Raw genomic sequence first — 57,671 nt, forward strand, 5'->3', positions numbered from 1 at the left:
AATAAAAAAAGCATGAGATAAACTCATGCTCATTGATCGAGTAAGCCATAGGTTAAAATATAATCTTCTAATACCCAATCATTTTCATAAATTTCAGAAGCCACCTCTACGCCAACATAACGCAGATGCCAAGGTTGATAAGTATATCCCACTTCTGCTTCACGATTCTCTGGATATCTAATAATAAATCCAAATTCATGAGCATGTTCTAACACCCATTTTCCTTCTTCAGTTTTAGCAAAATCAACCGATAAACTTTGATTGACACTATCACTCGTAACATCAATTGCTAATCCTAATTGATGTTCACTATGTCCAGGTCTCATACTAATTTTTTCTGCATATTCCATTCCCATTTCATACAGATCTTGTTCATAATTTTTTTTCTGTGTTTCATAGGAAATGTAACCTGACCGTAATAAAAGCTCAATCCCTTCCTCTTTTGCCGCTTCAAAGAGTTTTTCAGTGGCATCTGCTGCATCACGGCGTAAATAGTTCGTACCAGTCAATGCAAAGGTCGAAAGTGTAACATCTAATGGAACAAAATCAGTCGGCACATACGTTGCCTCTAATTGATAGTTTTTATTAACAAGTGCTAGCAGTTGATTTGGATTTGGAGTTGAAACAATCGCTTCATAAAAATTTGATTTAACATTTGGATATTTAGCATATTGAAGGGCATACGTAATCGAATGTCCACTATTTAAGACTTCATCATAAATTTCAAAATTAGCCGAACTAAAACTACTAGCAGTCATGAGTTCTAGTGTTTGAGATGGATTTAAATCGGTATCAATTAACGCTTTTAAATCAGTTAATTCACAGCTCGTATATAAGACCTCAATCTCCTCTGCTTGATATCCTTTTTGTTTTAGGGCTGGGAATATGGTATTTTGATATTCATCCACCTGAGCTATTGTTTCATTTATTCCAATTTGAGGATACCTTTTTTCATAGCTTACATACTCTAATAACGTATATAAATCATTTCCTGTTTCTTTGGCAAAGCTTAAAATACTATTTAAGGTTGTGATATCACCTGTTTTAATATATTGACTAAAGTTTGGTGACTGAAACCACATGTCAATCGTTGTTTCATCATAACCATTCTGAAGTAAAGTTGGAACAAAAACATGTTCAAAAAAAGAAGCCACGTACACAACTTCAGTTGCTTCTAACTCGGGATATTTTTCTTTTAAATCAACATATTCATCGTAGCAGTCATAATTAAAGTTTTTCACAAAAAGATAATCGAGTAGTTCTTCACTGCTTCTTTTATCTCTTATAATCTTATCAATCATCTCTGAATTTTCATTACGCAATTGAGTAATCACTTCTTTTGAGTACCCCAATCGTTCTAATTGCATCTCATCACTCATCATATGAGAATAAAATGTAAAGCCTATACCTAATAATGAAATTAATGCAATCACGACACATAATTTTTGCATATTTTAACGCACCCCTTTTTATATTCCATCCTATTATGTCCAGAGATAACCAAAATAAACCTAATATTTAACAATTTCCAAATTTAATTCAAATTAGTTCTTTGTCTTATGGTTATAATTGGGGATTTGTCTAGAAACAAAGCCTAGTTTAAGCATAAATTAATAATGTACCTAGGAGGTAAAAGAATAGTTTCATCCATTCAACTGCCTCCCATGTTCAGAAACGAGCATGGAGTGAGATTTTAAGAAATCTCCAACATCCTTTGAATTGCTGGGACCTCCTAAAGCTCATTTAACCACAACATAAGTTTGAAATAGACTAAGTGTGAAGGTTGCGAAAGCAGAAAAAATAAATGAGATGGCATAAGGTTAAATCCTACGTGCTCATACAATGGAAAATCAGCAGCGAAGCTCCGAATAGGAGAACGTTCAACGACTATCCCTATAAGGGAGTACACTACAAGCGATGGGTAGTGGAAGCGGAGGACATCCTCAAACTAGGATGATGATATAGTCTACACTCATATGAAAGTATGAGAGACCTATCCTTAGGTCACATAGAAGTAGCGCCTCTATGTTAATATATTCTTAAATTAAGGTGAGCTTATGAGTTCTGAAACTACTCGAACAATTAAATATAGTCCTGTTGCTGATACGCTTAGATTCATCAATCGTCTACAACAGGCTGCTACTCCAACAGATAGTAGCATCTTACGATATAACAATCTTATTTTAGGTGAAGCGTCTAAAGCTAATACAAGACCCTTTATTTTATATCTACCAAATGGAGAACCATTTAAATTAGCCACTCTTCCCGACTCTGGTCTTCAATCCGCTTCACTGTTTAGAGTCGAAGATGTCAATGAAAATAGTGCAACGATTAGAGCGTTAGCTTATAATTCAAATGCTAACTCAAATCATAGTAATGATGCTCGAGATATGAGTGATTCAGATGGTTTTAGACACATTAACACAATAAACGACGACCTCAATGTTTTTGAAAGACAAGGGCTAACTTCGATAAGTTTGATTCCTACCAAAACATTGTGTACCGTTGACTTAAACTCTTTCATAGCAATTCAATGCTTAGAAGATGTCTATGTACCACTAGATGATAACAATCTTTAATGATGGCGTATGGATGGTGTTGTTTAATCACAGCACCTTTTCTTTTATGCTAAAAAGGGAAAACCTCCCTTACAAACAGATTAGATGGGATGTTCTCATCTTACCCGCTTATAAAAGAGGTCCTAACTCGTTACATATGTAAGATTCTAATTCCTTCAATAGATGAAATTGGAATTTCTTCCACTTTATTCATCAAATTATCAATACTAACCGTTGTTTCATTTGCTAAATTCAAAATTCCAGACTTAAGTGTTCCATCTTTTTTGACGATTTGTACAATTGGGGCTTTCATCGAAGTGGGACGATTGGTTAAATCACGGATGAACAATAATAATTCCCGTTGCTTTTCATCCATTGGTTCGACTGTTTCTTCTACCTCATCATCAGAGTTGTCGACATCTACCTCCTGTTTCTCCTCTAACCCTTCTCCATTTATTACTTCTTTACTTAACGTCTCAGTCGCTTTTGCATCAACTTCTACTTCTTCACCTAACGTATTAGTCGCTTTTGCATCAACTTCTATTTCTTCACTTACCATATTAGTTACTGGCACTTTAACCTCTACCGCTTCAGTATGTGTGTTAGTCTCAGAGGAATCCACTTCTATCTCTTCAATCGTAATATTGTTTTCATCATCAAATCCCTCTGTTTCTTCAACTTTAACATTATTCATTAAACCAACTGTTTCCTCTTGCTCTTGAAGATGATCATCTGTTTCATCGACTAAAATATCGACGCGTTCATACTCATCATCTTCTACTTCATCACTCACTTGTAATTTTTCGACCTTTTTAGCACTTTCATCGTGAGAAACTGTAAACTGATCAAAATCAAAAAAATCTGTACTTGCATAATTATGAACATAATCAGGATTTGATACATTATTTGGTTTTTCTGTAGGGGTTTTAAAATAACTTTGCTCACTGACAAAACATCCTAGATAACCAGTATCCACAAATAATAACGGTTCTTTTTCGACTTTTTTAGGCATTTTAATCCTCCTCTTTCGTTCGTCATAATATAACTTATGCACATTTTAGGTTTAGGTGAATCGCTCTCCTATTCGACTTCATGAGAAATGATAAGTTTTAAATAATCCAAACATTTTACTACATTTACTTATCAATCTTGTTATTATCTGATAGAATGAACATATAGCTTTTAAAGTCAGGTGATTAAATGAAAGATATTTTAAATAAATTTAAGATTTTATTTTATAATCCAATTATTGTCTATTTACTTCTTATTATCGGAATTAGTCTGGTTGCCATTACTTCCTCTGCACCGTTGACTGAAATCCAGTACGGAGCATCAGATTATGCCATGAGGCAAGGATTGTTTTATGGCATTGGATTTATCCTAACCTTTATCATCATCATCATTGGAACGGATCGAATTCGAGCTTTGAGATGGTGGTTATATGGATTTGTAATGATTTTACTATTCGGACTTTTTATTCACGAAAAAGGCATTATGAATGTTCCGTTTGCTAAAAATATTAATGGGGCAACCTGCTGGTACATCTTACCTGGTATCGGAACTTTACAGCCATCAGAATTTATGAAAATTGCGCTCGCACTCGTTGTAGCCGATATCATTCAAAAACACAACGAGTTTTATCCCCATTTAAAGCGTACCGTCAAAACAGATTTTTTACTTCTTCTAAAAATTGGAGCAGCTATTGTGCCACCAGCTTTTTTAATTTTTGAACAGCCGGATTCTGGTGTTACGATGATTATTTTATTCTTCGTCGCACTCATGATTTTTTCTTCAGGAATTAAGTGGCGATATATCTTTATCGTTGGTTCAATTGCTATGGTCGGTATTACAATCTTTATTCTAGCAGTCGGAGTTTTCCCAGACTTTTTAACAAATGTTCTTGGAATTCAAGCTTATAAATTAAGTCGTTTCTTTGGATGGTTTGATCCATTTGGAACGATTCAAGGAGCAGGAAACCAATTAGCAAAAGGATTACTTGCCATTGGATCGGGTCATCTAATTGGAAACGGATTCCAAAGCTTAACCACTTACTTCCCTGAAGCCCACACTGATTTCATTTTTGCCGTTATCGGAATGGACTTTGGATTAATTGGAACTTTAATTACGGTGATTTTATGTGGTTTATTTGATTTTGAAATTCTCAATACGGCAACACTGAATCGTGGTCATTACAATAGTTACTTATGCGTTGGAATTTTTGGAATGTTATTCTTCCAACAAATTCAAAATATTGGGATGACGATTGGGATGCTTCCCATTACAGGGGTAACGCTTCCGTTTATCAGTTACGGGGGAAGTTCATTACTCTCTTATATGATTTTATTTGGTCTCATTTTAAGTAGTCATATTGAAGGAATGAAATTAAAGCACTCTGAAGTAGATTACCACGAACGGACACTTTACTTAAAAACAAAAGCTTATATTAAAGATAATGCAAAAGTCGATTAGAAAAGGACATTTCCCAATTGGGAGATGTCCTTTTCTTATCTTTAATAAACGAGACACTGCGATACTTTTAAGAAATAAACATGACAACTTACTTTTTTAGTTGGGAATATTTCTTTAATCGCTTTAGAATAGTATTTCATTTGTGTTTCGTATCTTTGTTTTAGTTCTTGTTGTTGTACCTCAAAGTCACGAATATAGTCGGTTTTATAATCCACGATATAGACTTCATCTTCAAATTCTGCTAATAAGTCAATGACCCCTTGAAGTAAGATTTGAGACTGTTCATGCTCATCCACCTTTACTAACGTCATAAATGGAACCTCTTTTTTAACCGATAACGCTGTTATAATTTTTTCATAAAGAGGACTTTTAGTAAACTCTAGCACTTGCCCTAGATCAATTCGACTACTCATCTCCTCGCTCATCATTTCCTTTTCAATCACTCGTTCTTTGACTTGCTGTAAACTTTCTAACGTATGATTTTTCATCACCGGTAAATGCTGCATAAATTGATGCAATGCGGTTCCCGCTTCAGCTCCACTAATTTTCTTTTCTCTCATAAATGATGGCCGATCATAAGCCACTTGTGGTCTAAGCTCAGGAATCCCTTTAAACATAGGTGTTTCCTCAGCCAGTTTGCGCTGTGAAACAGATTGCTTTGCGTTAATCTCAACTAGTTCCTGATGCTCATAACGCGTTGAAAAAATTTTTTCAAAATCAATAACAGGGGGTTGTTTAGCTAATGACTCTTCTACCTTCATCGATTGTTCAAGCTCCTGTTGTTGGGAGAATATTTCTATTTTCCATGAACTAGCATCTTCTAAACAAGTCGGTGTTACCCCTAAATAGGTCGCCACGATCTCTTGGTTATCTGGATGCTTTAAAATAGCCGGTAAAATCCAATCAGCATAATTAACTGCTTTTAATCGATACGAATCTGGTAACCTCACACCCGATTCAGTGATGACTTCTTTTAAAGAAGCGAGCTTTTTCTCAACCTCAAAAACTCCTGTAAATAAAAGCTTAGATTTAGCACGTGTCATGGCCACATATAAAAGACGCATTTCTTCTGCTAACATTTCTCGATGAATGAGGCTTGCTACCACATTTTGAGCAATTGTTTTTTGAGTAAAGCTTAACTGCGAATCAATGTACTTGACTGCTACTCCATACTTTTTATGTAAAATATAATTTCCTTTTTCGTCCTGAACATTAAATTTCTTTTGAATTTGAGAAATAAACACAACAGGAAATTCAAGCCCTTTTGATTTATGAATAGACATAATTCGAACAACATCTTCATTCGCTGTGACTGTTTTAGCTTTTCCAAAATGTTTTCCAAGAGCTTGCATTCGATCGATATAATTAACAAATCCATATAAACCTTTTTTAGTGCTCGACTCATAATGGCGTGCCTTATCGACAAAAACATCTAAATTTGCCTTTCTTAAATAACCATGTGGAAGTCCCATCACAAACTCATAATAAAGCGTTTGTTCATAAATAAGGGTGATCAAACTTGCTAGCGATTGTGTTTTCGCTTCGAAACGCCAACGTTCTAATATCTCAACAAAACGCTTTGTTTTTTGTTTTAAAAACTCATCCTCTCCGTGATTTTGATAAAATTGGACGAGTTCATAAAAGGATGAAGCTTTACTTGAAACTTTGATGAGTGACAATTCACGCTCATTAAAGAAAAATAACGGTGATCGCATCAGGCCAACCAAAGGAATATCTTGATAAGGGTTATCAATGACTTTTAAACAAGAAACCATATTAATAATTTCAATTGAATCAAACAAATCGGTATTTTGTTCGGTAAACAGCGGAATATGATATTGACGAAAAACATCTTGAAACGTTGTCACACTGCTTAACGATCGCATTAAAATCACAATATCTTGATAAGTTAAAAGACGCATGCGACCTAATTTTCGATCATATACTTCTTGTTTAGAATCCATCCAACGCTTAATTGTTCTCGCAATGTGATGCGCTTCAAGTTCAACGGTACTTAAATCCGTTTCATCATCTGTGACTTGCAATTTATCAATCAAATGTACTTCATTTTGGTTAAATGGATCATTCACTTCACCTAACACGCCAAGTCGAAGCATTGCCGCTTCATCATAATTAATTTCACCCACCGGCTCATCCATTAACTGCTTAAAAATATAATTCGTTGAATCAATCACTTGCTGATGAGAACGATAGTTTTTCATTAAATCAATTTTATGACCTTTTCCATTTCCATCAGAGAACATCGTATATTTTCCTTGAAAAATACTTGGTTCTGCGAGTCGGAATCGATAAATCGACTGCTTGACATCCCCTACCATGAAAATTGGAATTTCAGGTGACTTAATCTTGGCAATCGCCTGAACAATCGATTCTTGCATGAAATTAGTATCTTGATACTCATCAATCATAATCTCCTTAAATTGAGCATGAATATCAAATGCTACCGCAGTTGCTTGTCCATCTTGGATTAACAACCGAAGCGTATACCACTCTAAATCAGAAAAATCAAGTAATTGTCGTTTTAATTTCGCTTTGCTAAAACGCTCATGAAATAGAAGAACCATTTTCGCTAATGCTTCTACCACTTCTTGACTCTTTTTAAAATGAATCAAATGCGTTTCATTCGAGTACGTTAAATATTTTTCCTTTATTTTCTCAATTCGTTTTTTAAAAGAATCACGCGCCTCTTTACAAATCGTGTTCATCTCTTCATCAAAATCTTTCTTAGGTGCTGAAGGAAATCTCGAAAGCGTTGTATTCATAAAAGCCTCGCGTAGCGCTTCATATGATGAGTTCATGGCATCCTTTAAACGATTGACATACTCTAAATCTTGAAAATATACATCTGTTGCGTATTTATGTAATTTCTCCGTCATTTGTGAGTAAGTCGCATATTCTTTTGCTTTTTCTAAATCTAATACTGCTTCATTAAGACTTGGAGTTATGACTTTTAAAATTTTATCATAATGAATCCATGACATTAGATCTTGCTCATCCCACTGATATAGGTGAGGTAAATTCTCTAACCACTGAATCATTTCAGGATTAGAACGTGCCAATTCGTAAATTTTAAGTAACATGACTTTTAAATTCTCATCATTGCGATCATTATTAAACTGACGACTCAACAGCAAATAAGACTCATCCTCATCATCTGATAAGTCATCAAATAACGATTCAACCACCTCATCTTGAATAATCCCGACTTCAATATCATCGGCAATCTTAAACACAGGATCGAGTTCTAATAAATAATAGTAACGTTTAATTAACTTATTACAAAAGGCATGAAACGTTGAAATATGAGACTGAGAAATTTTATTTAATTGGACCTTTAAATGTTCATTATCTGGTTGCTTTTCTAACTCATCTTGAATGCGTGAACGCATACGTTGTTTCATTTCAGCAGCTGCTGCCTCTGTAAAGGTCATGACAAGTAATTCATCAATATTTAGTTTCTCTTGAATAATTTTTTGAATCATTCGTTCCACGAGTACAGCCGTTTTTCCTGAACCTGCCCCAGCTGAAATTAATAAATCTTCGCCTTTTCGATAAATAGCTTCCCATTGTTCATCATTCCAAGTCGCCTCCAGCGGTTTAATGGGTACTTGATTCATCTTGATCTCCTCCTTCCTCTAGTTGACATTTAATCGCCTCTAATGCATTTTCTTTTTTCATTTTAGCTAAGATACGTGGTTGATTTCCGAGAAAATCAATATCAAATTGGCACACCCCTCGATAAGAACAAAAATCACATGCTTTACGATCGCCATGATGACTTGGATTAATCTCAAGAGAACCTTGCGTAATTTTCGTCGCGGCACGTTCAATCGTTTGATTCGTATAATTTCGTAACATCGAAAGTTCAGCCGGAGATAACGTCGATGTCCCACGACTTGAAAAACTTCCATCTTTTTTTAGCGTAATAGGGACGACATCACTTTTTAAGCGATCCGTTATTCGATGATCACTGAGTGTCACCACGTCATAATCATCCGGTAAATAACCTTTCATTTTAAAATCCTCTTGATGTAGCCTTAATATTTGCTCTTCTAACGCCACATCTCTTAATAAATCTTGATCGTCTTTTGAAATAATGGGGCGATGAACATGGAAGTACAAGAGTCCTCCGACTTCTGCTGGCATGTCAATTAATTGCAGGGCATTCGTGACCACGACATCTAAATACGTTAATAGCTGTAAACTCAAACCATAATAGACCTTATCAAGCTCTAAATCTTGTTGACTCGATTTATAATCGACAATTCTTAAATAAGCTTGCGATTCATCTTTTGATTTAGCAACATCAACACGGTCAATAATTCCTTTTAATGATAATTTAAATCCTTTTCCAATCGGGCGTGAATCGATGTGAATTCCATTTGATTTTCCAGTTTGGAATGGCAACTCAAAAAACATCGGCTTAAACTCACTTTGGCTACTTTGATACTTGAGTCCAATTAACGTCTTATAAACAACATGAGTCAATCGCTCCGTTAACTTCATCATACGTTGATTTTGTTTTAAAATCTTATATAACAACTGTTCACTCAACTCATCTGACACCATTTTAGCAAGTGTCTGACACTCATCTTGCGTTAAATCAGCAAATGTTCGATTCTCCTTTTGAATCATTGTGGCAATGCGTTTTAATGCCTCATGATAAAGCTCACCAATATGCGGTAAATCAAGTTGATAACGTTCTCGATCTTTTAATTGTAATCCATAGCGTAAATAATGAGCGAATTCACACTGGTTAAACAACTCCAGTCTTGAAACACTCGCCACAATTTCTTCACTATAAAGTTTTTTCGTCAACACTTCATCTAAATTAGTTACCTCATTTTCATATCCTAAAATTCTCATAACCATTTGATAAATCAATGGATTATGTTCCTTGTAATACGCTAATAATGGTTCATAGTAAGAACGATACGCTGGATTTTGTTTGAGATGCGCTAATAAATGAGCAACTGATTGATTCAATGTCGTTAGTTGTTCATATAAATCGTCATCAAATTCACGACCAATGTGCGCCTCTTGTGAAAGCGGGAACATTTCTTTTAATTGATTATAAACGTATGAAGGTAAAAACTCTTTCCCTTCATCATTACTGCTCACATAAGAAAGTGTTAACGTTTGTTTAGGTGAGGTAAACACGGTATATAGGATAAACTGTTCATCTTGTTGACTTTGCTCAAGACTAGGTGCTAGTTCAATGCCTAACTCTTTTAATTGTTCACGTTCTACTTCACTTAAGAGACTACTCTCTCCCATAACACTCGGAATTTGCCCCTCATTCACGCCAAGAACAAACGCATGCTTAATTCCATACTGTCCTGCTTCACCTAAATCCGTAACTAATTGATAACGGGCACGTCTTAATTCGCCAACTGAAACTTGATCAAGTCGTGGTGGAACAGTCGCATAAGACATTTCTTCAAGTCCTGCTTTAAAGACCGTTGCAAAATTTTCTAGACTAACCGCTTCTTCTTGTCCAATTTCAACGAGTTGCTCAAATAGCTCAAGCACTTTATTCCAAACTTGTTGATGCTGTTTAAGTAACTTTAAATGCTGCGTCTCTTCAGCACTTGACTCAAGTAGTGCTAGCTTTTGTGGAATTTGGGCTTCTTCTAAGAAGGTAAAGGTCGCAACGGCAAACTCCTTATAGGTTTTAGCTTTTTTTAATTTTTTCTCAAATGATGTTAACAAACTAGAAATCTGCTTTTTTAAAGTATTTAATAAGTCTTCAACTGCTAAGTCATCATCCGTTTTCACATACCCTCTGCCAAGTCCTTGATACTTCTCATACACCCAATCATCTTTTTGTTGCCAGTCTTGTTTTTTAATCTGACGAGCTAAACAATAGTTTTCTAGCACATCAACTTGACGTTGATAAGCCTGAAACGCTTCGTAAAAGGATTGTTGTTTTTTTATCTGACTTACATCCATAAAAAGTCCCGTTTTAATGATCATAAACATCGATTCATGACGCCATCCATTCATCATGACATCAAAGACATGATAAAGTAACACCATTAGAGGGTGAATCAACATAGATTCTTTATAATCTAAAAAGACTGGAATCTCAAATTTAGGGAAAATAGAGGCAATCAGTTCTTGATACTCCTCTGATTGTGCCGTATAAATGGCAATATCATTAAATGCATAACCCTCTTTATGAATCAAGTGATGAATTCGTTTTGCTACTTCTTCAACTTCGAGTCGGCTATTCGCTGCTTGGAAAAAATGGACGCCTTTTGCTTCACTTTTAACCGTCGGAAACTGCATAAATTGTTTTTCTAGATGAGCTAAGGCAGTGTCTGATTTAAAACGATGATTCCCCTCTGTTAGTTCTTGAATTTCATAATTTAATCCCATTTCTTCTAGTTGCGAAGCTAATTTAGAATAGGTACGAGATGGCAAAGAAAAAACAGAGCTAGTTGAATTTAAATCATGTGTTAACACAATAGTGACAGATTTCGCGTACTTCATCAATTGCAATAAAATTAATTCTTCTTGCTTATTAAATAAATGATAGCCATCAATATAAAAATCACTATTAGCAATGGTTGAGGAATAAGCGATTTGCTCACTCAACAACGTATAATAATCTTCTGTCATCAAATATCGACCTAATGATAATTTTTCAAACTCATCATATAAAATAGCAATATCATTAATTTTTTTTACGGATTGAACCGACCAATTCGAAATCTCTTGTTGTGTTTGAATGGTTTGAAATAATTGATTCGGTGTCACACAATAATTTTTAAACTCCGCAATCATCTCACTTACTTTTGAAATGAAACCAGGTTTGTTTGCATAAAACGGAAATAATGATAGCTGATCTTTTTTTTCATTCATGACTTTTTGCAACAACAGCGCCAATCCAACTTGGTTCAAATGATAGCGACTCAAACCACCCGTTTCCTGTAAAATACGATATGCAAAACGATTAAAACTTAATCCCTGTACCCTCATTAAACTAGGATACTGACTTTGTTTTAAAAGTTGATATTCTAAATGAAACGTCATCTGATCAGGTGCAATAACAAAAATAGGATCTCCTTGTGGAAGCTCATCACAAGCTGCCTTAATTTCATTTAAAACAAGTCTTGTTTTTCCAACACCTGATCGCCCTAAAATAAAACGAATACTCATCTCTTTCACCTTCTTTAATTAAACTAATCAATCGATATCCTCTTTATTATGGCATCTTATTTAATGAAAGTCATTATTTAAAATAAAAAGACAACTCGTAAAAATGCGAGTTGTCTTGATTTATATCTAAAAGGCTTATTTTAAAGCGTCTTTTAAAGCTTTACCAGCTTTGAAAGCAGGATATTTGCTAGCTTCGATTTCGATTGTTTCTCCAGTATGTAAGTTACGTCCTTGACGTGCAGCACGCTCACGTACTTCAAACGTTCCGAATCCTACTAATGCTACTTTGTCATCTGCTTGTAACGCTTCAGTTACTGCTTCAATATAAGCACTTAAGAATTTATCTGCATCTTTTTTAGTTAACTCAGCTTTTTCAGCGATTTTATCTACTAATTGAGAACGGTTCATAAAAATCAATACCTCCTAAGACATTTCTTTGCAAGTAAAAGTTTACCACACCCGTTTTATGGTTGCAAACATTTATTTGAATATTTTGTTGAGACAACACTATTTTAGGCAATTTACTTCGCTTTTTTTCATCTAAATTAATATTTTATAAAAAATCGCTTCAAAAATGAGAAAAGCCTCTTTTGAAGTAAATCAATAAGAGACTTTTTCGGCTTATTTTAAAGCATAATGGCAATTAATCCACCATTACCTTGGTTTACAATTTTAATTAATGTATCTTGTAATTTAAAGCGTGCATTTTCTGGCATTGAATATAATTTTGCTGAAATACCATCGCGTACAATATCACTTAAACAACGACCAAAGATTTCAGTAGACCAGATTGCTAATGGATTATCAGCAGAATCTTTCATAATAAAGTCAATTAAATCTTTACTTTGTTGTTCTGTTCCGATGATTGGTTCAAATACTGACTCAACATCGACACGAATCATATGAATAGATGGTGCAATAGCTTTTAAACGAACTCCATAGCGTGCTCCTTGTTTTACAACGGTTGGCTCACTAAGTGTCATATCTTCGATTGATGGAGTTGCAATTCCATATCCAACTTGTTTAACCATCTTAAGTGCAGATGCAATAGGTTCATATTCCTTTTTAATATTTGCATAATCTTGTAATAAGAACATTAAATCTGCTTTATCTTTAATTGGTCCAACTAATTCTGTTAAAATTTGATCATATAATTGATCTGGAACCTTAATTTCAAGCTCTGCTAACCCTACACCAGCATCTAAAGCACTGATAAAACAATCCTCAACAATATCTTCTGCTTTTAATTCATCAGCTAAGTAATTAATATCACGAAGCTTGTAGAATTCATTTGTACTTTGATTAATTAATTTTAAGAAGCGTGCTTTTAACCAATTATCATCACTTAATGCATCAACCCAGCTTGGTAATTTAATATCAAGTTCTGAAACTGGGAATTCATATAAAGCCTCTGTTAAGACACTATAAATATCTTTTTTCGTCATATTTTCAACACTTAGAGGTAATACTGGAACACCATACTCATCTTGTAATTGATTTCTCAATTCTTGTACATCATCAGTTTTTGGATGAGTCGTATTTAAAATCACAATAAACGGTTTATTAATTGCCTTTAATTGTTCAATGACTAACTGTTCAGCCTCTAAGTAATCATCGCGATTAAAGTTTCCAATCGAACCATCCGTTGTCATAACGATTCCAATATGCGAGTGATCTTCAATAACTTTTTGTGTTCCGATTGCTGCTGCCTCTACAAATGGAATTGGTTCATCATACCATGGTGTATTCACCATACGTGGTCCTTCATCCGTTTCATATCCAATCGCACTTGGAATGACATATCCAACACAATCAATTAAGCGAATATTCGCACTTACCTCTCCTTCAACTGTTACATTAACAGCCTGTGCTGGAACAAACTTTGGTTCTGTTGTCATAATAGTTTTACCATTCGCACTTTGTGGTAATTCATCTATCATGCGTTTCTTTTCATTTTCATCTTCAACTAGTGGAATAACTAAAGATTCCATAAATTTCTTGATGAATGTTGATTTTCCTGTACGAACCGCCCCTACTACGCCGAGATAGAATTCGCCATTCGTACGAGCAAAGACGTCTCTCATCAGTTCATTTGTTTCCATATAGTAAACCTCCATTTTCACTTGTATTTTGTCAATATCAATGTATGATGCTTATCCCCTACTTTATGAGAGAATTTTGATAAAACTTTAATTTTTTTACTGTAGGTCTTATTAATCCATGGAATTATTGCCATAAAACTACACTAACAACAGTAAATGAAAGCGTAGCCTGTCTGTGTTTTCTTCGAATTATATGCAAGAGCTATCTCAATATATGATAACTTCTTTTAATTTGAAATAAAAAAATATCCTAGCTTTCGCTAGGACATTTACTCAAACCTTAAAATCAACCCTTTAATACATTTAGATTTCTCAATGATGATTACATCATCATTTTTAATAACTCATTCATATCTGTTGGAACTTCCCCGTTAATAATCATTTTAGTTAATTGATCTTCAATAGCAGGATCAACTTTTCGTCCAACCATTGCTGCTACACTTCCAATCAATGCTCGAACTTGTTGTTCATTTTTCAAATCCATTTGTGAAGCCTCAGATGCAATATTAAAAAGATCATCTTGCTTTACATTTACATCTTTCCCAAATTTCCCAAAAATATTATCAAACATATTAAAACCTCCTCAAGTCATTTTCAATATAGCATATGACTCAAGGAGGGAATTTGTCACTATTTAATTTAAAATTGTGATGATTTTTGCCTATTAATAAAATTCTGGCTTCATATCACGCATCATTAATTGTGAAATCGCAAGTGTTGGCTCTAGTTTATTAAAAATAACTTGATAAACCGTCTCAACGATTGGCATTTCAATTTGAAGTTCATGAGCTAATTCATAAGTTGCTTGACAAGTACGAACTCCTTCAACAACCATGGTCATACTATCAATTGCTTCTTGTAAATTTGATCCACTTCCTATTTTATAACCTGCCTGCCAGTTACGACTATGAACTGAAGTACACGTTACAATTAAGTCTCCTAAACCACTTAGACCACCAAATGTTTCTTCATTTGCTCCAACAGCAACACCTAATCGTTTAATTTCAACTAATCCACGTGTAATTAAGGCCGCTTTAGCATTATCACCATAACCAAGTCCAGCAATAATTCCAGCTGCTAATGCAATAACATTCTTAATTGAACCTCCAACCTCAACTCCAATTAAATCATCTACACGATAAACACGGAAATAATGATTATTGAACATTAGTTGGATTTCATTTGCTAATTCAACAACCGTGGAAGCACATGTCACAGTCGTTACAGCACGTTCAATTACTTCTTCAGCATGTGAAGGCCCTGATAAAGCAACAAATGCTACTAAATGATTAGCATTAATTTCCTCTTGAACAATCTCAGAAACACGTTTATGGGTTCCTGGTTCAATTCCTTTACTTGCATTAATAATAACAACTGGATGATCTAATACTTCGTTTATCTCTTTTAAAACTGCACGGATTACTTTAGTAGGGACTGATAATAAAATCATCTCAGCCTCTTTTAAAGCTTCACTTAAATTTGTTGTTCCCTTTAAATTGTCAGGTAACATAAGCTCCTTAAAAAATCGAGAATTGTGATGATTTCGATTGATATCATCAATAATTTCCTGATTTAAATCGTACAATTTAACATCATGTCCATTATCACATAGGACTTGTGCTAAAGCTGTTCCCCAACTTCCAGCTCCTACAACTGTGATTGATTTTGTCATCTTTATACCCTCCTAACGATTATTCATTAATCGCGTGTTCTGGCAATAATATGAATCGGTGTTCCTTCAAATCCAAAAGCTTGACGTAAACGATTTTCTAGATAACGTTTGTATGAGAAGTGTAATAATTCTGGATCATTAACGAAAATAACAAACGTCGGTGGTTGAATTGATACTTGTGTTGCATAGTAGATACGTAAACGTTGACCATTATGAGTTGGTGTTGGATTCATGGCTACTGCATCCATAATCACATCATTTAAAACATGAGTCACAACACGTTTTTTATGATTTTCAGCCGCTAAATTTAACGGTTCAAATAACGTATGTAGACGTTTTTTCGTTAAAGCAGATAAGAACACAATTGGAGCATAATCTAAGAATGACATTTCAGTACGGATTAATTCTTCCCAATCACGCATTGTTTTATCGTCTTTTTCAATAGCATCCCATTTATTTACAACAATCACAACCGCTTTTCCAGCTTCGTGTGCATATCCAGCGACACGTTTATCTTGTTCAATTAATCCTTTAGAAGCATCAATAACAATTAAACAAACATCACTACGTTCAATAGCACTTAAGGCACGTAAAACACTATATTTTTCAGTTGTTTCGTACACCTTACCACGCTTACGCATTCCGGCCGTATCGATTACAACATATTTTTGTCCATCTTTTGTAAATTCAGTATCAATTGCATCACGAGTCGTTCCAGCGATATCACTAACAATCACACGTTCTTCGCCTAACAAAGCATTTGTTAATGAAGATTTTCCCACGTTTGGACGTCCAATTAAACTAAATTTAATGACATCTTCTTCATAATCCATACCTTTTTTCTCTGGCATATTTAAAACGATTTGGTCTAACATATCACCAAATCCAATCCCATGAATTGCTGACGTTGCAATTGGATCTCCAAGACCTAGTGAATAAAATTCATAAATTTGTTCTTTAAAGTTGATATCATCAACTTTATTAACAATCAACACGACTGGTTTTTTTGTTTTATATAACATATTTGCTACTTCTTGATCGGCTTGAGTAATTCCATCACGAGCATTTGTAACAAATACAATAACATCTGCTTCATCCATTGCAATTTCAGCCTGATACTTAATTTGGCGCATGAATGGTTCATCACCAATTTCAATTCCACCTGTATCAATGACATTAAATTTGCGAGTTAACCATTCCCCGCTACTATAAATACGATCTCTTGTGATTCCAGGTTCATCTTCTACAATTGAAACACGTGAACCTACGATACGATTAAAAATAGTCGATTTTCCAACATTAGGACGACCAACGATTGCTACTACAGGTAATACCATGTTGCCACCTTCTTTCATCTTTACACATAACTAAGTCGTTAATATTATATTAGTTTTATAATGACTTAGTCAAATTTTACTTCATATTTGGTTTTGAAATAAAAAAAGGGGGGGATTTTCCCCTTTTTTATTATTTTAATAAGTTCTTTAAGGCATCTCCGAATAAGTCTCCAAGTGTTTCAGTTTCCGCTTGTTCCTGTTCTTTCATGTACTTATTAAACTCTTCACGTTCTGCATCTTCTTTAATACGACGAATGCTTAATTCAAGTTTTGCTTGTTTTGGTTCAAAACGCATCACTTTAACTTCAACAACTTCACCAACTGATAACACATCTTCTACACGATTAATGCGTTTTTCAGTAATTTGATTTGCCGGTAAGAAACCAATAACATCTTCTTCAATCGCAACAAATGCACCACGATCATTCATTGATTCCACTTTTCCTGTAATAACGTCTCCCACTTTTAAAGTTACCGTATTCCATGGATTTTCTTTCACAGCACGTAATGATAATCCCAAACGATGTTTTTTCACATCTAATGAAATAATTTTAACTTCTACTTCTTCATTAACTGATACTAAAGAGGCCAATTTTTTATTTGGATTCCAAGAAGCTTCAGTAAAATGACATAATCCCTCAATATATGGTGCTACCTTAATGAATGCCCCTAAATCAGTCATATTCGTCACTGTTCCACAAATGACATCTCCGACTTTATGACTAAATGTTTGCCATGGATCTTGCTCTACTTTTTTTAATGATAATCCAATACGATTATGTTTTTTATCTAATAAAATGATTCGCACTTGAACTTTTTGCCCTTCAGACACCACTTCTTCAAGTTTTGCTTTATGATCCCAAGAAAGTTCTGAAAGATGAACAAGTCCTTCTACCCCTTTAGCTAACTCAACAAATGCTCCAAATTCCGTTAAACGAACCACTGTTCCTTCTAACACTTCATTTTCATGATGAACTTGTACGAATTGTTCAAATGGTGTCGGTAAAACAGCTTTAATTGAAAGTTGAATTTTTGTTCCTTCTACTTTAATCACTTTCGCACTTACCTCTTGATTAACAGTTAAGGCGTCTTCTACCTTTTCAACTGGTAGATGAGAAATTTCTGAAATATGAACCAATCCTTCTAAGGCACCAAAACGAACAAATGCTCCAAATTTTTCAAGACGCACGACTTTTCCAGTCACGATATCTCCTACAGCTAAAGTAGAGTACTGATCTTCACGTGCCACTTTTAATTGCTCTGCCACGACAATTTTACGAGAGACTTTAATGCGTTTATTACGTGGATTGAATTCAACAATACGAACTAGCATTTTTTGCCCAACGTATTGTTCTAAATCTGTTACAAAATCGACATCTACCATGTTAGTTGGTAAAAAAGCATCCATTCCGATATTAACAATTAAACCACCTTTTACCGTGCGGATAACTCTCCCTTCTAATGTTTCACCTTTTTCATAAGCTACTTTTAAATCTTGGAAGCGTTGGTATTCAAGTAATGCACGACGAGATAATAAAATTTGCTCATCATCTACTTTTTTAGCCATTGCTTTAATAGTATCTCCAACTTTAACAACATCTTTAGCAGATTCTACTTTATCTAACGTTAATTCATTTAAATAAATAGTTCCTTCTGTTGCTCCACCAATATCTACTGTTACTTCTTGATTAGAGACACGAACCACAACACCCTCAACAATATCATTTACTGAAGGTAATGAAAAATTCGTAAATTCTAAAACATCATTCATTGTCATTTCTTCATGATCAACTTGATTAAACTGCTTCATTATTTTCCCCGCCCTTTGCAATGTTAATAATTGTATTAATAACTTCTTCAATTGTCATATATGAAGTATCAACCTCAATCGCATCTTCGGCCTTTAATAAAGGAGAATGTTTGCGAGTTGAGTCTAACTCATCACGTGTTTGAATTTCTTGTTTTAAACTTTCTAAATCACATGGAATATTTCGTTTAATATTTTCTTTATAACGACGTTCAGCACGAACTTCTACAGAAGCTGTCATAAAAATTTTATAATCTGCATCTGGTAAAACATTAGTCCCGATATCACGCCCATCCATTACAACATTTGCTGTTTTAGCATACTCAATTTGACGACGTTTTAATTCATCACGAACGACTTTATGGGCTGAAACCGCTGATACATTTTGAGAAACAATCGGTTGACGAATAGCCTCTGTCACATCAACGTCATCTAAATATACTTTTTTATCATTTGTTAATCGAATCGTTGTATCTTCTAACATTTTTTCAATTTTTTCTTCATCTTGTACGTCAATGTTCTGATTTAAGGCTTTTAATGTTACCGCACGGTACATTGCCCCGGTATCGATATAAACATACCCTAACATTTCTGCGACTTTTTGTGCAATTGTACTTTTACCTGCTGCTGCTGGTCCATCAATTGCAATTACTTTAGAACGAACCATAATATCACCTCGACTACCATTATTTTATCACAATGTTGAAAACTTAAACAACATCAAAATAGGCATCTTTGCCTTTAATTCATTTTATTTACAAAAATAAACTAAACAGTCTCTCAAATTTACAGACACCATTTAGTTTATTGTAAAATCATTATTTAAATAGGATGACCATCAGAATAACAAAGAGTATAAAAAATGTAATTCCAATATAAACTTTTAACCCTTTACTTAATAAATCTGATGTAGATTTCTCCCCTTTAGATTGATTGTGCTCTTCAGATTCTAAGTGCATATTCAAAGATTCTAACGCTAATTTGTTTTCTGAATAAAAAGCATTCAAATCTGCTTGTTTTAATTCGCCCGTTGGAATTTCTTTCTTTGTATCCTGTGATTGACATTGTTCCTTAAGCTGTTGAATCGTTTCTTCTAAATTCCCATTCCCCAAGTTAGCCTGATCTGAAATTTCAGACCAATCATGATTGTCTAAATCAATATCCGAATTAAAAATTAATTCTATATTTTTATTAAACACATCATCTTCATAATTTTTGTTAGAATTTTGCTCATTTTCAAGAATCTCACTAAAAATAGAACTCAGACATTCTTGATCAGTTTGAAATTTACGTAAACGAGAATAATCATGTTGAACTAAAGCATCTAGGTAATCTAAATCATCATCTAAATCCCCCGTTGTCATTTCATTTAGTTCATTGACGATTTCATCATAAGTTAATGACTCAGTAGTTTCTTCTAAATCATTAAGATTTAACTTTAATTCAGATGCAAAAAGTTCCTTTTCAAGTTGCTCCCATTCACTAAAATCCTCATTATTAATCATGGATGTAATTTTATTATAAGTCCGATTTCCATATCGATCACAAAGATTATTAATTAATTCTGACGAACGTTGAGTTAATCCTGACTTTGGTCCCATCTCATCGTTATCACTCATTGTCGTTGGCTCTTCATCAGATGAATGTTCATGGATGGTTAAAAAATTATGTAAATCAGATGAAAAACCATCGATCGTTTGATCTATTCCGGTTTCATAATTTGAAACTTTAGAATGAGATGGCGTTCTATCGTTTTCACGATGTCCAAAATATAATCTTCGTAATTCAGCATAATCCGCCTTATTTTCCACCTCACTCACACTCCTTCTTGACATTATTTTTATATGGATTCGATAAGAAAGTTATCGTTTTTTTTGGCTATTTGTAAAAAAATCAATAAGACTAGCTAATTATATCATAATTTTGTTTTAATTTGAGTATTAAATTTGAATTTTTTTATCTTTTCAGCTTATAATAATCTTGTAATTCTAAAGAATTATAAATAATATAATAAAATCCTTTGAAGGGGGACATAACTATGTCTAAATTTTCTATTGTATCAAAAGATGAATGCATCGCTTGTGGTGCCTGTGGAGCAGTAGCCCCAGATATTTTTGGGTATGATGATGAAGGTTATGCTGAAAACATCTTTGAAGGTGATGCAAATACTGGAACTAAAGAAATTGCTGACAACTTAGAAGCTGATTTAATCGATGCAGCTGAAGGATGTCCTACAGAAGCTATTAAAGTTCAAGACTCACCTTTCAATTAATCTTCCCAAAAATTGTATGTAATATACAAAAATTATGAAAAAAATAAAAAAAGACTAGATAATCTAGTCTTTTTTTATTTTTAAAATTGACGCATCTTATTAAATTTTAATTTTTTCTTAACTTGTGTGCTATTCGCAGCTGTTAATAAGGTTTTAACTTCATGAGGTGTTAGAGGGCGAAATTCACCTGCAGCTAATCCCTGAACATCAATTGTTCCAAATTGTTCACGACGTAATTTTTTCACCGGGAATCCAATCGCATCAAACATTTTTTTAACTTGATGATAACGACCTTCATGAATCGTCAATCTAACAAGAGAGGACTGGTTCTTTTTATCAACTGAAACTAACGTAGCTGAAGCTGGTTTTGTTTTATATCCGTCAATTTCAATTCCTTTACCAAATGGCTTTAAATTTTCTGGTAATACAATTCCCTTGACACGTGCTAGATAAACTTTATCAATCTCACCACTCGGATGCATCATTTTATTGGCGAACTCACCGTCATTAGTCATTAATAAAACACCTGAAGTATCGTAATCTAAACGTCCAACTGGATAAACACGCTCTGAAACTCGATCAGCAAAGAAATCTAAAACCGTACGACGTCCTAACTCATCTGAGACAGTACTTACATATCCACGAGGCTTATGTAAAACATAATAAACTTTTTTCTCACGTTGAAGCGGAACTCCCTCTACTTCAATTTTTTCTTTACCTGTTACTTTTGTTCCTAGTTCACGTACCACTTTATCATTAACAGTTACTTTTCCATCAAGAATTAATTGCTCTGCCTTACGACGAGATGCAATTCCAGCTTGAGCAATAACTTTTTGTAATCGTTCCATCTTCTAATCTCCTCCAATCATGGATTAACGTAAATTCGACGATTTTCACGTAAATTTCATTTTACCTTTATTATTAGTAAAAATCAATCTTTAATCCTAGAGAGATTTGATTTTAAAATTTTAAAGCCCTCCAAATTAAATGAGGGCTTTTTTCTATCAAAATTCAAAAGAAAATAGACACAGCTAAAATGGATGCAGCAAACCCTATTAAATCGGCTGTTAATCCTAACTTCATCGCATGCTTCATCTCAGATAGCCCAACAGCTGCAAAATAAACTGTAATAATATAAATCGTCGTATCTGTACTACCCTGCATAACCGATGCCAATCTTCCTAAATAGGAATCCGGACCATGTATAGAGATTAAATCAGTCGTTACACTCAAAGCTGCCGATCCAGATAAGGGTCTTAAAATCATTAAAGGAAGGACATGCGCATCAACATGAATAAAATCAAGAACGGGTTGTAGGACGTTGGCAATCGCCTCCACAATACCAGAAGCTAAGAAAACTTTAATCCCAACAATCATTCCTACGATGTTTGGAACAAGTTGAATCGTCGTTTGCATCCCTTCTTTAGCACCTTCAACAAAATGGTCAAACGCCTTTGTATTATTAATGAATGCCGTTAAAAAAACAAGTAGCAAAAAAATAGGTAAAACATAACCACTAATCGCTGACATCCATTCACCTTCTTTCTAATCGTTTATCGTATCCTTGATCACCCGATGATTGGACTCGCTTTAAACGACTATAGATATTGTGAATGAGTAATCCTCCAATCGTTGTAATACCAGAAGCAAACAGAATAGGAACAAATACTTCACTTGGATTTTGTGAGTGATATAAATGACGAAGTCCTATAATCGTTGTAGGGATAATCGTAAATCCAGCTGTATTCATGACAAGTAGAGTATACATTTCAAAGCTAGGTTTTTCAGGATTTGGGTTTGTTGCCTGAAGTTCTTTCATTGCTTTTAATCCCGTAGGAGTCGCCGCACTCCCTAGACCTAATAAGTTACTAACCATATTCGTTGTTAAAAACTTTAAAGCTGGATGATCTGCTCTAAGTTTGGGATACAAAAATCTAGTAATAGGTGTTAAGAGATGACAAAGTAGATCAAGCATCTTAGAATGATTCGCTACTTGTAAAATTCCCGTCCAAAAAATCATAATCCCGGCTAAATAAAGAAGTAAATTAATCGCTTCTTGGGCTCCTGCTAAAATAGCATTATTAACATCCCCCGTTGTTCCATTCAAAAAACTAAAAATAATTCCGACAGTAAATAATCCCATCCAAATTTTATGAATCATTAATAATTCACCGTCCCGGTAAACCAATTAAAAATTTTATCAAACCAAGATAATTCTTTTTCTTTTACTTGTATTGGACGATAAACAGGAATTTCTCTTTCTACTTGATCATTTAACAAAATCTTTAATGTTCCAACCTCATCTGTTTTTGGACTTTCATATAGAACTAATTCTGTTGTAACAGACTCACTTCCATCTTTTTTCACTGCTAAATAAACAGTATCTTTAACATATAACTTTTCGGTTGAATTTAAATCTTCTCCATATAATTGACCAGCTTCGATCACCTTTTTTAATTCATAGTTATCGAATCCGTAGTTAAATAAACTCATATGATCATTCCAATCATCTCCCGCTTTTAGCGTGACAACGACTAGTTCTAAATCGTCTTTACGTGCAGAAGTCACTAAAGTCCTACGCGCTCTTTCGGTAAACCCCGTTTTCCCTCCTATCGCATATTCATAATACCCTGTCACTAATTTATGTTTATTATGCCATACATAAGGAGTTCCATTTTTAGACGTCGCCTTATGTGTTTCAGTTCCTGTCACTTCTCTAAAAATCGGATTGTTCATTGCATATTGCATTAAAATAGCCATATCTCGAGCCGTAGATAAGTTATATGTGGTTTCATCTAAACCTGATGGATTTTGAAAAATACTATTTTTCATTCCAATTTCTTTTGCTTTTTCATTCATCATTTTAACGAATCCTGCTTCATCACCTCCAACAGCTTCAGCTATGACCATCGCCCCATCATTTCCTGAACGAAGCATTAATCCATAAATGACATCAATTAGCTTCATCTGATCCCCTAATGCCAAATATAAAGATGATCCAACCTGTCTTGTTGCATTATCAGACACCTCAACCCACTCATCTAATTGTCCATTCTCAATCGCAACAATAGAAGTTAAAATCTTAGTAATACTAGCAATATACATTTGTTCATCGGGACACTTTTCAAACAAGACTCGTCCTGTTGTTTGCTCCATTAAAATTCCACAAGTCGAACTAATTCCCATTGCATTGGCTGTTTGATTTCCTTTTACACTAAAGACAACGGCTACAAGTAAGATAGCGACTACTACTTTTAACTTTTTCATTCGTTATTCACCCCAATTCTAATCTCATAACAATGTATGTTAACTTATTTTAAAATATCAATAAATTCGTACAGTTCTTTGGAGAAATTTAAATAAAATAAAAAAAGCTCTCCAGCGTTCGGAGAGCTTTTTTTATTAATTATAAGTTTTTTTAGGTTTTTTACCTTTTTTCAGTTTCGGTTTAGAATCATCTACCACTTCTGCTGCAATTTCAGCATCCATTGTATTTTTGGCTGCTTTCGCATTCGTAACTTTTTTACTTTTTGGATCACGTGCCATACTAATACCTCCAGTTCTCAAAAGTAAAGCCAAGATTAGTATGCACGTTTCAGTCTCATTTATTTATGATTCTTCTGAAAAGTTAAATAGATCTTCTTCTTCCTCTAAGTTAAAATCCGGTGATACAAATGGCAATTCAGGTAACTCTTCTAACGTTTTAATCCCAAAATAATCTAAAAAATCATCTGTCGTTCTAAATAAAATAGGTCGACCAGGTCCTTCTAAACGCCCAGCTTCTTCGATTAAAGAAAAGGTTAATAATTTTCTTAGGACATTATCACTACTAGCCCCTCGAATATTTTCAATTTCATGTCGTGTAATCGGTTGACGATAAGCAACAATAGCCAATACTTCTAAAGCCGCATTTGAAAGGCCTCGCTGATTTGGATTTTGAATCAAACGTTTTAAATAAATGGCATGATCTTTCTTGGTTGTCATTTTATAAACACCCGCAACTTCAATAATATCAATCCCGCTGCAAACCTGCTTATAACGATCTTTTAAATCTAAAATAAGGGATTTTACCTCAACCTCATTCACATCAATGACATATTCTAACTGTTCAAGACTTACGCCTTCATCACCTACAGCAAATAATAATCCTTCTAAAATTCCTAGACGCTCTTGTTTAAACAACTTCATCACCTTCTAAACTTGAAATATAAATATCCTCATAATAACTCTGCTGTGAAATACTGATTTGGCGCCCCTTCACTAATTCTAGCAATGCTAAAAAGGTGACAACAATATATTCTTTATCGTATTGTTCAAATAATGAAATAAACGCAACACGTTTTTTATATTTTAATTGTTGATTGAGTGATTTCATTCTTTCTTCAACTGATATGTTTTGTGGCACAATTCTCGTTTTTAGTGGTTTAGCTAGTTTATGACGACGTAATAATTTTTCAAAGGCAGAGATTAATTGTTCGACTTGAAGATTTTGCGGTAACTTTACTTCTTGATCCAAGTAATCTGTAAAATCAATCGGTGGCTTTGTAAAAAACTGACCTCGCTCCTCTTCAAGTTCACGAAGTTCTTTTGTTACTTCTTTATATTGCTGATACTCAACTAATCGTTGAATCAACGCCTCACGAGTATCTTCTTCATATTCATCCTCTATCTCAACAACCTGTTTGGGTAATAAACTTTTACTTTTAATTTCAATCAATGTGGCGGCCATGACTAAGTATTCTGAAGCAATCTCAAGCTTTAAATCTTCCATTGCGTGAATATAATCTAAATATTGCTGGGTTATTTCTGCAATCTTGATGTCATAGATATTAACTTTAGCCTCTTTAAGAAGATGTAATAATAAATCTAGTGGCCCCTCGAATGCATCAATATGTACTTTATATTCCATACCCCACCTACTTCTTTCTAGTTTCCATCCCTTTATTGTAACGAATTTTCAACATTAAGACAATAATAGACTTTAAAAAACTCAAATTCATGACTATTTAAGAGATGATAAAAAAATTATCTCCCCATAGGGAGATAATTTTATTTGGCTGAGGATTTTTTTTGATTTTGTTTTTGTTGATGATTATATCGATACGTGATAGGGAAACGAATAACTGTCCTGATAAGAGCTTTAAAATCAAATGGAACAAGTGGATATAAATAAGGTTTTCCAAAGCTTTTCATAGTAGCTAAGAAAATAAGACTTAGTATAATAGTCCCAACATACCCCCATATTCCAAGCAAAGCCGTTCCAATAATAATAAATAACTTCAACATTTTATTGGCTAATCCAAGCTCATAGCTAGGTGTTACAAAGGCTCCTAAAGCTCCAACAGCAACATAGAATAAAATTTCAGGTCCAAATAACCCGACATCAACCGCAACTTGACCAATTAAAATAGCAGACACGATCCCTAAAGCAGACGAAATTGAAGTGGGTGTATGAATAGAGGCCATCCTTAAAAATTCAATTCCAATCTCTCCAGCAAGCACTTGTAAGATAATTGGAATATTTCCTTGTTCTTGAGGCCCGATAAAATTAAGAAAGTCGGGTAAATACTCTGGGTGCAAAACAAATAATAGCCATGTTGGCATTAAAAAGATTGAAACAATGATGCCACCTAATCTAATGATACGAAGAAAAGTTCCGACAGCTGGTGTTTGACGATATTCTTCAACACTTGTTAAATGGTCAAAAAGGGTAACAGGCCCCAGAATAACACTTGGAGAAGTATCGACTACGATTGCAATCATTCCTTGATATAAATGAGCTGCCACCACATCGGGTCTCTCAGTATATCGAACTAAAGGATACGGATTGTACACCTGTCCCGTGATAAACTCCTCTAATTCTTTATCGGTCATCGTTAATCCATCAACCTTAATCTGAGAAATACGTCTTTTAATTTCATCAACAATTACTGGATCAGCGATATCTTCAATATACATAATAGCAATATCTGTCTTAGATTGATCTCCGACTTTAAGAATTTCATTTCGAAGTTTTCCTGTACGGATACGTCGACGTGTTAAGGCTGTATTCACAATAATGTTTTCAGTATATCCATCTCGAGAACCACGAACGGTTTTTTCGGTGTCTGGCTCTGAAGGACCGCGACCTGGGTAGCTCCTTACATCAACAATGAAAGCTTCAGTTTCCTCATCAATAATAATTCCAATTAACCCGCTTAAAACAGCAGTATAAATATCTTCTAATTTTTCCGTTGAATTAACTTGTTGATGGACTAAACGATTATGAATGGTTTGCAAAACATCGTGACCTGGCTCAGGCAAACTATTTAAGAGTAATAACTGAGTCATTAAATCAACAATTAAATCCGAATTAATTAGACCAGTCACATAATAAAGTTGTAACCGTCGTCCCATGACAACAATTTCACGTTTACCAACATCAAAACTTTTTCCAATTCCTAATCTTTCTTCTAAGATGGCTTGGTTTTCATCAATATTTTTTTCAACAGGTGTATATGGATCATAACCCATCGTATCCCACCTTCCCTTCTAATTCAATCATCCTTTTGGTTTAAAAATTAATGCGACGATAAAAGCAAATAAAATAGCAGATGTAATTCCTGCAGCTGTTAAGTCAAACATCCCCATCCCAATTCCTATGGCACCAATTTGCTCAGATTTTTCTAAAGCCCCATGAATGACTGAATGACCAAAGCTCATAATCGGTAATTGAGCTCCTGCTCCTGCGAATTCAATTAACTTATCATATAAATTGAAAACATCAAGTGCTGCCCCTATAACCACAAAACTACACGTAATATGTGCCGGAGTTAATTTAAAATAATCTAAAATCAGCTGTCCTAAGGCACAAATAATTCCTCCAACAATAAAAGCATTAAAAAATATCATGTTGTCTATTCGCCTCTTTCTTTAATTAACATAAAATTCTACTCTGCAACTAGGGCAACAGCATGAGCGATACATGGAATTGTTTCTTTTTGTTGTAAAATAATTGGATTTAATAAAGCTCCAGTCGCAACAACTAAGACTCGTTTAAGTTTCTTTTCAAGTAATAACTTTTTAATATATCCATACGTGACAACAGCACAACATCCACAACCACTTCCTCCTGCAAAAACGGGTTGATCAGGAGAAAAGATTAATTTTCCACAATCATTATGGTTGGCACTAATATCATATCCATCACTTTTTAATATATCGATTAAAATAGGGCTACCACAATGAGCTAAATCACCTGTTAAGATTAAATCATAATAATTGGGTTGTAATCCAAAATCATCTAAATGTTGTTTAATCGTTTGAGCAGCAGCGGGAGCCATTGCCGATCCCATATCATTTGCATTATTTTGAGCAGCATCGACGATCATTCCAACGGTTCCTGATTCAATACGAATAGGAGATTTTTTATGACTGACGATGGCAGCTCCTGAACCGGTTACCGTATATTGGGCCGTTTCCGGTTTTGGACCTCCATATTCTGTTGGATTGCGATATTGACGTTCAGCCGTTGAATTGTGACTGCTAGTTGCCGCTAAAGCAACCTTTGCACTATCTGAATCTACAAAAATAGAACTCAGTAATAAAGATTCCATTGAAGTTGAGCAGGCACCATATATTCCAAAGAAAGGAATATTAAATTCCCTAAACACATAATGAGTGGGAACTATTTGATTCACTAAATCACCTGCAAAAGATACTGTTATATCCTCATCTTTTAAATTACACTTATTTAAAACGGTCTGCACAGCACTTCTCATTAACTGCGATTCTGCCTGCTCCCACGATTTTTGACCACAGTAAGGCTCGTTATATTTTACATCAAAATATTCTTGTAAAGGACCTTGAAACTCTAAAGGTCCAACCGCCGTTCCTGTCTCTTGTAAATAAACTGAATTTTCAAACTTCCATGATTGTTTTCCAACTCTCATTTAAATCATCATCCTTTTAAAAATTTATCGGTTACCTTTAACGTAATGTTAAAATAATCATCTTAATTGCTTCTTCAGATGTCATTTGAACAATTCCAAATTCAATTAAGTAATAACGGATTATTCCAAATACGTATGCTGAAATAACAGCAAAGACAATAACTGCACCTGCAAGTTTAAATAAATTAGTTGCAATCCCTAAGACCACACCTTCACTCTTACTTTCAAGGGCAGCAGATGTTAAAGAATTTGCAAACCCTGTAATGGGAACGAACGCACCGGCTTTTGCAATCTGTCCAAAATCATCATAAACACCTAGTCCAGTGAGAATTGAAGTAATTAAAATAATGGTAACAGTTGCTAAGGTACTCGCCGTTTCACGGACATACCCTAGCCAATGAACATTAATTTCAATGAGTGCCTGACCAAAGACACAAATCAGTCCACCAAAGAAAAAAGAAACGAGAGCATTCTTAAAGTAATTTGGTTTGATAGCATGTTTTTGTATGACTTCATCATATTTTTTAGTTTTCAAAACTTTTCACCACTCTTAATTATTTTTCTTTTTCTACTTTTAATATGACTTTTTTTGATAAATTTATTAGTTTATTGTTAAAAAATCACTATATAAATAAAAAATAGGATGCTATCAACTGATAACATCCTATTTAAACCAACATTTTTTCTTTTAATTCTTTTAATACTTTTTTCTCAAGACGTGAAACAGCGACTTGATTAATCTCTAATCGCTTTGCTACCTCTGATTGTGTATAGCCTAAATCAAATCTTAAATAAATCAATAACTTTTCAATAGGATCGAGATTTGAAACTAATTGTTTCAGTACAATCTTTTGTTCTAATCCCATTCCCTCTTGATGATTCGGGATCCGCTCAATTAATGGCATATCTTCTCTTTCATAGTTATCTAAAGACGTCACATTGATTGGAGCATTTAATGCTAAAATGATTTGTTCTTCCGATAATTCTGTCTCTTGAGCGATTTCTTTAATCGTTGGCTCCCGTTCTAATACTTTATTTAAATGATCTTTCACTTCTTGAATTTTATGAATATTACTTTTAATACTTCGACTAATTTTAATTGGACTTTGTTCTCTAATAAAGGCTTTTATCTCACCAATGATTAAAGGAATTGCATAGGTTGAAAGGGTTGTATCATAAGATGAATCAAATTGGTTAATTGATTTAAGTAGCCCCATACAACCAATCTGAAATAAATCATCCTTTTCAACCTCTATATGTCCAAACTTATGAACAACGGACCAAACTAAATCCATATGATTTGTAACAAGTGTTAATCTAGCTTCTTCATCACCACTTTGAGCTTTTGCAATAAGCTCATGTATTTGTTTTTTATCCATCTAATCATCCCTCGTGCTAACTTTTCATCTTCATTTGGTAATGCCTATCACTAACGGATTATTTACTTTTTTATGATTGTTCATGTGCTGCAAATTCTTTTTCAAATACAAGTGTTGTCCCTAAACCTGGTGTAGATTGAACTTCAAAGTGATCACTAAATGATTCCATAATCATAAATCCGAGACCACTTCTTTCCTCCTCACTTTTTGTTGTATATAGCGGTTGCTTCGCTAATTCAATATTATCGATTCCTCTTCCTGAATCTTTAATTGTTACCTTTAACCGTCTTCCAACTAATGATGCACTCATGGTAATAAGCCCCTCTTCATTGTCCTCATAACCGTGAATAATCGCATTAGTTACACCTTCTGAAACAATGGTTTTAATTTCGGTCATTTCCTGAGAACTTGGATCAAGTGGCGCAATAAATCCCATGATCACAAGTCTAGCAAAACTTTCATTAATACTTTTTGCAGGAAACTGTAAATGCATTTCATTGTTCATATTATGCAATCCCCCTAATGATCGCTGTAATCTGTTTCTCATCCTCTACGACTTTAATAATTTGAGATAACCCTGATAACTCAAATACCTTTTTAACTAATGGTTTCATCCCAATCACCATGACTGTCCCATTAACAGACTTAAGTTGATTATAACGACCTAATATAATCCCAATTCCTGAACTATCCATAAAGTCTAAATGTTTTAAATTGAACACGATATGTTGAATACGTGATTCACTCATAACAGAATTTAAACGACTTCTCAGTTGATCTGCCGTATGATGATCGAGTTCACCATTTAAATTAACATAAAGAACTTGCCCCTCAACATAAAGAGAAACTGTAATACTCATATTAATCCCCTTTCTCGTGTGATTTTAATTATCTTCATTTTAAAATAGATTACTTTGGAATATGTCATTTTCGACAATTTTAGTCTTTCTTTTTTTTATTTCCTATGATAAAACTTTATTTTTTTATTCGGTCTTTGTCCAAAATTACAAAAAAAAGAAGAAAATGCATAAAACATGTTATGCATCTTCTCCAAATAATATTTTTGAAACAATATATGTGTATAGCCCAATGAAGCTATTTTTTTCAACAGGTTCACTGACTGTTAACGGAATTGTTGTATATTCTTCTCCATTATAGTAATACGTTAAAGTTCCGACTTCATCCCCTGGTTGAATAGGTAAGATTATTTCTTCATTTAATGTGACGGTATAATTAGTTTCACCTTCACCATCTGTTTTCTTTTTCAATATCGTAATTTGATCCCCTGTTACAATGTCAAAATCACGAGTTTTTGCTAATAAATGATGTCCTGATGAAACAACTAAACCACTTTCTAATTTAGGAACTAACTCATATTGTTCATAAGCATATTCAATTAATCGTGTCACTTCTTGATTACGAATCTCCGATTTACTTGCTCCCATCACAACAGCGATGACTCTCATTCCATTTCGTTGTGCTGTTGCCGTTAAGCAATATCCTGCTTCTTGTGTGAATCCCGTTTTTAAACCATCCACTCCATCAACATATTTAATTAGTTTATTCGTATTAACTAACCAAAATGGTGATTCAGTATCTTGTCGAATATAATCTTCATATAGACCTGAAAACTCTGTAATCTCTGGATAATCCTGTAACAAATGGCGAGCAATAATAGACATATCATAAGGTGTGGTAACATGTCCTGCTGCTGTTAAACCAGTTGGATTTTTAAAAACAGTATTATTCATTCCAAGTTCTTTTGCCTTTTGATTCATTAATTCGACAAATGCTTCTTCACTTCCCGCTACGCGTTCTGCTAAAGCTGTAACAGAATCATTAGCAGATGCGATGGCAATACTTTTGAATAAATCACGAACAATCATTTTTTCTCCAGGTTTTAAATAAATTTGTGATCCACCGTAACTAGCTGCATTTTCACTAACGCGAATCACTTCATCCCATTGCAATGCTCCATTATGAATGGATTCTAAGATTAAATACATCGACATCATTTTTGTCATACTTGCTGGAGCCAACTGTTCATGAGGATTTTTTTCGTATAAAATCTCTCCTGTTTCGGCTTCAATCAAAATGGCAGCTTTCCCATCAGTCACTAATTCATCTGCACTAACAATCTTTGAGTGAACGAGACAACTGAAGCTAAAGCAAGTTAGAAGACTAATTAACACTTTTCTTATTTTCATCTTTGCACCTCTTTTTCTACTGCAGCTTAATACACTTTTATGATACATCCAAATGATTTATACACGCTTAGATTAATTTTTATATAGATTATTTAAGTCGTTTCATAAATCATTTTAAGAATAAAAACGAATGCCCTCTTTTTTCATATTTATTTGAATTTTAATCATGAAAGGATGAGATAAAAACAAAAAGAAGTCGAAGCATCAGGTTTAAGATTCTTCGACTTCTTTTCAATTAAAATTCAAAGTGAACCACTTTTTTTGTCACACTAAAATGAGATTATCTTACTTAATTATATCATAAATTAAAGTAGGTGAGCAAACCTCTTCTGTTGAGATTTGATAAGCTTGCATAATATAATCGATGGCTTCTTGGTGTTCGCTACTATTTGAATGAATATAAGCTAATGTGTCCCCGACTTCAACCATCTCTCCCACTTTTTTATTTAAAACAACTCCAACACCCATATCGATAATATCTTCCTTCGTTGCACGTCCAGCACCTAATTTCATGGCTGCGATTCCAATTGATAAGGCATCAATTTTTTCAATATAACCTGCACGGTTAGCCTTAACAGCAACGATGGTTTTCGCACTCGGTAATAATGATGGGTCCTCAATTTGACGAACATCTCCACCTTGTGCCTCAACGAATTCTTTAAACTTCTGTAGAGCAATACCATTATGTAAATTTTCTTTTAGCGTTTGATATGCCTCATCTGTTGTATTTGCTTTTTTCGCTAAAACAACCATATGAGAAGCTAATTGTAGCACTAATTCTTCTAAATCTTTCGGGCCATGTCCACTTAATGTGTCAATAGCTTCTTTAACTTCTAAAGCATTTCCAATCGCAAATCCTAAAGGTTGGTTCATGTCCGTTAAAAATGCAACGGTTTGACGATGAGCATCACGCCCAATTTCAACCATTGCTTGCGCTAACTCTTTTGCATCTTCTAATGTTTTCATGAATGCACCCGCACCAAATTTAACATCTAACACAATCGCATCAGCACCTGCAGCAATTTTTTTACTCATGATGGAAGAGGCAATTAAAGGAATTGATTCAACAGTAGATGTTACATCACGTAATGCATATAAATATTTATCTGCAGGAGCTAGGTTCCCTGTTTGTCCAATGATTGCAATTTTTTTATCATTGACTTGTTTAATAAATTCTTCCATTTCAAGTTCAATTCTCATTCCTGAAATAGATTCTAATTTATCAAGGGTACCCCCTGTATGCCCAAGACCTCGTCCACTCATTTTTGCAACAGGGACACCAACAGAAGCCACAAGAGGTCCTAAAATTAATGAAGTTTTATCTCCTACTCCTCCTGTTGAATGCTTATCCACTTTAATTCCTTCAATTGCTGACAAATCAACGACTTCACCTGTCGCTACCATCGCTTGTGTTAAAGCTAATCTCTCAGCTTTTGTCATATCATTAAATACCACTGCCATTAAAAAAGCAGACATTTGGTAATCTGGGATTTCTTTATTTGTATACCCATTAATCATCCATTCAATTTCTTCTTTTGTTAATTCTACATTATGTCTTTTTTTGTAGATTAAATCTACCATTCTCATTTTCCAATCACCTTTTTTCTTTAAAAATAAAAACAATTAAATTATACCCCAAACTGGAAAAGGATGTAATCCTATTCGCGTTATAACATAAAAAAAAGATTTTTAAGGAATACTTCTATTAGGTAATGGAAAAATATAATTATAACCTTGACTAAATGAGGTGAAAATGATGTTCCGTCAACATAAAATCTTATGCGAAAATAAAGAGGTTATTGTCTATCTCTTCTTGTATGATCAGGAAATAGACCTTGAAACAATGAAGAATATTTTTTCCCAAATGTCTACTATGACATTAGAATCACGAATTTTAGACTACTTTTCCCAACATAACATAAAATTTTTCGGGAATCATATTCGCATTGTCTATCATGCAACCATTGTCAAAGATTTTGTTTTAAATCAAAAATATCATCATAAAAAACAGGCTGACAACGTCGTTAATTTATATCGTTAACGACAAAACAAAAGAGTGATATCTAATTATAATAGATATCACTTTTTTGTTTTAATAATTTTTATTTTTATTTTTTTCATCATCTTCTATAGGGGAAGTCAGTTCATTTAAAGATAAATCAAATTCATTTCCGAACTCAAAAAAACCAAACAGACTTTGATGAAGGCAACGATTCATTTCATTTTGCCAGGCATGATTAAAAGCTGAATGAGACTCAGTATGAGAGACATGGCGTTCTTTTTTCAAAATAATCAACTCCTTTATCTTAAAACAGTTGTTAAAATAACTAATAACATTAAGACAATAAGATAAGTAAGAACGGCTTTTGCAAAATTTCGTTTATTTGTATTCACTCGTTTACTAAAACTATAATAAATAAAAGAAACGAGATTCACGATAGGAATCATAGCGAGCAAAAGTAAAAAAATCCATTCTTCTATTTTAATGACAGGTTCTAATTCAATTTCTTGATGTGTCTTTTCCATTAACTCCGCCCTTTCTATTGAATGTATTACTTATTTTTAGAATTCAAAAATTTTTTATACTTATTTTTAGCACAAAAAAAGAACAGTCTCCTTAAGAGACTGTTCTTTCTATAATGCTTTTTTGATAATTGTTTCAACTTGCTCACAAATGTCGTTCGTTGACAATTCTGAATAAGCTTCATAAGGAATTGCATCGTGAATTTTCATTTTAACAACCGTTTTTCTTGGCCAACGCTTCGCTACTTCATAACTATTAAAGATAGTGACTGGAATAATATCCGCTTTAGCTTTTTGGGCTAATTTAAAGCTTCCAGCTTTGAATGAACCCATTTTTGCGTCTACCATACGAGTTCCTTCGGGGAAAATAACCATTAAATGACCTTCTTTAACTGTTTTAGCGGCATTTGAGATAACCTTAACAGATTGTCGCACATCATTTCGATCCATAAATTGACATTGAATTAAACGCATGCTATCACTTAATAAAAAAATATGATCTAATTCCTTTTTAGCAACGTATCCATGCGGACGTTTAATCGCTTTCAACATGGCCACAATATCGATATTACTTTGATGATTTGCATAAATAACACCGTGTTCAACTTCATCTAACTTTTCAAGACCATCCACTTCTACTCGAACATTAAATACTAATGGAATAGCCCATGAAACAACCCAACTGATAAATGAAAACTTCTCAACTGAAGAATACTTTTCGTCTTTTAGCTGTTGAACACGGAAATTTACACCTAAAACCGTGATAATGATGATTAATAGTAATAATCCTATAACTCCCAATCCCCAAAATAAAATAGTTAACAAGTCTTACTCACCCTTTCGTAAACATTAAATCTAAGCTCCTGAACCTTTTTTTCCTTTATACAACGCCACTCATCCCAATTAATTTCAGGGAAATAAGTATCACCTTCAAAGGTAGCATCAATATGCGTAATATATAAACGATCTGCTATTGGTAATGTCTGTTCATAAATTGAACGACCCCCAATGACAAATAATTCTTTAGAATTTTGATAGTTTGCTAAGATTTTATTTAAATTATCTGTAATCGTGACTTGTTCATGATTATAACTCATTTGCTTCGTTAACACAATATGGTGACGATTCGGTAATGGTTTATTTTGATAAGACAAAATCGACTCAAACGTATGACGCCCCATTAAAATATCATGTCCTGTTGTTGTTTCTTTAAAATATTTTAAATCTTCTTTATAATGCCACGGTAATTGATTATTAACACCGATTAATTGATTTTGATCAAAAGCTACAATAAGTGAAATCATCTTCTATTCCCCTTTTTTAAACTGCTACAACCCCTTTTAATAATGGATGAGGATCATAACCTTCTAATGTAAAATCTTCATATTTAAAATCAAAAATTGATTTAACGTCTTGATTTAACTTCATGGTTGGAAGAGGGCGAATATCACGTCCTAATTGAATTTTAACTTGTTCTAAATGATTTTGATAAATATGCGCATCTCCAAGAGTATGAACAAACTCTCCAACTTCTAAACCTGTCACTTGTGCAATCATCATCGTTAATAAAGCATATGATGCAATATTAAATGGTACACCTAAGAAAATATCAGCAGAACGTTGATATAACATACATGATAATTTTCCATCATTTACATAAAATTGAAATAATAAATGACATGGGGGTAAGGCCATTTGATCAAGTTCTCCAACATTCCAGGCATTCACAATTAAGCGACGTGAATTTGGATTTGTTTTAATTTGTTCTACTACTTCAGCTAACTGATCAATAACTGTTCCATTAGCTCCTTCCCAACGACGCCATTGTTTTCCATAAACAGGTCCTAAATTTCCTTCTTCATCTGCCCACTCATTCCAAATTCGTACCCCATTTTCTTGTAAATACTTAACGTTTGTATCTCCACTAATAAACCATAGTAATTCATGAATAATTGATTTCAAGTGAACTTTTTTAGTTGTTAATAACGGAAATCCTTCTGCCAAATCAAAACGCATCTGATATCCAAAGGTACTAATCGTTCCTGTTCCTGTTCGATCACCTTTTGTTGTCCCATTCTCTAATACATGATTTAATAAATCTAAGTATTGTTTCATTTATTTCACTCCTAAACTATATGATTACCTTACTTATTATTACAACTTTAAACTTTATCAATGACACCATAGAAAAAATGCCGTTTTTGATTTTCCCTTCTAATATCAAATCCTAATTCTTTTATTGACAGATTCCCGTAGTTCGATTTAACAACGACTCGTTTCTTAGCGACACGTAATGCTTCTTTAACATGTTCATTTGTCATAACATCATAAGATACAATCGGTTTGATTACTTTAATCCCATGAGAAGACTCAACGGAAGTATCAAACATGAAATCAAAGTATACCACATCAAACGAGTTACTGCGACAATTTTTTAAATATTCTAAATTATCTTCATTCCTAATCTGAATTCGATTAATTAATGAAGACCACTCTGGTTTTTCATGCTGAACATAGTAACTTAATCCTTCTTTAACAATGACGGAAAGAGGGAAACTTTTTTCTAATGACACCACTTCTCCCGTCTGACCAACAACATAGTTAGCGACCAATGTATCAGAGGCTAACCCTAAATTACAATCTAAAAATGTCATGCCTGATTCTAACTGACATGCTGTGATTAAACTGTCTTTTTGTCCCCTTTCGAGCTGCTTAATTCGATGCATAGCCATATTAGGATGAAAGAAAACTTCCTCTTGGCCTTTTTTGTAATAACTTAATCCACGTTGATTATTAACAACAAATATATCAGAGTCTACATGTTCTAATAAATATTTGACAGTCTTTTTATGACGTGAATAAAACGGAATATTTAATTTTTTTGATAAAGTTGAAGCTTGTGAAACAAGAGCCTCTGTTTCATCAAAAGCTGTTGTAATAATCATACGACTCACCTTTTCTAAATATTTTTTGATTTCGTGTTGAATAAAATCATGTCATCGACTTGTTTTTCCGTGAGGTCATAATATCGCCACATGATAATAATAGCAATAACGGCGCCGAAAATAGGATATAAAACATACATGTTCCAAATACCATTTAAAGTCTGTGGGGTTTGTATCACACCAGCTTCATATCCCACACGCTCTAATACAAATCCACTAATCGCCCCAGCAACAGCAGCCGATAACTTAGCTGTAAAAGTTTGTAAAGAAAAACTAATGCCTTCTGCTCGTTCATTTGTTGTATACGTTCCATACTCAATACAATCTACGGTAAATAATCCAATCATAAAAGTTGGGACTTGTGCAATTCCTTTTATTGTCGTAAAAAGGTGAACCCATACAATGTTTGAATAGCCAATCAAATAAAAAACCAATGAAGAGAGAATAGCAACGATAAATGCCATAATAAAAATTTTCTTTTTACCGTATCGTTTAATCAGTGGAGGTAAAACAAAGGGAACCAATAACATAGGGATCATGTTCGCAATGGTTAAAGTTGAAATATAAGATTCATTTCCTAAATTATAAATTGCAAAATAATTAATCGAGACTGTTGAGGTATTCGTTAAACTCGCCATAATAATAGCACCATAGAAAATGAGTAAATATTTATTATTCAAGACAAAGCTAAAGATTTTCTTAAGACTTAACACCTCTTTTTGCTGATAAACATAACGTTCTCTCCCTAGATATCTTAAAGGTAACATAGACAGGAGGGCGAGAGTGGCTAATAATAAAACAGTTCCAGTCCAAGCGATTTTAGAGAGGAGGGTCATAAAAAATAACGAGATAATGACGGATCCTAATCCTGCTCCAATACGACCTATGGAAATAAGGGTCACACGTTCATTTGAATTATGAGTCATGACTGTTGCTAATGCAAAAATGGGAACGTCACTAATGGTATAAATAATGCCCCAAATAAGATACGTGATATAAGCATAAATCAAACTATTGATCCCACCACCTCCTACTTTAATAAAAAGGATAACAGTGGTTAAAGGCATTAAAAAAATCACTAATTTAATCCATGGGATAAATTTTCCACCCTCTAAATTAGTTTTATCTACTATAATTCCCATAATGGGATCATTGACCGCATCAAAAATTCTAGCAATTAAAAACATCGTTCCAACGGCCCCCGCCGTAATCCCAACCACATCGGTATAAAATAGCATTAAAAACTGATAAACTAAAAAATAAATCAGATTTTGTCCCATAAAATAGCCGCCATATGCTAATCGCTCTAACCGATTTGTCACAAATTGTTCTCTAGCCATGCATCATCCTCCATTATAAATTAAACCCAAAATAACAATGATGAAGTGATACCATACAAGCTCACTAACTATCTATTTATTTTGACAGATTCCCTTAATAAGTTCAAGTATTCGATTCAATATTAACGTGTCCATTTTGAAGTTAGACATTCGTCTTCACCTATCAAAATAAAAAAGTTTTAGCCCTCTTTTATCTTAACAAAAGGAGGGTTAAAACTTTTCTCTTATTAAAGAAGCACTTCAATGAGATCCTGATCTTCAGTCGACAATTCTTTTAATTCTTGACGTTCTATTGGTTTAGTTTGAATAAACGAAACTTTTTCTGCAACGACTTCAACAACTCTCAATGATTTATAATTAGGCACCTCATACGTTTTATGAACTAATCTTGCTTTCACCCCAATGATGGCTCCTTTTCCACAGTATTCAACTACACTTTTAGCAATTCCCTCCCATAGGGTTATATTGATAAAATCTGTTTCATACTCACCACTCAAAGCATTTTTAAAAGAACGAGTGACAGCTAGTGTAATCGTTGAGACTTTCTTTCCATCAATTGTTTGTGATAACTCAGGTTGACGGACCACACGTCCGACTAATACAACATTGTTTAACATAATTTTTCACTCCAAAGTTTTAAAATTGTGCGCACTAATTTAATATACGATGACTTTTCTTCTTTTCCTTTTTTTATTTTTTTTAATTTTTAAAAATCAGAAAACGTATTCACCTTTTTTTAGATATAAGAACACAGAATGAACACAAAATTTTGTCGAATTTTGATATAATTTTTTTTGTATTCATGAACATCCCCCCCCGTTCATGTAATACATTCCTTTCATTATTGTTTTTCATTCCATTTTTAATTTTTTACATCCCCTCATCAAACAAACGTATTGGGTTTTTGACTTAGCTAACTTTTTTATGCTAAGTACCAATGCAACCTTATACTATTCCCCTCTCAAGGAGAACTGGTGCCCCCCACCAGTTCTCCTTTTTTTATCTTATAAAATAAAAAGAAACAGGAATTTCATCCTGTTTCTTTTTATTTTATTTTTTAGGAAGTAACTTAAACGTACTAAAACGATCGGCTACAAAATAATCTTTTGCTACCTGTTGTAAATCCTCAATCGTTAATTTTTCTAAAATATCTAGAATCGTAAATAAATGAACACCATTAAAAGCATATTGTGTGAATTGGTTCGCAATAAATTCCACAGAATTTAAAGCGCTTAAAAAGCGGCCTACTTTTTTATTTTTGATCCGATTAAATTCATCTTCATTAAATGCCATGGTTGAAATACTCTCTAATTTTTCTCTTAAACTCGATGCTAATTCATCGGGATATCGAGTGTCTCCTCCAACAATAGAAAAACCAAAGGCCGATTCAAAGTTTGTTTCATAAGAGAATGTATCATTAATATAACCCTTGTCTAACATTTCTTCATAATAAGCAGAACTACTACCAAATATCAAATCAAAAATAATATCAACAGCTATTTCATTCTTTAATAAAACTTCACCTTGACGATCTTTTGTCACATCTTTAATTCCTAAAAAGACTTTTGGAGTCGTGACTTCCATTTCTAGGACGCTTTCTTTTGTCACAGCATAATCAGGCTCTTCTGGATATTGGCGTGGAATCTCATCTGCTTTCACATATTCTTTAGCAGCTTGATTTTGACGCACTAACGTCATGATTTCTTCTGGATTAAAATCACCAATAACAAAGAGTAACATGTTCGAAGGATGATAAAAGGTATGATAACATTCATATAATAAATCCGCTGTAATCGGTTGGATAGAATCAACGGTTCCGGCGATATCAATCTTTACTGGGTGATCTTTGAATAGATTATTAATGATTCCATAATAAGCTCTAAAATCAGGGTTATCGTCATACATTTTTATTTCTTGTGCAATAATGCCTTTTTCTTTTTCAACCGTTTCTTCTGTAAAATAAGGAGTTTGAACAAAGTCAATTAATGTCGTTAAATTCTCTGATAATTCACTTGTACAAGAAAATAAATAACACGTTCTCGTAAATGAAGTAAAAGCATTTGACGAGGCACTATGTGCAGAGAATTTTTCAAAAACATCATAGTCTTGTTTTTCAAATAATTTATGTTCGAGGAAATGAGCAATTCCATCTGGAACACGTTTCATTTCTGATTGCCCAATCGGAACAAACTCATTATCAATTGAACCATATTTCGTAGTAAAGGTTGCAAAAGATTTATTAAAGCCTGGTTTGGGTAATAAATAAACTTTTAACCCATTTTCTAATTCTTCAAAATATAACTTTTCTTGTAATTGAGGGAACTCTTTAAATTCCATTATTCTGTCACCTCTTTCCCAGTTAAGAAGAAGATGGCATCTTCTTCGATTTTACTTGCAACACGCTTGATATCATCCACAGTAACAGCATTCACTTGATCAATCCACTCTTCAACGGTTAAAGGTTGGTCTAAAAGAGCATTTAAATTTTCGTGAGCCATCATCCCTGACGCTTGATCTAAAGATTCTAACTTAGAGTTAATTAATGATTTTTTAGCTAAATCCATTTCTTTATCTGTAAAATTACCATCAACCATATCCTTTAATTGTTGGCCGATAATCTCTAATGCTTTTTGATAATTTTGTGCTTCAATTCCTGAATAAACATACATTAAACCTTTATAGTTATCTAAACGAGAGGCACAGTAGTAACATAAAGAAGCTTTTTCTCGTACATTCATAAATAATTTTGAATGAGCATATCCTCCAAACATCCCATTAAACACTAATAATGGTAGATAGTCATCTTCTCCAATTCGGGTATGAGTTCGATAACCAATATTTAGTTTTCCTTGAGAGATATCTTGCTCTTCTTTCACCACTTCAATCTTTTTAATTTCTTTATCTTCGTGGTCAATTATTTGAGCATTTGTTGACTGAACATTGAATTGTAAATGTTGTTTAAAAGATTCATACACGGCTTGATGATCAATATCACCGACAACCATAATCGTTATTTGATCTTCTGTCAGCATTTTTTGATAAGTTTCTACTAAATCTTTTGCGTTAATTTTTTCTAAATCCTCGACATACCCGATAGAGGTAATGCTAAAACTTTCATCCTTACACATAATTTCAACGAGTTTTTGAAGGGAATAAGAAACTTTATCATCATAAATCGATTCAATATATTCCTTTAATAAACGTTTTTCAACTTCTACCACTTGATCTTTAAAGGCTCCGTCAACAAAACAAGGATGTAAAATGACCTCTTTTAATAAATCAATTCCTTGTTCGAGCAAATCTTCTGAATGACTTAAAAATTTTTCATTTGCTAATGAAAGGTAAAACTTAATATTATGTGTTTTTCCACGTTTTTCAACTGTCGCTGATAAAGAACCACCATATAAGGTTTCTAAATACGTATTTAATTCCTTTTTTGAAGGATATTTTTTCGTTGCAGAACGCATTACATATGGAAGTAACGAACGCTTCGTTACACTATCACGTTCAATCTCCGATTGAAACGAAACTGAAATAAGATTCGTTTTAAATTTATCACTTTTTATCGTTGTTAACTTATATCCTAAGTCATCAAATTGACGAACTTCCATAAATTCACCACCTCTAATTTATTAAATTAAGAATTACCTTAATTTCTTGCACATTAATTATAGGGTATTTTGAACATTAAATCAAAAAAATTCCATTTATTTTTATTAACGGTCTAAATCCCTATTAACAGTTTATTCAATAATCATCATTTAATCCGTGAAATGTTGTGTCACATAATAAGTCCTAATCCCCTCTTCATCTACAACATAAACCCCTACTCCAATTTGATGAAATTCATCATTCACCATATTAGCATAATGATTAGGAGAAGATTTCCATGCATCAAAAATAACTTGTGCTGTTGTTAATGGACTTTGAGAACGATAAATATTTTCACCACTAATATGCACTGCTATTTGAAATTGCTCTTGAAGCTGTGAAAAAGTTAGATGGCCATTATGATCAAAATATTGATACTCATACATATCTTTTGATTTAGCTCTTGCTGTGTCGGTTAACTCCTTACTTTTACTCAATGATTCAATTCCTAAACTTACACGCGTATCATTGACTAAGTCAATAATCTGTTGTTCCATACTTTCAACGAATTCCCCTGAAGCTGGTCTGACTTGGCTACTCTCCTCTTCTGAAGTAGAAAGAGGACTCTCATTTTTGGGTGACTCATTCCCTGTCTGCTGATTTTCACTATCTGTCTTTTCAACGGATTCATCTATTGAGGGCTTAGGAACCTCAGCTTCTTTAGGCGGTGCTACATCTTGATGAACTTCATTAAATTTTGGAATATCCTCTTTTTTTACTAACGTAATTGAAATGTCTTTAGGTAATAATAAGGCGACCGCCTCCTGCTGACATTGACATCCTGCCATCAAACAAAGTAAACCAATGATGAATAAAAATAGTTTTTTATTTTTAATCAACCCCGTCACTTCCTTTTTTTATCCATTATTACTTATTTAATATCAGTTAGAAAACTTATTTTATACCTCTTTTTATTAAAATAAAAAGAACAATCCTATTCTTTCGGATTGTTCTTTTACTTAATTACGCTAATTCTAACGCAATTTCCATCATTTTTGTAAATGTATTTTGACGTTCTTCAGCCGTTGTTACTTCATGAGTTACTAATGAGTCAGACACCGTTAAAATACATAATGCATTCACGCCTGCGTAAGCTGCATTCATATATAAAGCGGCTGCTTCCATTTCAACACCCATAACTCCCATTTTAGCCCATTTTTTCCATGAATCTGCGTCTGCATCATAGAAAATATCAGAAGATAAAATATTTCCGACTTTAACATCAATTTCTTTTTCAGCTGCTACTTTGACCGCTTTACTTAATAATTCATAAGAAGCGATTGGAGCATAAGTCCCTGGTAAATTATATTGAGATGCATAGTTAGAATTTGTACAAGCACCCATTCCGATAATGACATCACGGATTTTTACATCTTCTTGAAGAGAACCACAAGAACCGATACGAATTAAATTTTTCACGCCGTAAAAATGAATTAATTCGTAAGAGTAAATCCCAATAGATGGGATTCCCATTCCTGATCCCATAACTGAGATTTTTTTCCCTTTATAAGTTCCAGTATATCCAAACATATTACGAACTGTATTAAATTGCACAACATCTTCTAAGAAATTGTCTGCAATATATTTTGCACGTAATGGATCTCCTGGTAATAAGACTGTTTCTGCGATAATTCCTTGTTCTGTACAACCAATGTGTGGTGTTGGAATTGCCATTTTATTCACTCCTCTTAAATCACTAATATGCTGTTGTATTTTCTTTTCCTTGAACTAATGAAACACCACCAGATGTTCCAATACGGTTTGCTCCGGCTTCAACCATCACTTTCATATCCTCAGCGGTACGGACACCTCCTGAAGCTTTAACCCCAACTGATTCTCCTACTGTTTGACGCATTAAAGCAACGTCAGCTGCTGTGGCTCCACCTGTTGAGAATCCAGTTGATGTTTTAACAAAATGAGCTCCTGCTTTAACAGCCATTTCACAAGCTTTTACTTTTTCTTCATCTGTTAATAAGCATGTTTCGATAATAACTTTTACTAAGACACCGTTTGCAGCCTCTACAACCGCCTTAATATCTTCATACACTAATTCCCAATTTTGATCTTTTGCAGCCCCTACATTGATAACCATATCAATTTCAGATGCCCCGTTTTCAATTGCTAATTTTGTTTCGTATGCTTTTACTTCTTTGAATGTTGCTCCTAATGGAAATCCAATCACTGTACAAACTTTAACGTCTGTTCCTTTTAACTCATTAGCACAAGTTGCGACCCAAGTTGGATTCACACATACTGAAGCAAAATTGAATTGTTTTGCCTCTTCACATAATGTTAAAATTTGAGCTTTCGTTGTTTCAGGTTTTAAAATCGTGTGATCAATATACTTATTCACTTCCATTGAAATCCTCCTCGAGACAGATTAAATCCTAATGATTTATTTGCCTTTATTAGTATATCTGAAGTTATGAATGTTATATCAGTAATTCATTAGGAACATTCTAAAAAATCAGAATTTAAGTGTTTTCAGTGAAGAAATTATCCAGATTCTTCAACTAACTCACCCTCAATTCTACCAAAAAATGACCACTTTTAAAATCTTTTTATTAGTATTTTGTCGAATTAAGCAGACTTTTTTATCTCAATCCAAGTGTTTTTCCTTAATTGAATATAAATAACGTGAAAAAGTCCGGATCATTAAAAAGACAGGAAGTGCAAAAAATACACCTTGAAAGCCCATAATAGTCGCAGCAACCACCATAATCATCATAATTAATAAAGGATGCATATCAAGGTTGCGACCAATAATGAAAGGCTGTAAAAAATTCGCTTCTATACACTGTAAAATGGCTAAAATAATAATTACAATAATCACTTTATTCCAAGAAATTGATAACGCAAAGACGACAACCGGAATAGCCCCAATAAATGGCCCAATAAACGGAATAAAGTCCGTTAAGCCAATTAAAACGCCAAATAATAAAGCATAATCAATTCCTGCAATCATCAACAGAATGGTTGCAATAATTGACAACGTCACCATAATTAAAAAGACCCCACGAATATATGAACCCAAGGATTCATCTAACAACCCAGCGATTGAGACTGCATGATGTCGAAATCGCCTTGGTACAATTTTTAATAACCCGTGCATCATTTTCTCAAAGTCTTTTAAAAAATAAAATAACGCAATTGGAACAATAATGATATTAACTAATGAGCCAATAATTGAAAAAATCATATTGAAGGTCCATCCTGTAATTTCACGCATATGAGTCGTCAAGGTGCTCATCCAGCTACTATAATCTCCTAAAAAATACTGACTGACATTAAGATTAAACTTCTGATCAAAAATCATAATTTGTGTTTGAATAGCCTCTAAATAAGTAGGCAAATTCATGACTAAATCATGTAACTCTCTTAAAATTGTTGGCAAAAACCATGAAATGACACCGTATAAACTTCCAAAAATAAAAAGATAAAATAAAAAAACGGATAAAACCCTTGGAAGCCGAAGTCGATCAATGCAAAGAATGAGAGGATGAATAACATAGGCTAATAAAAAGGCAATTAAAAATGGAAATAAACTCGACCAAATATCTGAAAGAATATTTCCCCAAATAGGAGAAGTTTGAACAAATAAAAAAACAATGCTTAATAACATTAAGACCACTAATGTATACATCCCAAATTTTATAATTTTTGCATATTTTGAAAAAAATTCTTCCATGTCTCTCACCTCGTTAAGTTCAGCTAGTCGTATCATAAAATTATTCTATGTCTTTATATTATAGGTGTCTAAGTTTTGATTATGCCTCTCCTTTTTATTTTTAAAAAAATAAAAACAGGCTATAGCTTAAGCTATAACCTGTTTTTGATTTTTAAAGCCCTTCATCTTTACTATTTGATGACTTAATAAAAATTGACTGACTCCTAAGATAAACTGGCTAAGTCCTAATGCAAGATAAGGACCAAAAACAAAATGGACGTAATACGATAAGAAAAATGTCAAGAGCGAGGTAAAAGCAATATATGAATATTTAACATACGGGCGACTTGCAAGATTTTCACACCGTGCGATTAAGAAAATCGGACAAATCAAAAGTCCCCCATTTAACATAAATAATAATAAAATCCAATACTCAAAATGAGCCATTTGCATAAATAAAGCACCTAACAAAGTATAAGTCCCAATATAAAGAACAAACACCTTATAATCTAGAATTTGACGCTTCATCAAAAATAGCGCACAAATGATAAGGGGAAGAATTAAAGTTCCCGCTAACGATCCTTCAAATAATCCTGCTAAAACAGTTTGAAGGGAATGAAACTTTAAAATAAATTCATCATAAGTTAAGGTAAGCGGTCCGTTAACAGCACTCATAAAAGGTGAACTAAACATCGGTGGGGTTTGTAAAATTCCTAAATTTTGATTAATGGAGATGCTTCCCCATACCCCAACTAAATAACCAATTAATACAGGGTGTACGAGATATAAATTTCCTTTCGGTTTAATCATTGAAGAGACTAAAATTATTAAAAGACTTGCCATACAAAAAGCGGTAACCGGGGCGTCTAAGGATAACATTAAAATCAATATCATAACAAATAATAATGAGGGACGTTCAATTAAGCTCTTTACGCCTTGTTTTAATGTCAAAAGACGATGATTCGATAAAGAAGCTAAACTATAGTCTACCACCGTTGCAAATCCTAAAATAACCATTAATTTAGTCAAATGAATTTTAAAAATTTCAATGGCAATGGTTGATCCTAAATGACCAATGGTTGAATAATAACCATATTCAACAAATAATCCCATCAAAATGAGTAAGCTAGCAACTAAATAAAGAATTTTAATTTGTTTTTTTTCATTAATAGTTAATCTTAAAGGATGGTTTAATCGTCGCTTAATGGCTAATTTAATCTTTTTCATGTCGTTTCTCCTCAATCTTAAAAAGTAATTCTATTCTATCATGAGATAAATCATTTTGGGATAGCTATCTTTCTAAATATTCAAAAAAAAATTAGCAAAGCGCTAATTTTTTCCTTATTTATACTCATCTTTTAAGTCTTCTTCTGAAATTTGATATAAGTTAACATGACAATATCCCATTGGATTTTTGGTCAAATAGTCTTGATGATAACGCTCTGCCTGATAAAAGGGGCTCTCTTTTTTTACTTCTACCACAATAGGAGATGCATAATTAGGTTGTATCTTTTGAATAAATCTTTCTATAACCGGACGCAAAGCTTCATCGTCATAATAAATTCCTGTTCGATATTGAACGCCAACGTCCCCCCCTTGTTTATTCAATGAAGTGGGATCAATAATTTTAAATAAATGCTCAAGAAGTCGCTCTAATGAAATAACTTGCTCATCATAATAAATTTCACAGGCTTCCACATGATTCGTATTTTGGGCACAAACTTCTTCATAAGTTGGATTCATCGTGAAACCATCTGTATACCCGACACGTGTGGATAAAACACCTTTTAATCGCTTAAAATAAGCTTCGACTCCCCAAAAACAGCCCCCCGCTAAAATGATTTTCTTCATTATTATTTTCCCCCTTTGCTTAAGCTTGATCCCCTTTACGCTTAACTTTAATTGATTTGGTTAACTCATTGATGACATAACTAGCTGCGATTAATCCCGCTACACTTGGAACAAAGGCATTCGAAGCAGGTGGTAATTGTTGTTTACGAACTTCACTATCTTCTTTTCCAACAATTTTAAGAGTATCCTCTCGTCCAATAATTGGTCGCTCTGTCGAATAAATAACTGGAATTTTACCACTTACTTTTTCTTTTTTTAATTTAGTACGAATCACTTTAGCCACTGGATCATAAGACGTCTTCTGCAAGTCTGTGATTTCAAATTTAGTTGGATCTAATTTATTAGCGGCTCCCATTGAAGAAATAAATTTAATATTTCGTTTTAAACATTCTTTAATTAAATGAATTTTATAGCTAATTGTATCTGAAGCATCTACAATAAAATCAATGTGATGATCAAATAATAAGGAAGCCGTTTCTTCTGTATAAAACATATGCATTTGAATCACCTTACATGCTGGATTAATTTCCGCAATACGCTCAGCCATCACCTCAACTTTTTTACGTCCTACCGTCTTATGAGTCGCATGAATTTGACGATTTACATTCGTGATATCTACCACATCTTTATCAATTAAAATTAACGTTCCCACACCTGTACGTGCTAATGCCTCCACGGCAAACGAACCGACACCACCAATTCCGAGCACGGCAACCGTACTATTTTTTAAGATTTCTGTTCCTTCAGGTCCATAAACTAATTCATTTCTAGAAAATTGATGTAACATCTCGTCTTGCTCCTTACTCTTTCTAATTATTTAACTGCTTTGATTATACCGTTATTCTCTCTAAATTACCACGATGACTCACTTTTTTTAGGCTATTTTTTAAAATTTAGTATGAAATCTAAAATACTGGCTATAATAATAGTGTCAAATGAAATGTCATTCGGCAGTAAGTATTTGTTGGTGATTAATATACCTCATTTCCTCGGATTTTAGTTGGTATCCAACATCAAGTTACTGTCACGTAGATGATGTAGTTTAGTTGTTTTATGATGAGTGACCTCTTTCATTTGATAGATGCATATGATTTCATTTTCGTCAGTAGATGTAAAAAATAATATGCGTCTAAATCCCCTGAATTGTGCGTATGGTGATTAGTTGTGAAATCCGAACATTTCTGATAAGGGAATCCGGAGTTCTGATATTGTGTTGAATGCCTAACCATTTTGTTAGGAATCCTAATATATCAGACAGGATACCCACCTGCTCTCGAGCGGGTTTATTATCCTAACACTTACGGCAATTTGGGTTATTTAAGATGACACGGATAGCAATATCCGTGTTTTTTTATTTTATCTCAATTTATTTATTGCACTTTATCGCTTAACATGATAAAATCTAATTCCAAACTGAACCGTCAGATGATTTTTCATTTAAAATAATACACTTCTTATACCACATTTTAAACTCTATCTAGTCCATAAGGACCCTAACCCTTCAGATTAAGATAGATTTTGCCTTGACGGTCACTTTGGGCTAAAAACAAAAAGAATTTAGTTTAGATATAAATGAGATGAGTTAAATTGACCTTGCAATCTATCCAATATCATGTTAAAATTTACTCATCTTCTGAGATATGCGTAAGGTGATTAGTTCTTTAAATCCGAACATTTCTGATTAGGGAATCCGATTCGCTAGTGTGGTGTTGAATGCCTAGCTTTTATCACCTAGGACTCCTAAAACACTAGATACGATGCCCACCTGCTATTTTAGCGGGTTTATATCCTAACACCTACGGTATTTTGGATAAACACGAATCAATATGATTCGTGTTTTTTTTATTTATATAAATAAAAAGGATGCGGTGTGAGAACCTCATCCTTTTTTTATGGCATTAAAACATTTTCTAAACGTACCGTTCCATTTTCCTTGATCACACGATATAACGTATCGTTCATTAAATCAATCCCTGATTCAAATAAACTTCCATAAGTATTAATAAATTTTTCATCAATGCGATGTAAATAAACATAATCATACTCATTTAACCTCGATGCCCATTCCGAAACGGATAAATTACAAGTGTATAAATCAGTATCTGAATAAGGGTCACCTAAACTATACTCATATGTATTAATGTGAATTGGCGTTAAAATATAACGTGATGTTAAATGACCATGACGATTATTTTGCGTAATAAGGTAAACACGGTCAGTAGGATTAACCACCTCTAATAGTTTTTCCATTTCATAATAATCCCATCTTGTTTCAACACTTTGATCAATATAATAAGGGGCTAAAATGGTACTATTTAATAGTGGTTTAATATTGATGAAAATTAAGCAAAAGACGACACAAGCTAATGGTAAATAAGGCTTAAACTTCTTTGACTCATCAGAATCAACACTCAACAACATATATACTAAGAAGATAAAGAATCCCGTTAAATAGGTTCCTAAATAGCGAGCGAGTGAGGCAAGACCTGTTGCTTCCCCTTCTGAATACGTAAATAAATAGACTGATAAGAGTGAAGCTGCAAAAATGAGGCATCCCATAAAGATTAAACGAATGGCCCATTTTATTCTAATTTGATATTTTTTGTTTGTTAAATAAACTAAACTTGCACCTAATAAGGCAAAAATAAATAAACACCCTATAAAGTTAATATCAATCATAAAGCCAGTGATTTTATCAGTAAATAAGGCATTAAAGAAATTAATCATCGTTTGTTTACGATACACAGGTTGATCATCGGCATAAAGATTTAATACTTTTTGTAAGGTTACACCAGGTTCTCCCCAGTAACTCCCTGTTTGACAAATCTTTAAGTACCAACTCCATGAGTACTTCGCAAATAAAATAGTGATTAAAGGCAAAATAAGCATCACTTTATTCACATAACGATTTTGCTTCATAAACGATTTAACCTCTAGGCGATTTAAAATTAAATCTGGCAGAATAATAACAAGTGAAATGGCAGCTAAACCAAATCCCGTTTCTTTAGTTAAGATGAGTGTAGCGAAAGCTAAGCTTAAATTCAATAAATTAAATTTAGACATGGGCTGACTAAAGTAACTATATAAGATATATCCAAAAATCACACCTAGTGTAGCATCAACATAAATCGTATGATAGAACTCATAATAAAAAGCGAGTGGAACCACAAGTACCGTAAAAGCTAACATTAAAAATTTCTTTGGTTCTTTCCAAGTGGTAAACTTTAAAATAGGAATCAATAACGCGATATTAAAAACATTGATGGCCCGATATAAATTTCCTTCAATAAATACCCCAGATAGTTTTTGTAAGAAATATTGGAATAAGGCAATCGCCGGTGGATAAGATTTAAACGTTGTCGTAGCAATGGATTGATTTCCAAGAACATCAAGTGCAAACATATTCTTTACCGTTAATCCCCAATGTGAAAACTCATCCCATTGTGTTAATAAACGACCCCGATGAGCCCACCAAATAAACCCAAAGAATAGTACAAAAAATAGTAAACCTGGTGTTAGAGAACGCATGAAAAACTCTTTTTTATCTTTCCAAACAAAATAAAGACTGAATCCAATCGCTAAAATAGTCAATCCGATCACCGCATAATATCCAACCTTTAATGAACCCAAAATTGAGCAAACATACATTAATAACGTCATGGATAAGACCGTTATCGGTAACACTTCTTCAAAACGCTTTTTAAAGAAGCCGCTATAACTAACTGTAATAGCTAATAAAATGAATAGAAATAAAACTAAATACATATGCGTTTATTTCCTCCTTCATTTTCCACTTCACGCTTAAAGACCCATTCACGTTGGATTTGGAAGCTTAATAAGAATAATAAGACATCCACGATTAATTTTAAACCAACTTCATTCATTTCAGACACTTTAAATAAATAAGTCACCCCAACACCAGAAATCAACATTTGAATGATGCATAAACAATAGTACTTGATAGCAGTTGAAATAGAATTTTCTTTTAAATTAAACACGGTATTTTTATTAACCATGAAATTCGCAACAGACGAAACGATACGTGCTAATACCGTTGCAATCATAATATAATTAAGTCCTGACATGCCTTTTAAAATCGAGATGAATAAGGTAAAAAATGAAATATCAATAATAAAAGAGGCAAATGAAGATAAGATAAATTTTAAAAATACCGAATATATTTTTAATGAATCAACTAACGGATTAAAATGAGAAGACTTATTCTCTTCTAAATAAATCGTTTGAATCGGAACCTCTGTAATACGAACTTGATTTTGTTTTGAATCAATTAACATATTCATTTCAAACTCAAAACGTTCACCCGACACATTCATCAATGTTTTTAAGTAGTTACGAGGGATAGCACGTAATCCTGTTTGTGTATCGGTCACTTTGACCCCACATAAAAATTTAAAAACATGACGTGTCATAATATTTCCAAAGCGACTTCTAAACGGAATATTGGCTGCATCAAAGTCACGACACCCCATAATTAAATCTGTCGGATGCTCCATCAAAGTATTTGAACATTTGATAATGTCCTCAAGACTATGCTGACCATCGGCATCTACGGTTACAACCCCAACGAGATTTGGAAACGTATTTAAAATATAATTAAATGCCGTTTTTAAAGCACGCCCTTTTCCTAAATTGACATGATGTCGTAACACATGACAATGATACACGTTTTTTGCTTCTTCAAAATACGAATCAAATGTTTCAACACTTCCATCATTCACAACTATAATATGTTCAAATTCATTTGACCTTAAATTTTTAATAAGATTTAGCATTTTCTCATCCGGATTTAAACACGGAATAAGGATCGCTACCTGATTAAATGGCTTCACTAATAAATCCCCTTTTCTGCTCCTAATTTTATTTTAAGTCCTCTTATATAAGAACCGATAAGTTTTGTGGATTTCAAAACCTTTAGTGGTTCTATAGTTATACCTTAGTATCACAACGGCTTAAATACTAAGACTGCTTCTATAAAACTATAGATGACATTTCGGTTTATATACGGACTAAAAGTTATACTCAACGTCTTGTCGATAATTGTACTTCTTGCCTTTTAATTATAAAATATTCCGTAATAGATGGAAACATTTTTTCATAAAAATCCTTCTTTAGGAATTATTTTACAACAAAAGGGAGCTAAGGCTCCCTTTTAATTTACTGTGCGAAATAATCATCTTTTAAGATTTCTTGTCCAATTTCAAACATTTCAAGAACTTTATTATTCATCGAATTAATATAAGCCTCTGTTCCAATTTCATCGTAAGACTCCGTATAGCCAGACCAAATATTATTTCTTGCATGTTCTGTGATCCATCCATAGTTTGAGAAGACAACTAATGACTCATCATCAGAGAATGCATCAACACCAAAGGCATGATAGTAATCATAATTTAAATTAAATAAATTAGCCACGGTTGGTGCAACATCAAATGAACTCATAAGCTTGCTGACTGTCTGAGGTTCCATGCCTGGCGTCCACATAATAAGTGGGACTTTATGAAGTTCCTGCCAATTCCACGCATTCGTATCATCATATGCCCAAATTTTATCATGATGGATTGGGTAAGGATAATGATCACCAAAGATGATAATCACAGTATCCTCTAATTCTCCTGCCTCTTCTAATCGATTAATTAAATACGCCATCGATTCATCAAATGCATTTTGTGCCGCATAATAATAAACAATTTCTTCATCTGCGCCTTCTTTGACAAACGGACGCACATAGTCATAATTAGCTGCAAGCTCTGTTCGTTGAGTCGTATAAGGCGTATGACCATTCGTTGTTAATATGTAACTAAAGAATTTCTCTTGTTGCAAGAAAATATCAGCAGAAGCTTTCATTAAATCTGTATCACTTGGCCAATTGACCATGTACTCCCACTCGTCTAAAAACGCTAGCCCAAGTGCTTTTTGATCATAGAATGTTTCATACCCAAGAGCGCGATGATAATTAAAGCGATTATAGAAATCTCCTGTATTGGAGTGGAATGATTGTGCTGTATATCCCGCCTCTTTAAACCGATTCGCTAGCGTATTTGGGAAGGTATTATTCGCAAAATCATACGAGGTTGTTCCATAAGACATCGATGGAACTAATGACGTGTTCACCACGAACTCGGAATCACTTGTTGAGGCTTTATACGTTGGAGAATAGTAATTATCAAAATACAGTCCCTCTTGAATCATTTTATATAACGTCGGCGTCATATTTTCATCAATCGCTAAATTCGACAAACTTTCAGCCAAAACAAATACTACATTTTTACCTTCAAATAATCCTGTCATCTCATTTTCAACATGTTCATGGTTCATTTCTTCAAAATAGGCATCGATTTGTTCATAATCTGCCGCAATCTTAAACTTTTTCGAAATAAATCGTTGCGTGGTAATGCTCACATCTTGCTTCGTATAAGCAAATAGACCAAATCGTTCCATTGCACGTTCTTTATCAAATAAAGATTCATACAAATAGTTATCGTCTTTAAATTTATCTGATACTGAATCGGTTGTCTCAAATGTTATTTTGGTCACCCAGTTTAATCCAAATGCTATGACAAAGCAAACCACAACCGCCATATAATCAAACTTTTGACGCTTCATTTGACGTTTTAATAAAACTAAAATCAAAATAAACAACACAACCGGAATAAAGAACAAAGTATATTTCCATTCTAAAACACGGAAAATCTCTCCCTTAACCGTTCCAAGTTCTCCTAAATTAGTGGCTTGGGAAACTGAAAAAAAGGCTTTATAAAAATAATGATAAATGACTTGTCCAAGTCCAAGAATGGCAAATAAGATTGCTGTCAATCCATAATAAATTTGGCGTCCCATTCCTTTAAATAACAATCCGATAGCGGCAAAGCCACATGCATACGCTGTTGAAAATAAAATAGAACGTTTAACTAAAACATTCAATCCCGCTAAATAATGCAATAAAAGATCTACACTGACTAATGTCACAATATAAGCGAATACTATCACATAAGATTTAATCCATCCAAATTTCTTCATAAATTCCACCTCTTCGCTATTTCACCTCATATTATACCAAAATACAAAAAGCAGTCGCAAGTCGTTTTAAATTTTGACATCTTTTCATAACTTGACACAATTCGAAGAAAGGTACCAATGAAAAGCGATTTTATGATATAATAGCACAGAAAAATGATACTTATTTTGAATAAAGGGGGCTCCTATGCTTAAACGATATTTAAAAGAAGAAAAGTTTACGTTACTAAGCTTTTTGATTCTAACGCTTCTTATTTTTTCACCATATATATTACACCTTAAATCCTTCACCTTAGGATTTGACTATCAAAACCAACACCTTTATTTTTATGAGGAATTTCATCGTCTACTAAGCAGTGGAGAAGCTCCATTTTGGTCATGGAACTTATTTTTAGGAACTAATTTTATCGGTTCTAAAACCTACTACCTCCTAGGCGATCCATTTGCGTACCTAACACTTTTATTCCCCGCTTCAAAAATGATGGGAGCAGTCTTTTACATCACTCTTTTAAAACTATTTGTCGCACTCATTGGGGTAAGTGCTTTTTTGAAAGAAATGGGAATCAAATCACAAATGAGATTTATTCCATCCATCATGTACACTTTTTGTGGTTGGGGCTTTTTATTCGTTGAACATCCGATGTACCTAACATGGTTCGCTCTACTTCCCCTTATCTTTTTAGCCATTGAAAAGTATTTAAATAAAGGGCGTGTCAGTCTCGTTGTTTTCGCCTCTTTTATTTTACTCATTTCAAATTACTATTTATTCTGGTCATTATGTGTCTTCTTAGTCTTTTATTGGCCACTCAGATATTTCATGACCCATGAATTTAATATTAGAGCATTTATTCTATCCTCTTTAAAACTTGTCGCAGCCTTTATCTTAGGAGCTTGTATGACGCTCATTCTCATTTTACCAGCCGTCATTCATACAGCCCTTAATACACGATTAAATGAAGCAAGCGAAGGATTGTCTTTTTTATGGAGACCGATTAAAATCTACCTTGATATTATCATGCGTTCATTCTGTCCAAACTTTGATTCAACATGGGACAAAGCCCTTCTCTTTAACACTGATGATTACCGAACAAACCAATTAACGCTTTATTCTGGTGTTGTGACCTATCTCTTTGTCTTTTCGTACTTCTTAGATAAAACAAAGTATAAATTAAAAGAAAATTGGCTTTGGTTAAGTTTATATGGTATCTTAGGACTTCTATTAATGACACCTTATGGCGGGTCTTTGATGCATGGACTAAGTGAACCAACCTTCCGTTTTACAATCTTAATCATAATGGTCAATGTCATCATCGTTGCAAAATATTTAAATCATCGAGAATTTAAAAGACTTCCGTTAGTTTTGAGTAGTGTGATTATCATCGCACTTTTAATTGGATTAATCGTCATTGGGTCAAATAGTTATGAATATCTCCAAGAGCTTCAATTAAAAGAACTCTTCGTCATGAAAGTCACTATCGTACTTGTCATCGCCTACTTACTCATCCTTCTCTTCATCAAAAAATTCTCAATTAAAATAGCATCCATTGCGATACTTCTCATCCTAGAACTTGGGATTAGTGCCTCTATGACGCTTAATCGTTATCCTGATGGTAGCGAAGACTTCAGGCTAGGTGAAAAATATGACCAAGAAGCCTTTGATTATCTAGAAGAACTTGATTCAAGTTTGTATCGGACTTATACGCCTATCCGTGCAACGGATTACAGTATTTACCGAAACTT

The 57,671-nt window shown here is 33.6% G+C and carries 53 protein-coding genes and 2 other RNA genes (1 of these 55 running past the window's edge); 7 read left to right on the forward strand and 48 right to left on the reverse strand.

Translation table 11 applies throughout. The features are described from left to right. Positions 1-29 precede the first annotated feature (29 nt). Positions 30-1,451 carry a M15 family metallopeptidase gene (locus tag J6D32_RS13695; protein WP_055163599.1) on the reverse strand — a complete coding sequence of 474 codons (1,422 nt, stop codon included), beginning with the start codon at positions 1,449-1,451 and terminating at the stop codon, positions 30-32. A gap of 606 nt (positions 1,452-2,057) precedes the next feature. On the opposite strand from J6D32_RS13695, the gene J6D32_RS13700 reads away from it, so the two are divergent. Further along, positions 2,058-2,579 (forward strand): CotY/CotZ family spore coat protein, encoded by a 522-nt coding sequence (locus tag J6D32_RS13700; protein ID WP_006784031.1) that lies wholly within the window; start codon positions 2,058-2,060, stop codon positions 2,577-2,579. 130 nt (positions 2,580-2,709) lie between these two features. On the opposite strand, the gene J6D32_RS13705 is transcribed toward J6D32_RS13700, so the two are convergent. Continuing rightward, a complete protein-coding gene (locus tag J6D32_RS13705; protein ID WP_132942608.1) occupies positions 2,710-3,570 on the reverse strand; it encodes a hypothetical protein in 861 nt (286 codons plus the stop codon). A gap of 188 nt (positions 3,571-3,758) precedes the next feature. Here J6D32_RS13705 and J6D32_RS13710 point away from each other — a divergent pair, with 188 nt between their 5' ends. Next, entirely contained in the window at positions 3,759-5,027 is a 1,269-nt protein-coding gene (locus tag J6D32_RS13710; protein WP_006784029.1) for an FtsW/RodA/SpoVE family cell cycle protein, read from the forward strand. A gap of 41 nt (positions 5,028-5,068) precedes the next feature. Here the strand turns inward: J6D32_RS13710 and addA are convergent, their stop codons facing one another. The 10 genes from addA to J6D32_RS13760 all read right to left on the reverse strand — a co-directional run bounded on the left by addA (position 5,069) and on the right by J6D32_RS13760 (position 20,941). Beyond that, positions 5,069-8,665 carry a helicase-exonuclease AddAB subunit AddA gene (addA, locus tag J6D32_RS13715; RefSeq protein ID WP_195931931.1) on the reverse strand — a complete coding sequence of 1,199 codons (3,597 nt, stop codon included), beginning with the start codon at positions 8,663-8,665 and terminating at the stop codon, positions 5,069-5,071. Continuing rightward, positions 8,646-12,212, reverse strand: a complete 3,567-nt coding sequence (gene addB / locus J6D32_RS13720) for a helicase-exonuclease AddAB subunit AddB (RefSeq protein ID WP_287467762.1) — start codon at positions 12,210-12,212, stop codon at positions 8,646-8,648. Before addB ends, addA begins: the two co-directional genes overlap by 20 nt. A gap of 135 nt (positions 12,213-12,347) precedes the next feature. Beyond that, positions 12,348-12,620 carry a non-specific DNA-binding protein Hbs gene (hbs, locus tag J6D32_RS13725; protein ID WP_006784026.1) on the reverse strand — a complete coding sequence of 91 codons (273 nt, stop codon included), beginning with the start codon at positions 12,618-12,620 and terminating at the stop codon, positions 12,348-12,350. A 218-nt stretch (positions 12,621-12,838) separates the two neighbouring features. Continuing rightward, positions 12,839-14,314, reverse strand: coding sequence for a stage IV sporulation protein A (spoIVA, locus tag J6D32_RS13730; RefSeq protein WP_006784025.1), 1,476 nt, complete (start codon positions 14,312-14,314; stop codon positions 12,839-12,841). A gap of 322 nt (positions 14,315-14,636) precedes the next feature. Further along, entirely contained in the window at positions 14,637-14,885 is a 249-nt protein-coding gene (locus J6D32_RS13735; RefSeq protein ID WP_006784024.1) for a stage VI sporulation protein F, read from the reverse strand. 93 nt (positions 14,886-14,978) lie between these two features. Further along, complete coding sequence (locus J6D32_RS13740) at positions 14,979-15,986, reverse strand: NAD(P)H-dependent glycerol-3-phosphate dehydrogenase (protein ID WP_006784023.1); 1,008 nt, start codon at positions 15,984-15,986, stop codon at positions 14,979-14,981. A 26-nt stretch (positions 15,987-16,012) separates the two neighbouring features. Beyond that, positions 16,013-17,323: a ribosome biogenesis GTPase Der gene (der, locus tag J6D32_RS13745; protein WP_006784022.1), complete on the reverse strand. Its 1,311-nt coding sequence runs from the start codon at positions 17,321-17,323 to the stop codon at positions 16,013-16,015. A gap of 130 nt (positions 17,324-17,453) precedes the next feature. Then, positions 17,454-19,133, reverse strand: coding sequence for a S1 RNA-binding domain-containing protein (locus J6D32_RS13750; RefSeq protein WP_006784021.1), 1,680 nt, complete (start codon positions 19,131-19,133; stop codon positions 17,454-17,456). Beyond that, a complete protein-coding gene (cmk, locus tag J6D32_RS13755; RefSeq protein WP_006784020.1) occupies positions 19,120-19,797 on the reverse strand; it encodes a (d)CMP kinase in 678 nt (225 codons plus the stop codon). Before cmk ends, J6D32_RS13750 begins: the two co-directional genes overlap by 14 nt. A gap of 151 nt (positions 19,798-19,948) precedes the next feature. Next, positions 19,949-20,941, reverse strand: coding sequence for a hypothetical protein (locus J6D32_RS13760; RefSeq protein WP_006784019.1), 993 nt, complete (start codon positions 20,939-20,941; stop codon positions 19,949-19,951). A gap of 227 nt (positions 20,942-21,168) precedes the next feature. Here J6D32_RS13760 and J6D32_RS13765 point away from each other — a divergent pair, with 227 nt between their 5' ends. Then, the gene (locus J6D32_RS13765) at positions 21,169-21,402 is read left to right on the forward strand and encodes a ferredoxin (RefSeq protein ID WP_006784018.1); all 234 of its coding nucleotides are present in this window, start codon (positions 21,169-21,171) and stop codon (positions 21,400-21,402) included. Positions 21,403-21,482: 80 nt separating this feature from the next. Here the strand turns inward: J6D32_RS13765 and J6D32_RS13770 are convergent, their stop codons facing one another. The 16 genes from J6D32_RS13770 to J6D32_RS13845 form a co-directional block, all read right to left on the reverse strand. Then, a complete protein-coding gene (locus tag J6D32_RS13770) occupies positions 21,483-22,250 on the reverse strand; it encodes a pseudouridine synthase (RefSeq protein ID WP_006784544.1) in 768 nt (255 codons plus the stop codon). 163 nt (positions 22,251-22,413) lie between these two features. Next, a complete protein-coding gene (locus J6D32_RS13775; RefSeq protein ID WP_006784543.1) occupies positions 22,414-22,932 on the reverse strand; it encodes a spore maturation protein in 519 nt (172 codons plus the stop codon). Between the two features lie 4 nt (positions 22,933-22,936). Then, positions 22,937-23,563 carry a spore maturation protein gene (locus J6D32_RS13780; protein WP_006784542.1) on the reverse strand — a complete coding sequence of 209 codons (627 nt, stop codon included), beginning with the start codon at positions 23,561-23,563 and terminating at the stop codon, positions 22,937-22,939. Then, positions 23,563-24,669, reverse strand: a complete 1,107-nt coding sequence (locus J6D32_RS13785; RefSeq protein ID WP_006784541.1) for a D-alanyl-D-alanine carboxypeptidase family protein — start codon at positions 24,667-24,669, stop codon at positions 23,563-23,565. Before J6D32_RS13785 ends, J6D32_RS13780 begins: the two co-directional genes overlap by 1 nt. A 135-nt stretch (positions 24,670-24,804) precedes the next feature. Next, on the reverse strand, positions 24,805-24,948 hold the full coding sequence (locus J6D32_RS13790) for a hypothetical protein (protein WP_155061965.1): 144 nt from the start codon (positions 24,946-24,948) through the stop codon (positions 24,805-24,807). A gap of 63 nt (positions 24,949-25,011) precedes the next feature. Further along, complete coding sequence (scpB, locus tag J6D32_RS13795; protein ID WP_006784539.1) at positions 25,012-25,584, reverse strand: SMC-Scp complex subunit ScpB; 573 nt, start codon at positions 25,582-25,584, stop codon at positions 25,012-25,014. Further along, on the reverse strand, positions 25,577-26,311 hold the full coding sequence (locus tag J6D32_RS13800; protein ID WP_006784538.1) for a segregation/condensation protein A: 735 nt from the start codon (positions 26,309-26,311) through the stop codon (positions 25,577-25,579). The genes scpB and J6D32_RS13800 overlap by 8 nt, the downstream gene beginning before the upstream one ends. 140 nt (positions 26,312-26,451) lie before the next feature. Beyond that, on the reverse strand, positions 26,452-27,915 hold the full coding sequence (locus J6D32_RS13805) for a spore germination protein (RefSeq protein ID WP_009607304.1): 1,464 nt from the start codon (positions 27,913-27,915) through the stop codon (positions 26,452-26,454). A gap of 27 nt (positions 27,916-27,942) precedes the next feature. Beyond that, a complete protein-coding gene (spoVAE, locus tag J6D32_RS13810) occupies positions 27,943-28,293 on the reverse strand; it encodes a stage V sporulation protein AE (RefSeq protein WP_006784536.1) in 351 nt (116 codons plus the stop codon). A 38-nt stretch (positions 28,294-28,331) separates the two neighbouring features. Then, positions 28,332-29,333, reverse strand: coding sequence for a stage V sporulation protein AD (gene spoVAD, locus J6D32_RS13815; protein ID WP_006784535.1), 1,002 nt, complete (start codon positions 29,331-29,333; stop codon positions 28,332-28,334). Positions 29,334-29,370: 37 nt separating this feature from the next. Further along, positions 29,371-29,868, reverse strand: coding sequence for a stage V sporulation protein AC (spoVAC, locus tag J6D32_RS13820; protein WP_006784534.1), 498 nt, complete (start codon positions 29,866-29,868; stop codon positions 29,371-29,373). A 133-nt stretch (positions 29,869-30,001) separates the two neighbouring features. Further along, positions 30,002-30,712: a sigma-70 family RNA polymerase sigma factor gene (locus J6D32_RS13825; protein ID WP_006784533.1), complete on the reverse strand. Its 711-nt coding sequence runs from the start codon at positions 30,710-30,712 to the stop codon at positions 30,002-30,004. A 70-nt stretch (positions 30,713-30,782) separates the two neighbouring features. After that, positions 30,783-31,217, reverse strand: a complete 435-nt coding sequence (gene spoIIAB, locus J6D32_RS13830) for an anti-sigma F factor (protein WP_006784532.1) — start codon at positions 31,215-31,217, stop codon at positions 30,783-30,785. 1 nt (position 31,218) lies between these two features. Continuing rightward, positions 31,219-31,572, reverse strand: coding sequence for an anti-sigma F factor antagonist (gene spoIIAA, locus J6D32_RS13835; protein ID WP_006784531.1), 354 nt, complete (start codon positions 31,570-31,572; stop codon positions 31,219-31,221). 177 nt (positions 31,573-31,749) lie between these two features. Then, on the reverse strand, positions 31,750-32,919 hold the full coding sequence (locus J6D32_RS13840; RefSeq protein WP_006784530.1) for a D-alanyl-D-alanine carboxypeptidase family protein: 1,170 nt from the start codon (positions 32,917-32,919) through the stop codon (positions 31,750-31,752). 285 nt (positions 32,920-33,204) lie between these two features. Then, on the reverse strand, positions 33,205-34,506 hold the full coding sequence (locus J6D32_RS13845; RefSeq protein ID WP_055163587.1) for a pyrimidine-nucleoside phosphorylase: 1,302 nt from the start codon (positions 34,504-34,506) through the stop codon (positions 33,205-33,207). Between the two features lie 169 nt (positions 34,507-34,675). Between J6D32_RS13845 and J6D32_RS13850 the strand changes: the two genes are divergently transcribed. Next, positions 34,676-34,960, forward strand: a complete 285-nt coding sequence (locus J6D32_RS13850; protein WP_006784528.1) for a hypothetical protein — start codon at positions 34,676-34,678, stop codon at positions 34,958-34,960. 51 nt (positions 34,961-35,011) lie between these two features. On the opposite strand, the gene J6D32_RS13855 is transcribed toward J6D32_RS13850, so the two are convergent. The 17 genes from J6D32_RS13855 to J6D32_RS13935 all read right to left on the reverse strand — a co-directional run bounded on the left by J6D32_RS13855 (position 35,012) and on the right by J6D32_RS13935 (position 49,683). Then, on the reverse strand, positions 35,012-35,206 hold the full coding sequence (locus tag J6D32_RS13855; protein ID WP_006784527.1) for a hypothetical protein: 195 nt from the start codon (positions 35,204-35,206) through the stop codon (positions 35,012-35,014). 14 nt (positions 35,207-35,220) lie between these two features. Beyond that, the gene (locus tag J6D32_RS13860; protein WP_006784526.1) at positions 35,221-35,445 is read right to left on the reverse strand and encodes a hypothetical protein; all 225 of its coding nucleotides are present in this window, start codon (positions 35,443-35,445) and stop codon (positions 35,221-35,223) included. Between the two features lie 108 nt (positions 35,446-35,553). Then, positions 35,554-36,267, reverse strand: a complete 714-nt coding sequence (locus J6D32_RS13865) for a lysophospholipid acyltransferase family protein (RefSeq protein WP_006784525.1) — start codon at positions 36,265-36,267, stop codon at positions 35,554-35,556. Next, complete coding sequence (locus tag J6D32_RS13870; protein WP_006784524.1) at positions 36,261-36,746, reverse strand: dihydrofolate reductase; 486 nt, start codon at positions 36,744-36,746, stop codon at positions 36,261-36,263. The genes J6D32_RS13865 and J6D32_RS13870 overlap by 7 nt, the downstream gene beginning before the upstream one ends. 16 nt (positions 36,747-36,762) lie before the next feature. After that, entirely contained in the window at positions 36,763-37,557 is a 795-nt protein-coding gene (locus J6D32_RS13875; protein ID WP_006784523.1) for a thymidylate synthase, read from the reverse strand. Positions 37,558-37,604: 47 nt separating this feature from the next. Further along, the gene (locus J6D32_RS13880; protein ID WP_006784522.1) at positions 37,605-38,387 is read right to left on the reverse strand and encodes a class I SAM-dependent methyltransferase; all 783 of its coding nucleotides are present in this window, start codon (positions 38,385-38,387) and stop codon (positions 37,605-37,607) included. 14 nt (positions 38,388-38,401) lie between these two features. After that, positions 38,402-39,727, reverse strand: coding sequence for an MFS transporter (locus J6D32_RS13885; RefSeq protein WP_006784521.1), 1,326 nt, complete (start codon positions 39,725-39,727; stop codon positions 38,402-38,404). A 227-nt stretch (positions 39,728-39,954) separates the two neighbouring features. Further along, complete coding sequence (gene ssb / locus J6D32_RS13890; RefSeq protein ID WP_006784520.1) at positions 39,955-40,344, reverse strand: single-stranded DNA-binding protein; 390 nt, start codon at positions 40,342-40,344, stop codon at positions 39,955-39,957. Between the two features lie 433 nt (positions 40,345-40,777). After that, a complete protein-coding gene (gene yfmH / locus J6D32_RS13895) occupies positions 40,778-42,064 on the reverse strand; it encodes an EF-P 5-aminopentanol modification-associated protein YfmH (protein WP_006784519.1) in 1,287 nt (428 codons plus the stop codon). Continuing rightward, a complete protein-coding gene (yfmF, locus tag J6D32_RS13900) occupies positions 42,064-43,338 on the reverse strand; it encodes an EF-P 5-aminopentanol modification-associated protein YfmF (protein WP_006784518.1) in 1,275 nt (424 codons plus the stop codon). Before yfmF ends, yfmH begins: the two co-directional genes overlap by 1 nt. A gap of 150 nt (positions 43,339-43,488) precedes the next feature. Further along, positions 43,489-44,217 (reverse strand): CAP domain-containing protein, encoded by a 729-nt coding sequence (locus J6D32_RS13905; protein WP_006784517.1) that lies wholly within the window; start codon positions 44,215-44,217, stop codon positions 43,489-43,491. Between the two features lie 124 nt (positions 44,218-44,341). Then, positions 44,342-45,052, reverse strand: coding sequence for a purine-nucleoside phosphorylase (deoD, locus tag J6D32_RS13910; RefSeq protein ID WP_009606972.1), 711 nt, complete (start codon positions 45,050-45,052; stop codon positions 44,342-44,344). Positions 45,053-45,074: 22 nt separating this feature from the next. Continuing rightward, a complete protein-coding gene (gene deoC / locus J6D32_RS13915; RefSeq protein WP_006784515.1) occupies positions 45,075-45,737 on the reverse strand; it encodes a deoxyribose-phosphate aldolase in 663 nt (220 codons plus the stop codon). Positions 45,738-45,977: 240 nt separating this feature from the next. Next, complete coding sequence (locus J6D32_RS13920) at positions 45,978-47,066, reverse strand: AI-2E family transporter (RefSeq protein WP_006784514.1); 1,089 nt, start codon at positions 47,064-47,066, stop codon at positions 45,978-45,980. A gap of 126 nt (positions 47,067-47,192) precedes the next feature. Further along, on the reverse strand, positions 47,193-48,272 hold the full coding sequence (locus J6D32_RS13925; RefSeq protein ID WP_147633364.1) for an RnfABCDGE type electron transport complex subunit D: 1,080 nt from the start codon (positions 48,270-48,272) through the stop codon (positions 47,193-47,195). Positions 48,273-48,386: 114 nt separating this feature from the next. Continuing rightward, entirely contained in the window at positions 48,387-48,896 is a 510-nt protein-coding gene (msrA, locus tag J6D32_RS13930) for a peptide-methionine (S)-S-oxide reductase MsrA (RefSeq protein WP_006784512.1), read from the reverse strand. A 19-nt stretch (positions 48,897-48,915) separates the two neighbouring features. Next, the gene (locus J6D32_RS13935; protein ID WP_009606971.1) at positions 48,916-49,683 is read right to left on the reverse strand and encodes a tRNA threonylcarbamoyladenosine dehydratase; all 768 of its coding nucleotides are present in this window, start codon (positions 49,681-49,683) and stop codon (positions 48,916-48,918) included. Positions 49,684-50,028: 345 nt separating this feature from the next. Here J6D32_RS13935 and ssrS (J6D32_RS13940) point away from each other — a divergent pair. Both ssrS (J6D32_RS13940) and ssrS (J6D32_RS13945) read left to right on the forward strand, forming a co-directional pair. Beyond that, positions 50,029-50,215, forward strand: a non-coding RNA gene (gene ssrS / locus J6D32_RS13940) — 6S RNA. A 308-nt stretch (positions 50,216-50,523) separates the two neighbouring features. Next, positions 50,524-50,713: non-coding RNA, 6S RNA (gene ssrS, locus J6D32_RS13945), on the forward strand. Between the two features lie 73 nt (positions 50,714-50,786). Here ssrS (J6D32_RS13945) and J6D32_RS13950 read toward each other — a convergent pair. From J6D32_RS13950 to J6D32_RS13960, 3 genes are all read right to left on the reverse strand, one after another. Beyond that, complete coding sequence (locus tag J6D32_RS13950) at positions 50,787-52,661, reverse strand: hypothetical protein (RefSeq protein ID WP_006785678.1); 1,875 nt, start codon at positions 52,659-52,661, stop codon at positions 50,787-50,789. After that, on the reverse strand, positions 52,652-53,746 hold the full coding sequence (locus tag J6D32_RS13955) for a bifunctional glycosyltransferase family 2/GtrA family protein (protein ID WP_006785677.1): 1,095 nt from the start codon (positions 53,744-53,746) through the stop codon (positions 52,652-52,654). The genes J6D32_RS13950 and J6D32_RS13955 overlap by 10 nt, the downstream gene beginning before the upstream one ends. Before the next feature lie 325 nt (positions 53,747-54,071). Beyond that, the gene (locus J6D32_RS13960) at positions 54,072-55,934 is read right to left on the reverse strand and encodes an LTA synthase family protein (RefSeq protein ID WP_006785676.1); all 1,863 of its coding nucleotides are present in this window, start codon (positions 55,932-55,934) and stop codon (positions 54,072-54,074) included. Between the two features lie 184 nt (positions 55,935-56,118). Between J6D32_RS13960 and J6D32_RS13965 the strand changes: the two genes are divergently transcribed. Then, on the forward strand, positions 56,119-57,671 hold the 5' portion of the coding sequence (locus J6D32_RS13965) for a YfhO family protein (RefSeq protein WP_055163581.1). 715 nt of this gene lie beyond the right edge of the window; 1,553 of the gene's 2,268 nt are visible here — the first part of the coding sequence; it begins with the start codon at positions 56,119-56,121; its stop codon lies beyond the right edge, outside the window.

Source organism: Turicibacter sp. (assembly GCF_017941855.1).
In the GTDB taxonomy this organism is placed as follows: domain Bacteria; phylum Bacillota_I; class Bacilli_A; order MOL361; family Turicibacteraceae; genus Turicibacter; species Turicibacter sanguinis.

Bases quoted from the DNA above. Each gene is read 5' to 3' on its own strand.
- spoVAD (WP_006784535.1), bottom strand. From the start codon at position 29,333: ATGAGAGTTGGAAAACAATCATGGAAGTTTGAAAATTCAGTTTATTTA.
- addA (WP_195931931.1), bottom strand. From the start codon at position 8,665: ATGAATCAAGTACCCATTAAACCGCTGGAGGCGACTTGGAATGATGAA.
- J6D32_RS13765 (WP_006784018.1), top strand. From the start codon at position 21,169: ATGTCTAAATTTTCTATTGTATCAAAAGATGAATGCATCGCTTGTGGT.
- J6D32_RS13880 (WP_006784522.1), bottom strand. From the start codon at position 38,387: ATGATTATTACAACAGCTTTTGATGAAACAGAGGCTCTTGTTTCACAA.
- J6D32_RS13870 (WP_006784524.1), bottom strand. From the start codon at position 36,746: ATGATTTCACTTATTGTAGCTTTTGATCAAAATCAATTAATCGGTGTT.
- J6D32_RS13860 (WP_006784526.1), bottom strand. From the start codon at position 35,445: ATGGAAAAGACACATCAAGAAATTGAATTAGAACCTGTCATTAAAATA.
- J6D32_RS13950 (WP_006785678.1), bottom strand. From the start codon at position 52,661: ATGTATTTAGTTTTATTTCTATTCATTTTATTAGCTATTACAGTTAGT.
- J6D32_RS13800 (WP_006784538.1), bottom strand. From the start codon at position 26,311: ATGGAATATAAAGTACATATTGATGCATTCGAGGGGCCACTAGATTTA.
- J6D32_RS13920 (WP_006784514.1), bottom strand. From the start codon at position 47,066: ATGGAAGAATTTTTTTCAAAATATGCAAAAATTATAAAATTTGGGATG.
- J6D32_RS13740 (WP_006784023.1), bottom strand. From the start codon at position 15,986: ATGACAAAATCAATCACAGTTGTAGGAGCTGGAAGTTGGGGAACAGCT.
- spoIIAA (WP_006784531.1), bottom strand. From the start codon at position 31,572: ATGAGTATTACAGTTTCTCTTTATGTTGAGGGGCAAGTTCTTTATGTT.
- J6D32_RS13785 (WP_006784541.1), bottom strand. From the start codon at position 24,669: ATGAAAAAGTTAAAAGTAGTAGTCGCTATCTTACTTGTAGCCGTTGTC.
- J6D32_RS13705 (WP_132942608.1), bottom strand. From the start codon at position 3,570: ATGCCTAAAAAAGTCGAAAAAGAACCGTTATTATTTGTGGATACTGGT.
- addB (WP_287467762.1), bottom strand. From the start codon at position 12,212: ATGAGTATTCGTTTTATTTTAGGGCGATCAGGTGTTGGAAAAACAAGA.
- J6D32_RS13780 (WP_006784542.1), bottom strand. From the start codon at position 23,563: ATGATTCATAAAATTTGGATGGGATTATTTACTGTCGGAATTATTTTT.
- ssb (WP_006784520.1), bottom strand. From the start codon at position 40,344: ATGTTAAACAATGTTGTATTAGTCGGACGTGTGGTCCGTCAACCTGAG.
- deoC (WP_006784515.1), bottom strand. From the start codon at position 45,737: ATGGAAGTGAATAAGTATATTGATCACACGATTTTAAAACCTGAAACA.
- der (WP_006784022.1), bottom strand. From the start codon at position 17,323: ATGGTATTACCTGTAGTAGCAATCGTTGGTCGTCCTAATGTTGGAAAA.
- J6D32_RS13805 (WP_009607304.1), bottom strand. From the start codon at position 27,915: ATGGGTTATGATCCATATACACCTGTTGAAAAAAATATTGATGAAAAC.
- J6D32_RS13935 (WP_009606971.1), bottom strand. From the start codon at position 49,683: ATGTTACATCAATTTTCTAGAAATGAATTAGTTTATGGACCTGAAGGA.
- J6D32_RS13960 (WP_006785676.1), bottom strand. From the start codon at position 55,934: ATGAAGAAATTTGGATGGATTAAATCTTATGTGATAGTATTCGCTTAT.
- J6D32_RS13885 (WP_006784521.1), bottom strand. From the start codon at position 39,727: ATGGCTAGAGAACAATTTGTGACAAATCGGTTAGAGCGATTAGCATAT.
- deoD (WP_009606972.1), bottom strand. From the start codon at position 45,052: ATGGCAATTCCAACACCACACATTGGTTGTACAGAACAAGGAATTATC.
- J6D32_RS13850 (WP_006784528.1), top strand. From the start codon at position 34,676: ATGTTCCGTCAACATAAAATCTTATGCGAAAATAAAGAGGTTATTGTC.
- J6D32_RS13845 (WP_055163587.1), bottom strand. From the start codon at position 34,506: ATGAGAATGGTAGATTTAATCTACAAAAAAAGACATAATGTAGAATTA.
- hbs (WP_006784026.1), bottom strand. From the start codon at position 12,620: ATGAACCGTTCTCAATTAGTAGATAAAATCGCTGAAAAAGCTGAGTTA.
- msrA (WP_006784512.1), bottom strand. From the start codon at position 48,896: ATGAAGAAAATCATTTTAGCGGGGGGCTGTTTTTGGGGAGTCGAAGCT.
- J6D32_RS13770 (WP_006784544.1), bottom strand. From the start codon at position 22,250: ATGGAACGATTACAAAAAGTTATTGCTCAAGCTGGAATTGCATCTCGT.
- J6D32_RS13700 (WP_006784031.1), top strand. From the start codon at position 2,058: ATGAGTTCTGAAACTACTCGAACAATTAAATATAGTCCTGTTGCTGAT.
- J6D32_RS13695 (WP_055163599.1), bottom strand. From the start codon at position 1,451: ATGCAAAAATTATGTGTCGTGATTGCATTAATTTCATTATTAGGTATA.
- spoIIAB (WP_006784532.1), bottom strand. From the start codon at position 31,217: ATGAACAATGAAATGCATTTACAGTTTCCTGCAAAAAGTATTAATGAA.
- spoVAE (WP_006784536.1), bottom strand. From the start codon at position 28,293: ATGATATTTTTTAATGCTTTTATTGTTGGAGGAATTATTTGTGCCTTA.
- J6D32_RS13775 (WP_006784543.1), bottom strand. From the start codon at position 22,932: ATGTCAGCGATTAGTGGTTATGTTTTACCTATTTTTTTGCTACTTGTT.
- cmk (WP_006784020.1), bottom strand. From the start codon at position 19,797: ATGGTTCGTTCTAAAGTAATTGCAATTGATGGACCAGCAGCAGCAGGT.
- J6D32_RS13840 (WP_006784530.1), bottom strand. From the start codon at position 32,919: ATGAAAATAAGAAAAGTGTTAATTAGTCTTCTAACTTGCTTTAGCTTC.
- J6D32_RS13750 (WP_006784021.1), bottom strand. From the start codon at position 19,133: ATGAAGCAGTTTAATCAAGTTGATCATGAAGAAATGACAATGAATGAT.
- J6D32_RS13735 (WP_006784024.1), bottom strand. From the start codon at position 14,885: ATGTTTGATAATATTTTTGGGAAATTTGGGAAAGATGTAAATGTAAAG.
- J6D32_RS13925 (WP_147633364.1), bottom strand. From the start codon at position 48,272: ATGAAAAAGATTAAATTAGCCATTAAGCGACGATTAAACCATCCTTTA.
- yfmH (WP_006784519.1), bottom strand. From the start codon at position 42,064: ATGGAATTTAAAGAGTTCCCTCAATTACAAGAAAAGTTATATTTTGAA.
- J6D32_RS13790 (WP_155061965.1), bottom strand. From the start codon at position 24,948: ATGGCACGTGATCCAAAAAGTAAAAAAGTTACGAATGCGAAAGCAGCC.
- yfmF (WP_006784518.1), bottom strand. From the start codon at position 43,338: ATGGAAGTTCGTCAATTTGATGACTTAGGATATAAGTTAACAACGATA.
- J6D32_RS13710 (WP_006784029.1), top strand. From the start codon at position 3,759: ATGAAAGATATTTTAAATAAATTTAAGATTTTATTTTATAATCCAATT.
- J6D32_RS13825 (WP_006784533.1), bottom strand. From the start codon at position 30,712: ATGGATAAAAAACAAATACATGAGCTTATTGCAAAAGCTCAAAGTGGT.
- J6D32_RS13875 (WP_006784523.1), bottom strand. From the start codon at position 37,557: ATGAAACAATACTTAGATTTATTAAATCATGTATTAGAGAATGGGACA.
- spoIVA (WP_006784025.1), bottom strand. From the start codon at position 14,314: ATGGAAACAAATGAACTGATGAGAGACGTCTTTGCTCGTACGAATGGC.